A 57,671-nucleotide genomic window follows, 5' to 3' on the forward strand; every position below is an offset into this window, starting at 1 on the left:
TAGATTAAATTTCTCCCACCCTTCATTTACTTTTTGTGGTGGATATATGCTCATGTGATGCCATATATGATATTTGGCAACCACTTCGCCAGCCGTATTCACTTCATCATAATAGTCGTCATCGTTATCCATGCCCCTTTTTTGGGAGCGGTTTGAATTCGTGAGAACAAGTTGATTTCCATCGGAAATCGGAAGGTATGGAAAGTTGTCTACTCCAGTCAAAGTTTCTCTCCTTGCAGTTAGCCTGACTAATTAAGTGCAAAACAACTTAATGGAAGGTAAATCGCTCGCGAGACGGAGATTTTCTACTTTCTATCAAGATTTTCGCTTATTCAACCTAATACCGACGTCCCCTTTTGGCAACCATTTTCATCCAATTGGCTAAAACATTCGCTACCAAAATCTGTGTCCTCTAAAGGCGAGTTGTTCAAGATTTTACTAATGTAAGTTTACTTGCTCGGTTATCAGCAGTTTAAGGAGGCTGTTGGAAGCAGGTTGCAAATCTAAAAGCCAAATGTCAGCTTATGGCACAGAACAGATCAGCGCTTTGAGCGAATAGCTGATATTGCCTTATAAGTAATAAAATCTGGAATGGAATGATAACTACAGCTAATGCTGTTATTTATAGGGGCGCATCAGTCTCGTGATTATGCTTAACGCGATAGTTAAGGGGAATGAATTTGGATAAGAAATATCAGTTGAAGCGCAAACATCACCATATTTGGGCGCATTACTTAAAACATTGGTCATTAGATGATTTAAATGTTTGGTACACATCGAAAAAGGGAAATTTTTGTCGTGATAGCGTTTATGGACTCGCTGCTGAAAGGGACTTCTATAAAATAAACTTTTTGGATGATGAGGACGTTCGCTTTATAAGAGGTTTTTCATCTCTAAGCCCTGACGAGCTTCGTGAGGTTCATGATGACTATTTGAAAGACTTCTATATTGCTTCCATGACTGCCAAGTTAGCGGAGAGTGTGAAACCTCCAGAGCAGATCAAGCAGAGTCTTGATGCTTTTCAGCACAATGTTTTGGAGAATCTTCATGGTTCTCATGAAAACGATGTGGTCGAAATTCTGACGTGTCTCAACAGAGGTGATATTTCTGTATTTGAGACATCTGAAAACAGAGTGAAGTTTAAACAATTCTTCGCGATGCAGATGACTCGGACCAAGTCGTTCAAAAAGATGGCAATGAGTGCTGTTAATCGGGAATCGTTTGAACGAAACCCGAACCCTCCATTTTCATTCGAAAAATACAGTCAATTAAGGGAAAAAAACTGGTGGTTTCTTAGCTACATGTTTGGAATGAACATCGGCTCTAACCTGACCGCTACCCGACATAGTGATAAACATGTACTGCTGATAAATGAGACGTCTGAACCGTTTATAACTTCTGATAATCCAATAATTAATGTACATGAATCACTTAAGAATATACCCAAGGGACAAGCACCAGAGTACATGGACGCTTATTATCCGCTATCTCCAAAATATGCATATATGATTAACAACTCTGAGCGATATCCTTCCGGCAAAGTGTCTATTACAAGGGATGAGGCCTTGAAGTTTAATATAAGGATGGCCGCGAAGGCAGATGAGCATGTTTTTGCGCAAACAGAAGCTCAATTAAAAGAGGTCAAAAGACTCTGTAAGCAAAGATCGAAAATGGCTTAAAATGCGATAATTGTACGTCTGCTTCTGGCACATAGCCACTATTCGATACAGTGGTACTGTTAGTGAAACAAGCGGTACTGTCAATTTGCAACGAGTGGTGACCTTTAAGCACTTTGCTGAGGCTTTGCTATTGATGGCAACGCTGCCTTTTGCACTGGTCGGCGGGATCTGGTTGTTGTTTGGCCTTGGCCACAATCTTTCTGTTGCTGGCATAGTGGGTTTTATCGCCCTCGCCGGAGTGGCAGCCGAATTTGGAGTGATCATGCTGCTTTACCTTAAACAGGCGTGGCGGGCAAGAACTGACCAAGATCAAACCAGCGAAGCTGATTTGCTGGAAGCCATTCGTGAAGGTGCAGTGTTACGTGTGCGGCCCAAAGCCATGACTGTTGCTGTGATCCTGGCTGGTCTTCTACCTATTCTATGGGGTGCTGGCACTGGCAGTGAGATTATGCAGCGGATTGCGGCCCCTATGGTCGGCGGAATGATTTCTGCGCCGCTGCTATCCATGTTTGTGATTCCAGCGGCTTATTACCTGATGTATCGGCCTCGTCGACAATTAGATGTACAAGTTTGAGACGCACGATGTCTAATTAACCAGAGATCGGTTTAACGAGTCATGACTGTAGCAGTAATAAACTTCGCGTTTGTGATGTTCAGTTGTGGCTTATTGCCCTTCAATTAATAAGTGATGAGCTCTTCAATCATGTTCAGCAAAAAGCCATGAACACAGCGATGTCTGGAGCGTTCTATGTGAGATATTTTTCAACTGGTCGTTGATGGTTTCGATGATAAAGCACCTTGAATGCATGACTCTGTCCCACAAAGATATGGCTTTTGCTTTCATGCTTTTACGTACGTTGGTCACCAGCATAATGCCTTTCTCCAGTCGATCACTGGACCATGTTTTGCTGTCATGCAGATTGGCAGAGGGGGGGGCGCCGCTGAATTCTCAAGTTGTGACAGACTTTGATACAGGTGGAATCCACAGATCCGATGCCAGTTGGCTGGCTTTTCAGGCTGACGAAGTAACTGCAAAGAGGCGTTGGGTATCTGAAATAAGATAATAATGGTCATGATTTCACTCATTGGCATGCGCCCAGCACGCTGCAGCTTGCGTGTTCCATCGGTTAAAAGAATTTTCCCCATTCAGGGATGAAAACCGCAGAAAAATCATCGATATCGCAAAACACTTCCACTAACTTGTGCACAGATCCTCTTTGTTGTGATTGGGAGGCTGATCGAAAGATCCGATCACGAAGAAAGCCTTTAGTGCAAACTTTCTTATCCCTGCTTCGGATCACATTCGTTTATTACTAAAGCAGCATGTAAGCAATTTGGAATTTGTACTACTATCGTGCTATCGTCCGGCTTAGAAACCTAAATAAAAATCCAAATATGCCGTTTCTTACTCAGACCATATCTTTTGCCAGCAGCGATTTTGTGACACGCTATAAGCCTCTTCGCTGTTGGCTGGGTTTTTTGCTGTTCATTGTGTCCGTTTTTACTTGTACTCTGGTATCTGCCACCCCCAATGTGTCGCGTCTTTCTCCTGACAATGGTTTAAGTCAGGGCGTGGTTTACACAATGAAGCTGGATAGCAAAAAGCAGCTTTGGTTAGCCACAGAAAGTGATTTAGACCGGTTTGATGGCACCAGTGTAGAGCATATGCGTGCGGCGCTTAATTTAAGCAGCGATATTGTCTGGGACTTTGATTTCGTTACTGATACCAAACTGCATGTTGCAACAGCGGATGCTGGTCTCATTGAAATGGATTTGTTAACAGGTAATGCCCGCTATCTGCAACGAGATAGTAAAGGGGCGTTTTCCCGGGCACAGGCAATCTATATAATCCGCGAAGATGCGCAGCAAGAACGCTGGTATGCCAATGAATTGTCCGTTTATCAGCTGAATAAAGACGGTAACCTTAGCGAAGTATTTACTTTCACCGGGAAAGACCCTGCTGTTCACCACATACGCGATATACTTCGCTTCGAGGATACCCTTATCATTGCCACGTCGAAGGGGTTATACCAGTTCGATTTATCCAATAAACTACTAAAACCACTGCAGTATTTACCGGAAAATGCCCTCGAAGACCAGTTCAACAGTAAGACGCTGTTGCTGCATGACAAGCATTTACTGATCGGTACTGTCAGAGGGCTATATCGCTTACCGATCAGTGCCTTGCGGCAGCCTTCTGCTGAGGTGCTGGCTGAGACATTACTACCAAAACACAACGTCTGGAAAATTAAGCCGTCGCAACAATACGGTATTTTACTGGCTACCGACTCTGGCTTGTTACAACTGGATGCTGAAGCAATCACAGCGAAGACGTTGTTTCAGCCAGGCAGTACTGCTTTTGCTTATGCCGACGATACCATTCTGGACTTTATTGAATTAGATGATGGCAACTTCTGGCTCGGCTCACGTGGAGATGGGGCTTATTTCTGGAACAGCCAGTTCGCCGGTTTTGAAAATGTGTTTAATCGCACCGGTGAAAATACACTGAGCCATAATGTTGTCCTCGGTTTACACAGCACTGCAACAGATTTATGGATTGGCACGCAAAATGGCCTGAACCGTTATCACTGGCACAGCGGTGAAATTAAACAGTTTTTGGTGAATGGCGATAGTGCAGCTGTGGAGTCAGCAGCGACAATATACGGTATTTACCCGCATGCATCTGACCGCTATTTGTGGTTGCTGACAGCAGTGTCTTTAGTACAATTTGATACCGTTTCAAATCAGCTCGTGGTACCAACTTCAGCACAAAATTCCGATGTGTTTCAGCAATATATTTACAGTGTCACGCAAACTGCTGACAACGACTTATTAATCATTAATGCCAAAGGGGCATTTCGGATAAAAAACGACAGTAGTGCACAGCCTTTGAAATCTCTGTCATTGTTTTTATCTTCACCTCAAGACGCGCAATGGTTTGGCGCTGATCCGGCAGCTGTAAATGAGTTCTTCTTTTTTTACCAAGGCGCGATTTGGCGATACAGGCTGGAGCAAGACAAGGTATCGTTGGTATATCAGCTACCAGAGCAGCATAAAGACAAAGTTCTATTTGGGGAAGGAATGCAGCAAGTTGACCAAAGCCTGTGGTTTTTAATCTCTGGCCTGGGGTTGGTTGAGCTGGACAGCACGAATTTTACTTTGAAGAGCACTTTTTTCAATCCGGATGAGCCCTCCTTATCAACTTCTATCTTGTATGCGCTGCAAAAAGACAATCAGGACTATTTGTGGATGAGTAGCCATTCCGGATTATGGCGGTTTAACCCCAAGCTGCGGCTTTTGCGTCAGTTTACGAGTCGTGATGGCTTGGCTTATAACGAGTTTAATGGTTCTTCGGGCCACTTTTCACACCACAATAACAAGATGGTGTTTGGCTCGATGCGGGGAGTATCGATTTTTGAAGCAAATCAATTTATCGCTCAAAAACAGGCCCAACCAACATTATATTTTACGAATGTATCGCTTGAATCAAAAAAATTAGTACCACAACTTATACCAGCACAACAACAAGAGCTTAAACTGGCACATGATGATTATGGCTTGAGGGTCCAGGTTTCGGCATTTGATTACAAACTACAGAATGACACCCAATACAGGTTTGACCTGAGTGGGTCAATGGAATTACCGGATTACATCAAACCTTTTCCCTATTTGTCATTGCCAAATTTGACACCAGGTAAGTACAGCTTGTCGGTCAGCGCCTTTGATCCGGCAACAGAGCAATACAGAAAACCGCCTTGATGCAGATCAGTGTAGATTATCCGCCCTGGCGTAGTCCCTTAGCCTATGCGCTTTATGTGGTAATGGTTCTCAGCATGGTAATGCTTTGGCTTCGCAGCAAAATAAAGCAAAGAACCATACTACTTGAACAGCATAACGCCTTAAGGCAGGTAAAAAATAAGCTTGAGTTGGCCTTGGCAGTGGCTTCTAGTGACGTATGGGAAGCAGACCTTAACCAGAACTGCCTTATCCATTCCAGTCGTATGTTATTTATTTTTCCGACGCTGCAGGACACTTACAGTATGGAGGACTACCTGGCGAAACTGCACCCGGATGACAGCGCCAGTTATTACCAAAACTGGCAAGCGCTGAAAGATAACGAGAGCACCGAGTTTAATTGTATTTACCGGATAAAAACGAACGAAGGCCAATGGCGCTGGTTTAAAGATGTCGGCAAGCTGTCCGTACTGCAATCAGACAAGCCACAGCAGATTTATGGGTTGTACACCGACATTACCTCACATAAGTTAACAGAGCAGGAACTTGAGCACTTGTCGCACTATGATCAGGTAACTGGGCTGCCTAACCGTAATTTACTGCAGCAATACCTGACACAAGCGGAAAACGGGCTGCAATTCAGTGCCTTTATTGTCATCAAATTGCTGCAATTTAGCGAAATTAAAAGTGCTTTTGGCGACTTAGTGACAAACTCTGCACTACTACAACTATCGACACGTATGCGTAGCATAATAAGTACGCCCAATTTATTAATTCATGCTGCAGAGTCAACTTTTGTAGTCGCCCTGCAAAACAGTGAAGCTGGGGATGTAAGTCATATATCTGAGCGCTTACTATCACTGATTAACACTCCGATCACTGTTCATGAACAGGACATTACGATATCAGGTATAGCGGGTACGGCGTGCAGTACTAATGAGCCTTATTCCGGACAACAATTACTGAACCAAGCCGAGCTTGCGCTGCGTGCTGCAAGAGACAGTGGTGGTTATCAACATTATTCTTATCAAACCGGGCTTCTGGAGCAAACCAAACAAAAATTTATTCTGCAGCAGCAGTTAAGGGATGCAATCTCGCAGAATAAGTTGCTCAATTATTATCAGCCGATTATCAATGCAAAAAGTGGTGTGCCGGTTGGAGTGGAGTTGCTGCTCCGCTGGAACAACGGCGGCCAGTTTATACCACCAGACAAGTTTATTCCGATTGCTGAGCAGTGCGGTTTGATTGACCAATTAACCTGTTTGTCCCTTGCAACAGCCTGTGAAGATATCTTGTTATTGCAGAACCAGGGCGTTACGCTTTATTTGTCCATCAACCTAACTGCAACACAACTATGTTCACATTCGATTCTTGCGCAGTTTAAAAAGATTATTCTGGAAAAGGGGGTGTCACCAAAGCTAATTCGACTTGAGATCACGGAGTCGAGCTTGATCCAGAATAAAGGCAATGCTATCCATAATATGAGCGAGCTGCGAGACGCCGGGTTTCAGATCTTTTTGGACGATTTTGGTACTGGTTACTCTTCGTTGAAATATATTCAGGATTTTCCACTGGACGCGATCAAGATAGACCGCAGTTTTGTATCGAACATTACTAAATCCAACAATACCGCCATTATCGACACTATTATCACTCTTGCAGATAGTCTGGGAGTCGTCTGTATAGCAGAAGGGGTAGAAACCTTAGCTGAGCGGGATTATCTGCTGAGTAAAAATTGCCACTATATGCAAGGTTATTTATACAGTAAACCAGTTCCTATCGAGCAATTGTTAGCTTTATATACTGTGCTGTCGTCGCACTATGCCATCTTTGATAAGTAAAAATTGTACCCGCCCGACGGCCCTGCAGGTGTGCTGTAAACAGTTTGTTGTTTAGCGCATTCTCCTGCATTTGAACTACTGCTTTTGGATAGACAGCAGTAACTACGCACCACCAAATACAAATGATAACGATTGTTAATTGATTTTTCGGCGTTTATAATGCGCTCAATTTTAGCATTCACCTCATTTGGAAGTAGTTATGACTGGTATTCGCAATATGACGTATTTGGCCGTGTTTCTGGCGTTAAACCCTGTAGTGGCGCAAGCGAACAGTGCCACTGAAACTCAGGGTATTGAGCGGATAACAGTTACCGGTAGCCGTATAGTAGAAAGTCTGGACGAAGTTCCGGCCAGTATTACTCTGATAGATCAGCAAACTATCAATGAAAACCTGCAGGTGAGCTCTGAACTACAAAACCTGCTGTCACTTGCTGTGCCGGGTATGGCACCTGGTACTGGCAGTACTAGTAATTTTGGGCAGACTTTACGTGGTCGCAATGTATTGGTGATGATTGATGGAGTACCACAAGACACCCCTTTGCGTAATGGCGGCCTCGGTATTCGTACTTTAGATCCGGCCAGTATTGAGCGTATTGAAGTGGTGAATGGTGCAACGTCAATTTGGGGGAATGGCGCTGCAGGGGGCGTGATTAACTACATCACGAAAAAGCCGGGTGAGGGCGCAGCCAATGTCATGCTGTCGCAATCAATCCGTAGCAGTCTGGTTAAAGCTGAAGATAGCATCGGTTATCGCAGCGTACTGTCGGTTAATGGAAATGCGGGCAAGCTGGGTTATGTGGCTAAGTTGTCGCAGGAGAAATACGGTGTGCAACGCGATGCCGACGGCGATATTCTTGGCCTGCAATATGGCTTGTCGGACAGTCGGCAGCGTGATGCTTTTGTGAAATTAGCCTACCAGCTTGATGACGAGCAGTCGCTGCAGTTCAGTTACAATTATTACGACTCGGATCAAGATGCGAAGTACCGTGATGTTGCTGGCAATATTGATTTGGGTGAGAAAACCTATGCTGTGCCGCTGACGGCAGGTGAGGTGGTGCAGGGGGCGCCGCAAGGGCCTGAAGGCAATTATAATCTGATGCTGAAATATCAGCATAATGAGCTATTTAGTAACACCGGTCTGGTTGTGGATGCTTACCGGCAGAAAATCGATAACGTGTTTTTCTGGTCAGCAACGCTGGCGAATCCAGAGCAGGAGTTTGACGGTGGCCAATCGGCCATCTTATCGGAAAAAGACGGCCTGCGCGCCGTACTGACCAGCGCCGTAATATTAGGTCAGGTTGATGCTACTTTCATCTATGGTGTCGATGTGCTGCAGGATGTCACATCGCAACCCTTATTAGATGGTCGTATTTGGGTACCGGAAATGGATATGGGCTCCCATGGCTTATTTGTGCAAAGCAAGTGGGCGTTCGGTGATGACTGGACATTAAAAGCCGGTGCGCGGCGCGAGTCGGTCAGCGTGAAGGTAGCTGACTATGACACCTTAAGGTTATGCCGCAATACTCAAACCTGCTCAACACCGATGGCTGTCACTGGCGGAAAAATAGATTACGATGCAACCACATACAATCTGGGCTTACGTTATCGCTGGTCTGATGCCTTTTCACCTTATGTTAGTTACTCCGAGGGGTTTGAAGTACCCGACCTGGGTTTGTTGCTGCGCACTGCAACGGTAAATGATATCAGCTTGATCCAAAGCGAAGCGTCGGTGGTTAAAAATTATGAAGCTGGTTTTAGCAGCCAGGTTGATGCTTTGTACCTGAATGTTGCAGTTTATCGCAGCGAGTCTGAATTAGGCACTGGTAGCCAACTTGATAGTGCTACTGGCATTTACCGGCCGGTGCGGGCACCTCAAAAAATCTGGGGTTATGAAGTATCTGGCGAGTATCGTTTGTCTGATGCGTGGCAATTAAGCGCTGCTTATGGCTACGCTGAAGGTAAAGATACGAAAAACGATATTTACCTGGGTGCCCGCCAAATTAGTGCGCCAAAACTGACCAGCTCTGTGCGTTACCGCTCGAGCGCTGATTTGAGTTTTAGTATGTATTGGCTGCACGTATTTAACCGGGACCGTTTTAGCCCTAACGCTGATGGTTTTTACACAGGTGACCAAGGCCCGGTGAAGAGTTACGATGTGCTGAATTTGTCAGCGAGCTATCAGATAAACAATTGGCAACTGTTTGCAGGTATTGAGAATTTGCTGAATGAAGATTACTTCCCGGCCCGTTCGCAGTCGTTCAGGTACGGTACTGGTTACAGCGTTAAAGGATTAGGTGCAAACTTAAATATGGGTGTTAGTTACACGTTTTAATAGTGAAAGATAACATCACAATTTTAAGTCAAGTGACAAGGTGTATAGCGTTTTAGAGTCAGCTCTAAAACCATCTGATTGGAGAACCTACATTAGTCACAAACTTAATTACACACTGACAGTCAGATCCAACACCGCACAGCGGTTTGGCTCTGACCCCAGTTTGCCAACTGCTGTCGGGTCTAGCTGATTGCAGGTTGTAGATGGGTTAGTGATTGATTTACTTTAAAACCCGCTCTTTGAGGCACCTAATGGCTATCAAGTGATTTTATGTGCTATGAACAACGACGCCTTATCCACCTATAAACAGGATGCTCACATCATTGAGCTAGGCGACAACCAGCTATTGCAACATGAGCATTATGCTCAACTTCGCGCTGAGTACGAGCAAGTCGTTTTAAGCAACAGCTAGAAGAAGAGGCTACTTTCGGGTAGCTTTTTCTAGAACCTTTAGCTACATCGTTTTTGGGCAAAAGTAAGTTTGAGCCGAATGTCTGAAAATGGCATCCTAGGTCTAAAGGCTTACGGGCAAACTGCCAGCAGTTTGTATAAAAATGGCCTTGTGGGCATACTTTATTGTCGTTGCACAAATGATTTGTTGCTGCAATCATTACATAGTGGATAAAACTCGTTTGAAATTATAAAGTCTGTACACTAAACAGAAGATTTTTATACTTTCATTTGAAGCTGAGTGTCAGTCTCTCACGGAGATAATTTATGCTGAAGTACCCTGTTACTATTGAAGGCCTGAAAGGGGTCGGCAAGGTAGAGTTAGAGCTGCAACAAGACCAGCAGGTTTATGTGCTTATTGGCATAAATGGTGTGGGTAAAACTAAGACATTGGAAGCGCTGTTTCAGGTACTGTTTTTTAGCCAAAAAAATATAGGACGTTACCCATTTTTGTCGTCTGAAGAATGGGCATTTCGTTCTTTTACCATGGATGACGACGTTCGCTTTTTGACTGACCCACAAAATGTTGCAGCCCATATGCTCAAAGGAAACTCGCTGGCTCATAGTTGCCCAGTGGTGTTTTTAGCTTCCCAAAATCGAGGTTTTATCCAGCATAAAAGCAGCTCAGCAACCAGCATTGGTACTTTCGAGCAACGTCGTTCCAATTATCTGCAACAACAAGTTACAGGTATAAAAGATAACTTCACCAGTTTAAATATGAATATCGGTATAGAGGGCTGGTTTGTCACTATAGCTCAGTCTTCCCATCCCTATTTAAAGCAGGAAGATAATCGGAATATTGAAATTAAAGTACTGCTGGAACTGCTGCATAAAATTGACAACAGAATAGACCCGGAGTATCTACAAATTAGCGGTGATAACAGAGTCTTCCTGAAAATTGACCAGCAAGCAAAAGAGTTGTCCCATTTAAGTACTGGTTTCGCCTCCATTTTGAAAATGCTGCAGGCTATTATTTCTGGTTATGGTTGTTTCACCAATGAAACCCGCTTACCGCAAGTGAAAGGCATAGTGCTGATTGATGAAATAGAAAGCCATCTGCATTTATCATGGCAAGCGAAAATTATTCCGCTACTAAAGCAGTTATTTCCCAATACGACTTTTTATGTCACGACGCATTCTCCTATAGTGTTATCTCAGCTAAATGCCGGGGAAGCTTACCGACTGCAGCGCGAGGACGATGGCGTGGTCAGAACTAAGCCTATTGTTTCGCCTGCTACTGCATCTTTGATTGATGTTCTAAAAGATGCCTTTGATATTGATATCAACCGCATAAAGCTGGATGGCACTTCGCCTGAGTCTCAGAACGATGCCAAACAGCAGCTATTGAAGCTGATTAAAGGTAAAGGAAGCGAGTAAGCATGATTAATGTATTGCTGGACGCTAATCTACTTATTGCTGCATTGGATGACAGCGGAACAACTTCAAAACAATTGCGTCAAAGTGCTACTACTAAATTGGCAACCTTTCTGGAAGATCCAGATATCAAGCTTGTTATTACCCCTCTTATCCGATATGAAGTTTTGCGTGGCGTGAGTTGGAATGACGCTGAGCGTTATAACAGCTTGAAGCAGGTATTGGATAATCTGACTGAGATTGATGTCGACCGTAAGGTATCTGAACTGGCAGCTAATTTGTTCCGGTTTGACCGCTTGATTAATGCTCAAGGGCAAAAGAACGTGGAAAAACGTAAGTTTGATGTTTTTCATTTGGCCTGCGCTAAATGCCATGGACTTGATTTAGCTTCTCAAGATACGGATATAGCGTCCTTGCAAAGCTTATTCGACAGCTATCAGCAGGCTGGCGGTATTGTTTGATTTGAACATTTAGCAAATAGTCCCATCTTTTATACCCCCTTGTCTTGGCAAAATTTTTTGTTCATCCCACAAAGTTAGCCACACAGATCGGACCAATAGCTGTTTGACCTCACCTGCTTTTCAGGGCAGTGTAAAGATTGCATTGTTCTGAAGGAGAGAGTACGGATGTTCAAATTAAAGTTAGGATTAGTGGCCGGATTGGCTGTGACTTGCCTGAGTATTGGTGCGGCAGAGCCGGATCAGCCGTCACAAATTATTCAGCAATCTGAAGCCAAAGCCGAGAAGGGCGATGGTTATGTGTTTTATAGTTATTTTGCCAAGCCTACTTTTGGCACCCAGGATGCACTGACTGGTGTGGCTGTGATTGAGCCAGGTAAAGAAATTCATCCGCCTCATATTCATGCCGAAGAGGAGTATCTGATGGTGATTGAAGGCGAAGGTGTCTGGTCGCTGAAAGACAAAGATATTCCTGCTAAGGCTGGCGACATTTTATATGCAGCGCCTTGGGATTCGCATGGCATTCGCAATACAGGCAAAGTACCGCTGAAGTTTGTTGTGATGAAATGGCATAGCAAAGGGCTGCCAGTTCCTGTCGATCCAGCAGTAAAGGCTAAACCTTAACGCTGCAAGCTGAGCAGGCTAAAGTTGCTTTAGCCTGTATTGCTGCAATCTGCTGTTGGGTTTATCCGGCAAGGTCATTTCTATCCATCCGGCCTGCAGCGCTGGCTTTAAATAGCGGGCGCTAAAAGACTTCCGATCTTTAAGTTGCAATAACTGCTGCAGCTGATCACGGCCTAATGGCCCTTGAGAGAGCAAAGCTAACAGCTGCCCGACTTGGGGGCTGACTTGCGGGTCGACTTGGGGGCTGACCTGGTAAAATGCACTGTCCTGACGCAGATGTTTATCGTTTTCCTGCAGGGTGTTATTGATCATTGTCAGCATAAACTCAATAAAAGCGGCACAATCGCTTTGTTTAGTGCTGTGATTGATTGCCTGATAATACTGGCTTTGACTAGCATGGATCATACTTTCCACAGGCAACTGCGCAAGTAATGGGAGCCAGCGACTCAGAATAAGCGTTTGCCACAAACGTCCCATTCGGCCGTTTCCATCACTGAATGGATGAATAAACTCAAATTCGTAATGAAATACACAGCTGGCAATCAGTGGATGCTGTTCTGTCGTGCTGAGCCAACCCAATAAATCAGCCATTAATTGTGGCACTCTGTTTGCTGGTGGCGCCATATGAACAACCTGTGAGCCATTCATCACGCCGACATTGCCTTGCCGATACAAACCTGCATCGTCTACCAAGCCTGTCATCAATAGCTGATGCGCCGCCAATAAATGCTTTTCGTTGCATGGTATCCAGCGGTCGAATTGCTCATAAGCCAGCAGCGCATTGCGGGCTTCCTGTATTTCTTTGGGTGGAGCTATCACCCTTTTACCTTCAAGAATAGCGGTAATTTGTACTTCGCTTAAAGTATTGCCTTCAATGGCCAGTGAACCCTGAACAGTGCGGATACGGTTAATACGGCGCAGCTTTAACTGACGTTTTTCGTCCTGCACTGACAAGCGCCCCAATTGCTGGTTGATCTCTGCAATCAGCCGAATAATAGAGGGCGTAATACTAAAAGGTGGCGTGTAGGCTTTGGCCATAAAGATACTGTGATCGCTGTAGTTCAACCTTGTACTGCAGGGCAGCTTATCCCATTCTGGCTGGATCTAAAACAGTAGTGTTTATTGCTTATCTTCAGTGGCTGATAGTGCCAAAGAGCAGCGACTGATGAGTCATGGCTCCTGCCAGAGATCCATCTCCTATGGATATAGCCACTGAACCTGCCATACGAGCGTTATCACCACAGGCAAATACGCCTGGTATTGTGGTTTCTTTGCTGGCACTGGTTTGAATAAAAGCGCCCAGCGGGCCTTGTTCAAACTGGCAGCCTAATTGCTCTGCTAATGGGCTGTTGACTCTGGTGGTAGGCTGGGTAAAAAGGCCTGCCATCTGCAGTGTCTTGCCAGTCGTTAGCTGCACATCTGCTTTGCCTGAAATCTGCAGCACTTTGCCTGATTCAATCACAACGCCCCGGTCATGTAGCTGTGCTTGTTGTTCTGTATCGGGCTCAAAACACTGATTGGTGAATAAAGTGGTTGGTCCCCAATCCGGCAGCATCAAAGCATGATGCAAAGCTAAAGGACTGGCAGCTAAAACCCCAATAGAGCCTTGCTCCAGCTCGTAGCCATGGCAATAAGGGCAATGAAAAATACTTTTGCCCCAGCGTTCTGCAAGGCCTCCAATGTCAGGAAGCTGATCCGTCACACCAGTAGCCAGTATCAAACGTTTGGCCTGATAACTTTGTTGTGCAGTATTCACCTGAAAACCAGTTGCTGTTTTGCTGGCGGCTGTAGCAGAAGCTTCAAGCCATTGCACTGTCGGATAAGCCAAAAGCTGAGTTTTGGCGGTCGCGGCAATAGCCGCAGGGCTGTTACCGTCCTGAGTTAAAAACCCATGTGAGCTGTCAGCAAATCTGTTGCGTCTGCTGCCTGCGTCTATCACCAATACAGAGCGGCGGGCACGCACTAACTGCAAAGCTGCGGCCATACCGGCGTAGCTGCCGCCTATGATAATTACATCAAAATTCATATCCGCTTACTCTTGTTTGCTTTGTTGTGCAGTTGCTGCTGAGTGTTCCAATGTCAGCAAATGCTGCTGATATCTGAGTTCAAAATCAGCCGCTATATCAGAGAGATTTACTGCATTGAATTTCTGCAGCAGTTGCCGCTCTGCTTCTGCAAAAGCTGAATCCAGCGACGCATTCACGGCCTGTTCGATAAGGCATTGTGGAGCTTCCTGCCGATACCCCTGAGCAAATAAGCGTGGAGCTCCAAGTGCCTGATACACATCCAGCAAGCTGATAGCGGCAAGAGGTTTTGCCATAGTCCAGCCGCCGCCATGGCCTTTGACTGAAACAACTAAACCAGCCTGACGTAAACCCGCCATCATACGGCGGATCACCACAGGATTCGTTTTCAGATAAAGCGCCAGTGTTTCAGAGGTCATTGCTTGGTTATGTTCAGCCAGATGCAGAATGACATGCAAAATGGATGAGAGTTTATTATCTGTTTTCATGTAACTCAAAATATTACATGATGTGGCATTGAGCAAGCTGTTCTTCATAAAAGGCGATGAATGGCTTAAATGTGCTGACAAAAAGGCTATTGCAGAAGAGAGAGGGATAAATCCTGACTGAAGTAAAAAACAAAGCCGGTCGAGTGACCGGCTTTGGCGATAAGGCTATTAACCTTCTGACACTGTTAATTTATCTACTACCTTCACCACATCCTTGGTGTTTTTAGCTTTGGCGACGGCCAGATCTTTTTCAGCATCTGAATCCACCACGCCGCTGAGTGTGACCACACTGTTTGCAACATCCACATCAATGCTGGTACCACTGGTTTCTGGCTCAAATAACAGACTGGTTTTTACCACTGTCGCTATTTTTGCATCTTTCAGTGCGCTGGTCTGTTTTGGATCGGCATTGGTTTTGCCGTCTTGTTTCACCATCAGCTTGTTTTCTACTGAGGTAACGCCGTCCAGCCCTTCAATCAGCTCTGCAGCCAATGCTTTATCCACATCGCTTTCCACTTCACCTGTTAAGGTAACCACACCATTTTTGACATGGGTGTCGATGGTAAAAGAATTCAGGTTGCCATTCAGCAACAGAGTGGTTTCAGCTTTGCCGTCGATCCAGGCATCTTTCGCTGTATCTTTCCAGTCATTGGCCGCCATGGCCGATACTGAAGCAAGAGTTAAAGTCATCATCACTGCTAATGTTGTGCGTTTCATAAGGGTCGCTCCTTTGTTAGTGATACCCTGAAGGTGTTGCCAGTTTGATGCCAAAAATTAAGTTATTGATTTGTAATGAATATATTTTTTAGTTCATCTGATGTTAATTTTATGTTTGTAAATTTGTCTGACTGATCGGTAAAAGTTTCATACTCTGGAGGTAGAGTTTTGTTCTGTGCCAGCTGATCGGCTGCTATTTGCAGACTCGCGGTAAAATGCAGCAAGGTTTTATGATGCAGCTGCACATCGCCACTTCTGATCAGCGCTTTTTGTAGCTGCAGTTGTGTTGCAAGTTGCTGCTGTATAGCTGACACAGAAAGCGGGTTGGGTGGGTTGTGATACCAGTTGCTAAGCTCGGATAAAGCGCTACTTTCTGCTGCACTCTCAGTAGCATGATCAGCAACACTTTTGGGAGCTGGAAACAAATATAAAATTTGCTGATGCAGCTCTGCCAGCGCCGTAAATTGTCGGCGCAGGTTACTTGGGCCGGCACTTTCTGCGTGATGTTGGTAAAAAGTTTTCGCTCGGGAAAACAAGCTGCTTAAAGCCGCTAACAGTTCTTTCTGCTGCACTGTTAGCGCCTTGTTTAATAATGGTTCTGTCATCAGTTTGGTACTCCATGGCAAATAAAAACCATCTAAATTCATAATCAATTCATGTACCAAGATGTAAGTTTATGATGTATAGATATTTTTGCTTTTTTCTAGCCGGGAAGCTGAGTGCAGGTCGGTAAGTTTTACTCAGGACCCCTGTTAAATTTACAGTCTAAAACTACGGAAAGTATGTATGACCCAGCCTTTATTGTTCCTGCATGTGCAGGACCCAGAGCTAACTACTCAACTATTGCAGTCAGACATTGTCCGGCGTTTTGTTATTTGCAAAAGCCAGCCAGATGAATGTTGGGCAGAACAACTGCTCAGACAACCTTATGATTTAGCTTTTATTGAAATAGATAATCCAGAACCTGCTCAATACGAGCTGTTGCAGCACAGTAATGCGCTGGCAGAAATGGACTTTATTCTGGTCAGTAAAGGCGTACCTGATCTGGCACTGGATCAACTGATGCGCTGTGGAGCTGGTTATCATTTTCGCCAGCCACTGGATATGAATTGTGTACTGGATGCAGTGCAGGATTTTTATCAGCAATTGTCCACAGTAGCGGTGAAACGTAAAGTTCAAACCAGTGATCTGGACCAGTTTGGTTTATTGGTGGGCTCGTCTGCTGCCATGCTCCGGCTCTACAAAACTGTACGTAAAGTGGCTGTCACTGAAGCCAATGTTTTTATTGTTGGCGAAAGCGGTGCTGGTAAAGAGCTGGTGGCCAATACAGTGCATTTGGCCAGTCACAGGGCCGATAAGCCTTTTATCGCTATTAATTGTGGTGCTTTGAGTTCGGAGTTGATCGACAGCGAATTGTTTGGTCATGTCAAAGGCTCTTTTACCGGCGCCTTACGTGATCATCAGGGCGTATTTGCCCAGGCCGAGCAAGGCACTTTATTTCTGGATGAAGTGACAGAAATGCCGCTTGAGCAGCAGGTGAAATTACTGCGGGTGCTTGAAAGTGGTGAATATCGCCCTGTTGGCAGTAACAAAGTGTGTATGGCCAATGTCCGGGTGATAGCTGCCACTAACCGTGATCCGTTGCAGGCGGTTGCTGATGGTCTGTTTCGGGAAGATTTGTATTTCAGGTTATCGCAGTTCCCGGTGAAAGTGCCGCCACTGCGCGAACGCGAGGGCGATATTGCTGGCTTGGCGCAGCATTTTCTTGCCTATTGCAATGCCAGGGAGAAACAGCAAAAACAGCTGTCTGATACTGCTTTATCCTTGGTAGCACAGCATAAATGGCCTGGTAATGTGCGTGAACTGAAACATGCTGTTGAGCGAGCTTTTATTCTGGCAGATAAACTGATCGAGCCTGAACACTTACTGTTGGAGGTCGCCACTCCTGTGGCTGCTGTTGCAGATATTCCTGCCGATATGCCGTTGGACGAGCTGGAAAAAGCAGCAATTTTTGCAGCACTTGAGCGAAACTCCGGTAATAAAACCGATACAGCGCAACAGCTGGGTATCAGTGTCAAAACTCTTTACAACAAACTGGAAAAATATCAGCAGAAAATCTGAGTGGATTAAAGCGGGTGCAGGAAGGGCGGGGATCAACCCCGCCTGTGTTACTTAGCAGTCTTTGTCTTTGGTATCAGCCTTTTCCTTGGCTGCTTCACAAAGTTCTTTGGCTTTCTCTGCTGTTTTGTCTGCAGCGTCTTCCAGCGCGTCTGCTGTTTTGTCAGCTGCTTCTTCCAGTTTATCGCTGGCTTGCTCGGCTGTTTTTTCTGCCTGAGCTTTGAGTTCTTCCATTCTGTCTTCAGCTTTATCTGCATCACTTTCACTACAAGCAACCACAGAAGTCGCAAGCACTACAGCAAACAACAACTTGAACAATGAAGTTTGAGTTTTCATTCCATTCTCCTTCAGCCGCTTCCGGCATTTTACAATTTAGGGGTTTTGCCGCGCAGTGCGTTGGCTAACAGCGAAATCACCAGCAATACAATAAAAATCAGAAAAATGACTTTTGCTATACCTGTTGCTGCGCCTGCTATGCCGCCAAAACCCAGGATCCCGGCCACTATGGCCACAATAAGAAAAGTTAAAGCCCAGCCTAACATAATTGCTCCTTGGTACTTAAGTACCGTATCAAAAGTGCTTCAGCACTTGGTTGAACGTACTTTTGTCACTAAGCCAGCATCATGCCAAGGTTAAATTTTGTACTCTAAGTTATTGTTATCGCTTATTTTATACATAATTCCTGAACGCAGGCTGTCTGCGCTTTGTATGGTTCAAAGGTAAAATTTACAGGCAGGGCAGTAACAGTTGCAGAGTTTAGAAGCTAAAGCCTAACCCTGTAACACCTCAATCCGTGTCATAATTCTGCTTATAAAAGCTTGGAACTGAGTGAACAATGGCAAAAAAATTAAGTGTAGTGCAACAAAAGCAGCAAGCGAATGTGCTGAAGTCTTTAGAAGTGGTAGAGCAGGCAGCAGCGGTTTTGTATGCAGATTTTGTTGGTTGCTGGTTCAGTATGGAGTTCGAGAATTTTCCAGGGTCTTTACTGGTGCGTTGCCAGTTTAATTCCGAAGCGGCTTTAGCTGCTGCGCTGGAGCAAAAGCTGGATTTGTATTTTCAAAAACAAATTCATAAGCAGTTGTTTAAATGCGGAATTTTGGTGAAAGACATTAAAAGGCATGTGGTGTTAACTACCTTGTCACCTGAAGATTAACTCTATCAGACAAAAGCCTGCTATGGCTGTCCTGCAATTTGAGGTAGCATAAACGCCATTTGGTTTTAAAAAATTTGGCGTATGACGGCTGATTTTGTTTTTCCTGTCTCTGCAGAGCAGTTACAACTCTGGTTTCACCCTGCCACCTTTCATAAGGCGCGGGCTTATTTTCTGGCCGGAAAAGTGGTGCAGCTGGACTATGAACCTGACTTTTCGCAAATTCGCAGTCAGGTTTGGGGTGATGGTTTTAGTCCTTTTAAGCAGCTGATTTCTATATCTGAGCGCGATGGTCAGGTGCAAATGACTGATTCTTGCACCTGCTCAGAAGGCAGCAGATGCAAGCATGTACTGGCGGCCTTACTGAAGCTGAAACACCAGTTGGATCAATTACAGCAAAAGTCAGTGCAGCAGCCAGTACGGCAGCTCAACCAATGGTTTAGCGAAGCCGAGCAATATAACCCTCCAGTTGCAGCCAATGCCCCCGAAGATACAGTTTTGTATGAACTGCGCCCCAGTAGCTTAGGTTTGCAACTGCTACCCAAAAGGGTGAAACAAGCTAAAAATGGCAGCTTCAGCAAAGGCAAAATTATTGCTCAAAGTGAGCTTTCCGGCCAAATCCGGCCTTTATGGCTGGCCGAAGATGACTACCGGTTATTGCAGCAGTTTTTTGCTTTTGATTTACGCCGTCAGGCCTTGTTGGAAGATCAGTGGGGTTATCAGCTGCTATTAAAAATGCTGGAAACAGGCCGTTGTGTGCTGGACGAAGAACGCCGTGAGTTATTCTGGGGCGATAACCTGCAGCTGCAATTACGCTGGTTAAAAAGCAAAGCCGGCTGGCAGTTGCTGCAACTGATGCCCAAAGATCGCGAGCTGGAACTGGTGTTCACCGATCCACCTTGTTACCTCGACTTAGTCAATAATCAGCTGGGTTTACTCGACAGCGACATTAGTGGTCGTGAACTGAAGCTCTTGATGCGCATGCCGCCTGTGCCAGCTGCTGTGTTGCCGGACAGTATGAAGCGGTTGCAGCAGATTTTCCCCAAACTCAATTTACCTATGCCGGACGACAGTGCGGTGCAAAAAATTGAAAGCAAGCCAGTACCTGTATTACAGCTGAAGTTACTGACGCAAAAGAACAAAGTCAGCAAAGCTGTGGCTGTCTTACAAATGGCGTACGGTCCGCATTTATTGCCATTGGATCTACAGCAATCCCAAACCCAGTTGCAGTTGGATAACCAGACGGTATTTATCCGTCGCGACCGCGATAGCGAAATCAAAGCACTGGAAACTGTATCGCAGTATGGCTTGCGCTCCGTGCCTGTTGAGCAGTCGACAACACCTTATTTTGACTGTGGCGACGGGCCGGAAAACCCACTGTTATGGCAGCCGTTATTGCAGGCTATTCCAGAGTTGAAACAACAAGGTTGGCGCATTGAACAGGACAAAGCCTTTAATCAGGCGGTGATCCACGCCAAAGCTTATCTGGAAGTGACAGACAAAAACACCGGTGGTTTTGGTTTAGCCATTCAGGTGGAAATTGATGGCCAGCAAATTCCGTTATTGCCTTTAATCACTCAGTGGTTACGTAGTTTTGGCCTACCAGCGGCCGATGAAACCTTATGGCTGAGTTTACCTCAAGGTAAATTGCCATTACCGGTTAGCCTTATTCAGCCGTTGATCGACACTATAGTTGAACTGTTAAACCTGAAAAAAGCACCCAGCGAAATAGAGCTGCCTGATTACAAAGCTGCCTTATTACCAGGTCCTGGTGCTGAAGAAATCCGTTATCTAAATGCCGGGCGTTTGCAGCAGTTGGTGACTCAGTTGCATCATTTTGATGGCATTGAAGATGTAGCAGCGCCTTTAAGTTTAAAAGCACAGCTGCGGCCTTATCAGCAGCAAGGTTTAAGCTGGCTCTGTTTCCTGCGTCGTTTTGGTTTAGGTGGCATTCTGGCCGACGATATGGGTTTGGGTAAAACAGTACAGACACTGGCATTTTTGCTGCATCAGCAAGAGTTGGGTTTACTGAAACACCCGGCTTTAATTGTTTGCCCGACCAGTTTATTGGGTAACTGGGCGCAGGAAGCGGCGCGTTTTGCACCTTCACTGAAAGTACTGACTTTATACGGTCCTAAACGTCAGGCGCTGTTTGACCAGCTGGAAAAATACGACTTAATAGTCACCAGCTATCCGCTACTGGTAAGGGATTTAGCTTATTACCAGACGCATCACTTTAGCCTGATGGCGTTGGACGAAGCCCAGCATATAAAAAATGCCGGTTCGCAGTCGGCGCAAAGTGCGCGCTTGGTGAAAGCCGACTTTAAACTGGCGTTAACAGGCACTCCGCTGGAAAACCATTTGGGTGAACTTAAGGCTTTGTTTGATTTTGTTTTACCTGGTTTATTAGGCACTGAAGCCCGTTTTACCCAGGTGTTCCGCAAGCCAATCGAAAAGTCAGCCGATGCAGAACGGGCTCATGCGCTGCGTCAGCGTATTGCGCCTTTTATGTTACGCCGCACTAAAAAGCAGGTCGCGACAGAATTACCGGATAAAACCGAAATTTTGCAGCTGCTGGATATGGAATCAGATCAGCGCAACCTGTACGAAAGCATCCGTTTAATTATGGAAACCAAAGTACGGGAAATGTTTTTGCGCAAAGGCGTAGCCGCTAGCCAGATGGAGTATCTGGACGCGCTGTTAAAGTTGCGTCAGGCCTGTTGTGATGCGCGGTTATTGCCAATAGAGCAGGCACAGCTGGTGCAGAATAATGCCAAGTTGCAGTGGCTGCGGGACACTTTGCCTGAGATGATCGAAGAAGGCCGTAAAGTTCTGATTTTTAGCCAGTTCTCCAGCATGCTGAGCCTGATAGAGCAGGAGCTGCAGTATATGGATATCAGCTACAGTAAGCTGACAGGCCAGACGAAAAAACGCCAGGAACAAATAGACGAGTTCCAGCTTGGCGACAATTCTGTGTTTTTAATCAGCTTAAAAGCTGGAGGCACAGGCTTAAACCTGACTGCAGCTGATACTGTCATTCACTACGACCCATGGTGGAATCCGGCCGCTGAAAATCAGGCCACAGACCGCGCCTATCGTATCGGGCAAGACAAGCAGGTATTTGTCTATAAGCTGATTATCAGCAAAACTGTAGAAGAAAAAGTGCAGCAGTTACAGCAATTTAAACAAGGGCTGGCCGATCAGATTTTCAGTCTGGGCCAAAGCCATATTTGGCAAGGCGAAGCGCAGGATCTGCTGGCATTGTTTAGTGAGGACTAATTCGTTCAGGTCGACGATTGAACTCAGCACGGGCAGGGCAAGCTCTATTCGACACCGACCCGGCTTCTGGACGGGCGGGGACAAGCCCCGCCCCTACATTTGTGGTAAATATAATGGGGAAAAATTTATGAAGATCAAAGGCATACTATTTTCCCTGTGGTGTTGCGTCAGTTCTGCAGTTTTGGCGGCTGAACCTTATGATCGCATAGCGCCTTTAGTTGAACAGGCTATTGCTGATAAGCAATTACCTGGTGCTGTGGTGTTGGTGGGGCGTGGCGATAAGGTTTTGTATCGTAAGGCTTTTGGTTTTAAAACTTATTCACCAGCAGCTCCTGTGATCGCACCAACAACAGTCTTTGATTTAGCCTCGTTAACCAAGCCTGTAGTAACCACAACCTTAATAATGCAGTTGGTGGAGCAGGGCGAGTTACGTTTAACAGACCCTGTCGGCAAGTACCTGCAGCAGCTTAACGATGCTGAAGTGAAGAAAATCACTATGCTGCAATTGCTGACCCACAGTTCAGGTTTGGCTGATGGTTTTGACCGACGTGAATTCTGGCAAGGCAAGGCTGGTTTAGATGCTACGCTGGCAAAGCTGAAGTTAAAAACCAAACCCGATCAGCAGTTTGTGTATTCAGATATAGGCTTTATTTTATTAGGGTTGGTGGTTGAGCAGATCACAAAACAGCCCTTGGATTTAGTTGCTCAGCAGCGTATTTTTCAGCCTTTACAGATGAAAGACAGCCGCTATTTGCCTCTGGATACACCGCAGCAAGACCTTGCGTATCAACAACGTATAGCCCCAACCGAAAACCTGCAAGGCGATGTGGATTATCAAAAGCTACTGCCGAATTACGCTCAGCCTTATTTACATGCGGTAGTGCACGATCCAACAGCCTTGCGTTTAGGCGGAGTGGCAGGTCATGCCGGAGTTTTTGGTACAGCTGACGATCTCGCCTTATTTGCCCAAATCCTTCTAAACGGCGGCGAGCTAAAAGGCCAAAGAGTGTTATCGCCACTGGCGGTGCAACGCTTACTCACTCCGGTAGTTATTGGCAACCAAAGCAGGGCTTTAGGCTGGGATATGCAAACAGCCTACTCAGCACCCAAAGGTGATTTATTGCCCCAAGGCTCATTTGGTCACACAGGTTTTACCGGCACCAGTATCTGGATAGACCCGGCCAGCCGCACTTACATCATTTTGCTATCGAACAGGGTTCACCCCAACCGCAACAGCTCCATCACAGAGCTGCGCGCTAAATTGGCGAATATAGCGGCTGCAGCTGTTGGGCTCGCCAAAACGGTTGACTAGAAACCAGCGTTACGCAGTTAATATTTGCGAAATATTAGTTTTCTGGCTATTCCATAAAGTACCTTTTCATTGATAAGTGTAAAGCAATGCTTTACACTTTGGGGAAGCTGAAGGAATAGCTTATGGCCAGTAAGAGTTTTAGTCACAAAGGGCTGAAGAAGCTGTTTTACAAAGGGGACAGCAGTGGTGTGCAGCCCATACATGCAGCCAAACTTGAAATAATGCTGGATATCATCCATGCATCACATCAGCCAAAAGATTTGCGAGCTATTTATGGCAGTAAGTTTTCGGAAAAGCTTGGAGCGGGCGCTGGTGTTTTTTCAATTGAAGTGAATGGCAACTGGCGAATTACCTTTGAAATTGAAGATGATGGCGCCGTATTACTCGATTACCGCGACTATCATGGTAAACAGATCAAGGCCAAAAAGTAGCGATTGCAGCCTTTGAATTAAACCGGAGTTTAGTATGGAAAAAATGACCAGGTGTCCTACCCATCCCGGAGTTGTTTTTCGGGTTACTATTTTAGAAGAACATGGCATATCCATCACTAAAGCAGCCAAAGCTCTGGGGTTGTCCCGCACAACTATGAGTAACTTCTGTAACGGTCATACTCCCTGCACGCCAGAAATAGCGCAACGTATCGCATTGTCTATAGAGAGCAATGTGGCTGTATGGATCAATCTGCAAGCTAACTACGATGCATGGTTTGCCGAGAACCGCGAAAAACCTCATGTCGAGAAATTACTCACTACAGCAGCCTGATCATTTCAGCAAATTCAAAAAATAATTCGAGTAATCACTTTAAACGCCAGAGCAATTCAAACTTATAATTCCACTGGTCTGTCCGCCGCTTTAGCCTGAAGTTTTAACTATTTGTTAGCAAATAAGGCAGCTCAAAATTCAAACGCAACATCAGCTATTTACTGCTTAATCTGCGCTGTTGGGCGCAAATATGCCATTGCATTGTCATTTAGCTGTTCTATCTTGTACTGGGATTTGTAACTTGGCATCACGGAAATGGTGCAAATAAAACAATAAATTTACATAGACAAGAACAAGGACAAACGAATGAAACTACTAAAAATGGCGGTAGCCGGATTGGCGCTGCTGAGTTTACCTTTATCTGCTGCGTTGAATGGTCATCCTGTAGTGTTAGTGCATGGTTTTCAGCCTGCTAATTTAGCGGATAGGCCAACAGGCGCTGATGTCACCAGCAATGGCGCCGACTACTGGGCTGGTTTTTGGTTAAGCCGTGCTGATGCGCGTATCGACTGGCCATCACAAGAACGTATTGCCGGAAAAATTGCCACCGAGTATGTCTGGCCAAAACTACAGCAATTATCCCGCGCAGGCACCTGCAGCAATGGTTGTATTTTTGTCAGCCATTCTACGGGCGATTTAGTCACCCGTTACATTATCGACAATCAGGCTTTATGGCTGCAAAACGCGGGCTTACAACCTTTGAATATTATCGCCAGCTTTGATTTTGCCGGCGCTGGTGGTGGTGTTGAACTGGCTGATTTAGCAGTTAATGTGGCCGGAGGCGGCAGCTGGACAGACGCAGCTTTACGGGCTGCTTTATCTTTATGGTTAGGCCAAATGCCGTCGCCTTCCAATATAGGTGTGCTGAACGATCTGCGGGTAAATACAGCGCGGCAACTGGCAAGTTTCCCAACCAGTCGTGTACCACGTTTACGTTTCGCTGGCGCAGGTTCTGACTTTTTAAACGCCACAGGCCCATTTTTACCTGGTACTGACGATGGTGTAGTCGCCAGTCATTCCAGTTGTGGTGCCTCTGCTGTTGGCTCTTTTGACAGTTGCAGTGCCAATGTGGCTTTTGATGGCAAACTGGCCAGTCAAAGCAGTGGTGTTAAAGGCTTTATGCCCTATCACTACCCCATGCTGATGGGCAATGACTACAGCCACAGCGGTCTGATTGAAAATAGCCGCGATGGCGAAGTGACTGCAGCCAATGCCAGAGCCAATTACTTAAATAGCGAAGCTTTGCAGTTCCAGACATATCAGCAAAAACGCGGCTGGTGGGTATTTGCCTCGAACTATTTATTGGTGACAGGTTCTGATCGCCAGAGCATGTCGTCTTTAGTCAGTCAGGCGGCTGATTAATGCCAAAGAAAGTCTTGGCTATGATGCTGCTGGTGCTGATGGCACTGGCAGCTTTTTGGTTGTGGCCCAAAGCCGAAACTGCTGTGGTTGTGGTGGATAAACCTCAACTTGAAGCTATTGCCGAACCCCGGGCCAAAGTCGATGCTCAAACTGCTGCACCAGTGCAGATGGATCAGTATCAGCAGGAGGAATTGCAGCAAAGTTTTAGTTTGTTGTCACAGGCTTATGCGGCTGAACTAACTTATCCATCCTATTCCAGACCTTTGTCGGCTGCCGATCATCAGCTACTCAACCCCAATCACTTTGACACTGTGGCCTTGCCGCTGGAAGCTGGTGCCAGCGCCAGTCTGGTGTTGCCAAAATACCGATTCAGTTACCCTGAAGCTGTGGTTTTTAAATTGGTGATGGCTGGCTTATCGCCACAAAATGTAAAAGCAGAATTACGTGAACAACAAAGTGGCAAAGTACTGGCGCAGGCCGATTTAACAGCTAGTGTAGATGCTGCAGAATGGGCTCATCAGTTTGATGCCATCGAAAGCTGGGATGGTGCTATGGAGCTGGTGGTAGTATTTGAAGCAGAAGGCAAAACCCAGCAACTGCAAACAGGTCTGGACTACAGCTATCCTGTTGCCACTATCACCGGCATTGGCAGCAGCAGTTCGCGTGGCGCTGATTTAGTAATACCAGTCAATCTGGATGTAAAAAAAGCAGGGATGTATCGCTTAAGAGCCAATCTATTTACCGAAAGCAAACAGCCTTTGGCGGTGCTAACGGCAGAAGGGAAACTGACCGAAGGTTCTGCAACTTTGGATCTGAAGGCATTTAAACAAGTATTGCAGCACCAGGGCGGGCCTTATTGGCTCGGCACTTTTGTGCTGGAACTACGCTCCGCCATGCCAGGCGAATCCAATAGATACGGCGACAGCAAGGAGCCTGGTTTTGTGGTGGAAGCTATTAATTTCGGCCAACTCAGCGACGAGCCTTTTGTTGTCAGCGACGAAGAAAAGCAGCGGTTGCAGTTTTTGCAGCAGTTGGCTGGGGGAAAGTAAAGCTATTGCTGCAATGAGTGAGTCAGAGCGCGAGGGCTATGGAAAAGGCATAGCCCCCTCAACACATACCTTGCTATAGGACTGTTACAACCTCTTCTTTGCTGTCCATGTCGAAGACCTTGATCATTCCTCTATGGACATTTGGCTCAAACCAATACATTTGATATCGTGATCAATTCAAAATAAAGAATGAAGTTTTTCATGGGCTATCAAGGAGATACAGTGAACCTCTGGACAAATATATGGCTTCAGCCGAGACAAACTATCCAGGAAATTATTGATACTAATGCCCAATATGCGGTCATTCCATTAGCTATTTTGTACGGTATATGGAATGCGCTCAGCAGAGCAAGCAATAACGAAATGGGCGACAAGTATGAGCTTTCCTCTATTCTGTTTGGCACCATATTAAGTGGCACTATTGGCGGACTGATCACTCTTTATGTCGTTGGGTGGTTACTGAAAATATCAGGTGCCTGGTTAGGCGGAAAAGCTACAGCCGAACACCTTCGAGCTGCATTTGCCTGGAGCATAATTCCTGTGATCTGTACTTTACCTTTGTGTTTTATAGGTATAGCTCTTTATGGCAACGAAATTTTCAGTTCCGAAACTCCTGCAATCTCAGCAGACCCAATTCCGTTTTTTGTGCTGTTGGCAATACAATTTATACTCGCTTGCTGGGCTTCTGTGTTGATGTTCATCTGTATAGCGCAAGTGCAAGGTTTTTCTTTCTGGAAAGCTATTGGAAATTTTTTGCTGGCGGCTGTACTTTTTGTTGCACCGTTTTTTGTGTTGGCGATGATATTTTCCGCATTTCGTAACTAACAATGGTTTTCGATCAGACTGTCGCTTTGGCTGCTTGTTTATTGCACTGCTGCAATCCCGACTTCTTTCGGTATACACTAAAAGCAACTTACTACACAGGACTGCCGTTATGAAAACAGGACTCGTACTTGTTGCCGAAGCCAAAGCGAAAATTCAGGAACTGACGGTGCAGCAACTGGCTGCTTTATTACAGACTAGTCAGGCTCGTATTATTGATGTGCGTGAACCTGCTGAATTTGCCACTGGCCATATTCCGACAGCTATAAATATGCCGCGTGGGGTGCTGGAAATGCAGTTACCGCAACATCCGGCTGTAGCGCAGCATAAGGATGCAGTAGAAGCTTTAACTGAACTGGCGAACCAGCCTTTGTATTTGATTTGCCGTTCTGGCGCCCGCTCGGCCTTAGCGGTGGAATCGCTGCAACGTATGGGTTTTCGTGACTTATACTCCATAGCTGGTGGTATGCAAGCCTGGGCAGACAGCGGTTTTCCTGTCCGGCAGTAAAGCCGGATTAAACCATAGCGACCTAGACTTTAGTCGCATTCCCCTGCGGATGGTTTGACAGTTGCTGACAGAACAGAAACACTGCCAAAACCGAATTGCTACAGAGTTGTAAACTCTGTGATATTTTCTCTTGCCAAGTTGTCATCTGGCCTCTGTTGATGGGAAGTCGTTATGGAAAATGTACGTGCTGCAGTGGTGTTTGTTGTACTCTGGCTGATGGCGCAGGTGCTGTACTTGTTGCTGGATTGGAATAGCTGGTTGCTGGTTTTTCTGAATCTGTTGGCTGTGGGTGGTTATCTGCTCTGGGCCGGTCACAAAGAAGCAAAACTTCAGCCGCAGCAAGAATCCAATGCGCTGGCCGACAGTGCTCATCACATTACCGAAGCTACTTCAAAAATGGCGATAGGTGCTGCCGAAGTTTCCTTTTATATAGATGGTTTAATTAAAGACATCAAACACAGTGGTGACGACTGTGGCCAGATTGGCAGCGCTGCTACAGGCTTAGCTGATACCAGCGGTCAACTGACTGACAACCTGCAGCAAATTAGCCACAGCATTATTCATACCGCCAATGCTTGTAGCAGTGCCGATCAGCGCTTGCAAAAAAGTGTAGGGAACATCAATCAATTGGCGAATGCTGTTAGTTCTGCAGCTGCACAGCTGGAGCAACTTAAAGGCAGTGCCGACGATATTCAACGTATCACTGAAGTAATCACCAGTGTCGCCAACCAAACCAATTTACTGGCCTTGAACGCTGCTATTGAAGCCGCACGAGCTGGTGAACAAGGCCGTGGTTTTGCGGTAGTGGCTGATGAAGTGCGGGCTTTAGCTGGCAAAACCTCAGAAGCCACCAAAGATATCGCCAAAATGCTGGCCGATATTCGCAGCCAAAGCGAACAAACTGCAGATGTGATGACGCAGCTTGTTCAATTAAGTGGTGATGTGCAGCAGGAATTACAAAGTGTGGCCTCTGGTTTTAATGGCATCAATACCGAAGTTGGGCAGGTGTCCGCTGCGCTGGAGCAAATTGAGCAGGTCAGTACTGGTCTGGAAAATACCAGCCAGCAACTGGGCCAGTCTATTCAAAGCATTAATAAGGCCTTATCGGCGATAGAACATAAAGGCAGTACAGTGGCAGACCAGGCCATTGAATTGTCAGTAGAAACTGAAAGTATCTACCGCGAACTCAGCACTGTCACCAGCCAGAGTTTCTTTAACCCTGTACTCAAAGAGGCTCAGCAAGCAGCGGCTGCTATAGGCGCATTATTTGAAAAAGCGCTGAGCGAGGGCAAGCTGACTGAGCAGCAGTTATTTGCCGAACAGTACAAGGCCATTGCCAATACCAACCCACAGAAATTCCATACTGCTTACGACAGTTTTACCGACCAGTTTTTCCCGCTGATCCAGGAGCCTATTTTAGAGCGTCATAGCAATGTGTTATACGCAGGAGGCGTGGACCGTAAAGGTTATTTCCCTACCCACAATAAAAAATACAGCCAGGCCTTAACAGGGAATTACGAGAAAGATTTGCTGCAAAATCGCACCAAACGCGTCTTTGGCGACCGCACCGGCAGCCGCTGTGGCAGCAACACTCAGCCTATGCTACTGCAAACCTATAAACGCGATACAGGCGAAATTTTGCATGATTTGTCCGTGCCTATTATGGTTAAAGGGCGGCATTGGGGTGGCTTCAGGATTGGCTTTAAGCGGGTTTGATCTGACCTTTAAGCAAAAAAATGGTCGGGTCGATCGCATCAAAGACGCCATTCCAATGAAACGAGGTGGTCAGCCGGAAGAGGCCGCACATGCGATTTTATGGCTGTTATCTGAGCAGGCATCTTATGCCACAGGTACTTTTATAGATTTGGCAGGAGGAAGGTAAAGTTCATATAGACTGAGCTTTACCTCCTGAATTCACTTAACCAACAAACCCAAGTCGTCTTAATGTGACATGCGCCAGCGCATCCTGTTGTTTGCAATACTCGCCAAAATTGCGCAGATGAGCAGTGTTGTTATGCTCTTCCAATGCTTGCTCAGTGGTCCAGATTTCCTGCATTAAAAACAAGCCTTCAACGCTTTCATCAGCAAATAAGTCATACTGCTGACACCCTTCTTCTTGTCGGGTTGGTTCGAGCAATTGCAACAATGCCTGCTTAACTATCTGTGCTTTGCCAGGCTTGGCCTGAATTTCCGCCAGTACATACAACATTTTTATACTCCAAAAAATAAAGGAAGCTGCAACTCTGTTGTTGCAGCCGATGGGTTAACGTCCTGCGGCTGTATCTTCGCCAGTCCATACCCGCATAATACGGTAGGGGGCTTTGGCGGTTTCGGCCTTACCATTAAAAGCTTTGGCTTTATGCAGTTGATTCACTGAAATATACAGCCAGCCTGTTTCACCAAACTGCACGCTGTCTGGAAAATCCAGCAGAGGCGAGCTGACCAGTGTTTTCAGTTTGCCTTTGTTATCGAGCATATCGATAGCATTGTGGTTTAGATTGGTAAAATAATGATTGCCGCTATTTGACGTGGCAGCGCCGTCAGATACAGGTTTGAAGCCAACTAGTTTGACTGTTGCGGCCGTTTTCTTTGCGTCGCCTGTTTGTAAAGCCTGGGTCGATAACTGATACCAGCGGGTACCATTCATGGCGCCGTAGTACAGTGTTTCTCCATCAGCCGATAAACTCAGCGGGTTCACAGCGACACTGGCTGCTTTGCCATTAAATAATGTGACTTCGCCGTCTACTTTCATCACAGCATCAGCTTCTGCTTGTAACGATGCATGACCGGAAAAACGTACAGTGTGACCGTCGCTGATCCTGACTGCGATTAATCCGGGATCCGCGATGTCCGCCAGATAAATCCAGCCTTTTTTGGAATCCACCACCAGATCTTGCATAAAACTACCTTTGGGCGCGAGATCCTGAGGTAAGGTTATTTGTTTATATAAGCTGCCATCTTGAATATTAAAACCCCAGACCCGAGTCTGGCCCAGTTCTAAACCCATATCTACAGTCCAGAGATGCCCGGCTTTGTCCTGCGTTATCCCCAACAAGGTATCAAACTGAACTGCATTGGCTGCCGCAGTTTTTTGCAGTTCTGCAGAGGGCCAGGCGGTGTAAGCACCTGTTTGTCGATTCACTTCAATCAGTTGTAAGCCCGAGGGGGTATCCAGCGGATGCACTGTGGCAAACACCCTGCCTTGTGCTGTCACACTGACATTGCCTGGTCGTATAGGTAACTCAGCTACAGTCTCGAGACTTCCCGTTACGGGCGCCGCGCTGACTAAACTGCTTATTGTTAAAGACAGCCATAGGGCTGGTGATATCAGCTGTTTCATGTTCTTTCTCCGGTTTTGTTTGAGCAGATGCCGCAGAATAGAAGTTATGATTCACTAGTAAAAGAGGCGATACATCGAATCAGTTTCAAAAAATATTTGATAATAGGCTCAGGAAAAATACAGCTTATGCTGTTGCCAGCTTGATAAGTTTACAAAGACTCTGGCTATTAATCGCAGCTTTGCAAGCTGCCGTTTAAACCAGAGGATTTTTATTTAAGGTTTTGATGTGTATTGTATTTTAGCTTTTCCGGTAAGCCTGTTTCAGGCTGTTTTTCAGGTTGGCACTGGCAGCTGTGAGCAGGCATATCATAGCCTGACAACCTGAACCCGATCCCCTCAAACTGCCAGAACTTCGCTTGGTTATCTGGCTGAATAATTTGCTGTAGCAGCAACATAGCTTGCATAGAACCGATAATTCCAAGCAAAGGAGCTAAAACGCCTAAGCTGCTGCAGTTGCCGGATTGGTCTGTTAATTCAGGGAATAAACATTGGTAGCAGGGGCTTGGAGTATGTGCAAAAGGCCAAAGCATCAACTGGCCTTGTTGGGCTATAGCCGCGGCACTAATCAGGCTGATTTGCTGCTGCTGACACAGCTGATTAATGAGTTTCCGGCTTTGGAAATTATCAGTGCAGTCAAATACCCAGTCGGTATTTGCTAATAAAGCTTCAGCATTGTCGACGCTAAACTGCTGTTCTACAGCCTTGACGCTGACATGCGGATTCAGCTGTTTAAGCTGGCGTGCCGCTATTTTGGCTTTGTTAAACCCTTTGTCGCTGTCACGGAATAAGATTTGCCGTTGCAGGTTAGACAATTCCACTTTATCGCCATCGACAAGCGTCAGTTGGCCTATTCCCGAGGACACCAGATACTGGCTGGCGGCATTGCCTAGACCGCCACAACCTATCAACAGTACTCTCGTCTGTTTTAGTTTTAACTGAGCTGCTTCGCCAAAACCGGGCAACATCAACTGTCGGCTATAGCGAATAAATTCTAAATCATTCAGCATAACTTTTGCTCCAGTTGGGCCTCGGCGATCAGCTGCTGCATTTGTTGCACCCAAAGTTTGGGATCTGCAGCATTCGCAAAAGCCTGCACCACAGCTAAGTGCTTGATACCTGTCGCCAACACAGCTTTGGCATTGCTTTGGTTAATGCCGCCAATAGCTACCAGCGGAATCTTTGGGAATAAGGCCGGATAACGATAAAGTTTCTGTAGCCCCTGTAATTTGCCACCCATCTCTTTGGTTTGAGTGGCAAATACTGCGCCTATCGCCAGATAACTGGGCTGAAGTTGCTGAGCTCTTAGCAGTTTATAAAAACCATGGCTGGATAAACCCAGCCGAATTCCGGCTTGTTGCAAAGCAGCTAAGTTGGCGCTGTTGATATCTTCCTGACCTAAATGCACACCGTATGCGCCAAGCTCCAGCGCTAATTGCCAGTGATCGTTAATAAAAAGCTGAATGTCATCCTGCTGACAAAGCTGGATTGCCTGCTGAATTTCTTGCCTCAATAGCGCCTGATCTGTGCTTTTTATTCTAAGTTGCAGGGTTTTAACTCCAGCCGCTAAAGCCCTTTGCAGCTCTGCCACTGAAGGTACTATCACATATAAACCTAAAGGAGCTTTTAAAGGCACAAAGGCTTTGGCTGGTGGCCGTAGATCCTCAGTGATCAGCTCTGGTAAATAATTCGGTTTGGCTGGAAAACCCAAATGTCCCAAAGTGCCTGAACACTCTGTGATCACAACTGGCTGGCTTAATCCCTGATTGATATAGCTTTTTGCCAAAACAAAAGCATCTTCCAGTGCATAACCTAAAGCCAAAGCTGCTGCCAAAGCACTGCTAAAACAACAGCCTGTACCATGGTTAAACTGGTGCTGTTGCCGAGGGCTACTAAGGCTAATCTGATGGGTATAAGCCGGATAGCCGCGGTAACTAAACTGCGGGCTGATAAAAAGCTCGTCTGTACAGCTTTGTATATCAAAGTCGTGGCCGCCTTTGACTAATACCGCCTTCACGCCAAACTCAAACAATTGCTGCACCGCTTGCCTGGTAGGTGCAGCTTTAGTTAATGCTTCCAGCTCTGGCAAATTTGGAGTTAATAAGTCGAGTTGTGGTAATAAATGCTGCATCACAGCCTGGTATAAATCAGCGTCCGCCATCCTTGAACCACTACTGCTAATGGCAACAGGGTCGTAAATCACCAGCAGGTCGGGTTGTTGTTGTCTGAGTTCTTGTAAAAAGTCAGCCAGCCAAAGCACCTGAAGTTTATTCACCAGCAAACCAACTTTTATCACAGCAGGTTGGGCATCTTTTAAAAAAGCCATAGCCTGCTGGTGCAGCATAGCCACAGATACCGCCATACACGCATCGACACCAGAACTATGTTGGGCGGTAATGGCTGTCACTAAAGTGTATAAATGCAAGGGCTGCTCTGATGTTGAAAAACTCTGGATGGTTTTTAAGTCGGCCTGAATACCAGCGCCTGCGCTATTGTCGGAACCTGCAATACTCCACAGTATTGCTGCCTGATTTGCATGAATCATGGCGCCTCCTGCAGCCAAAACGGCATACCAAGCACAGGTGTTGAAGGGCTGGCGAAATCTTGTTTAGGCATAGCCCCTGCTAAAAATGCAGAGCGGCCAGCGGATACGGCCTGAGAAAAAGCTTGTGCCATCAATACAGGGTCTTTGGCCAAAGCCACGGCAGAATTTAACAATACACCATCAAAACCCATTTCCATCACCTGACAGGCGTGACTGGGCAAACCTAAACCTGCATCCACTATCAAAGTGGCGTCCGGTAAACGCTCCCGTAAAGTCCGCAGTGCATATGGGTTGAGCACTCCTAAACCCGAACCTATAGGCGCAGCCCAGGGCATCAGCACTTTGCAGCCGAGTTCATACAGTCTTTTGCAAAGCACCAAATCGTCAGTGCAATAAGGCAATACTTCAAAGCCATCCGCCAGCAATTGTTCGGCCGCTTGTAGCAATAAAATTGGCTCGGGCTGCAGGTTGTAGTCATCTCCTATCAGCTCCAGTTTTATCCAATTAGTCTGGAATATTTCCCGCGACATTTGCGCCAAGGTCACAGCTTGTTGTACTGAATGGCAACCTGCTGTATTGGGCAACAGCCTTAGTTTTAAATCGCGGATCATTTGCCAGAACTGCTCGCCGCCCTGCTGTTCTGGCGCTTGCCGCCTTAAGCTTAAAGTTACAGCTTCACAGCCACTTAGTTGCAGCGCCTGTTGCATCAAGGCTGGGTTTGGATAGAGGGCGCTGCCTAAAATGAGCCTGCTGTTAAGTGTTTCGCCGTAAATGTTTAATTCGGTTTGCATACTTAACCTCCAGCTATTGGGCTGACAATATCCAACTGATCACCTGCTTTAAGCTCTATGCCTGAATACTGGGCTGCAGCAACAAAACGGCCATTTAAAGCCACAGCAAAAGGGGCTTTAAAACGCGGCAATAAATCGCTTAATTGGCTGGAGTTTAAGACTTCGGTTTTGCCATTCAGCCAGATGCTTAGCTCTGTGTTCATATGCTCAGCCATAACAAAGCTCCTTAGTTTCGCTGAACTGCAGCAAAGCCAATTGGGCGATTTGTTCAGCCAAAGCCGGGCCTAATAAATAACCATGGCGATATAAACCATTGACCCGAATAAGGCCTGGTTTTTGCTGTATTTCAGGTCTGTTATCCAGCAACGCGGGTCGTGCCGAAGCCTGTACGCTTAAAATTTCCGCATCAGCAAAAGCAGGGTCTACTGAATACAAAGCCGAAAGCAGTTCCAGCGTCGAACGTACCGAAGGGCCGGATTGATCAGCCGATTCCAGCTCTGTAGCGCCGACCACAAAAATATCTTCACCTTTGGGCGCTATATAAAGTGCATAACGGGGATGGAATAACCGCACAGGGCGGCTAAGTTTTACTGCTGGAGCTTTCACTCTTAGCACTTCCCCCCGCACTGGCCGCAATAATGGCAATTCAGTGGATGCGCCTAAACCACGGCAATCAATCACCAGATCAGCTTGTTGCAACTTGCCATTACACCAGAGGTGATCGCCTTTAAATTCAACGGCTGATTGAGCCTCTAAAGCTACGCCCCTTTGTTGCAATAGCTGCAGGGAATACTTTAAAAAAGCCTGATTATCTAACTGACCTTCGCCTGGCAAATAACAGCAATGCTGAAAACGCCCGGCTAACGAAGGCTCAAGTTGGGTTAGCTCGGTTTTATTCAGCCATTTAGCTTTGTATTCAGGCTGAGCTTTAATTTGACTGACCAAATGCAATAACAGGTGCTGTTGCTGTGGGTGAGCCAGCAGCAAAGCGCCTTGTTGTTGCAGGCCAAAATCCGGTAACTGCTGCTGCAGCTGTTGCCACAGCTGCATACTGCGATAGCCCAACTCCACTAAATCCTGCTCCAAAAGCACAGACTCAGCCAAAGGCGACAACATAGCGGCAGCAGCAAAAGCAGCTTTGGGTTGATACATCTTTTGGTCAGGGGTAAAACTTCCCTTTTCCAGCAGGCGAATACGGGGTGGCTTTGGCCAAAGCCCTGGTTCGGACAAGGCCAAAGCAGACAAACGTCCCATTAAACCGCCACCGAGGATCAGCAGCGTTTGGCTCATAGCTGCGGCTCCTCCAACTGTGAATCAGTGCCGTGATAAAGCTCTGCACCAGACTGGCGGAACTGCTGCGCTTTTTTCTGCATCTCTGCTTGTTGCTGTTCAGTATCCAGCTGTTTCACTTCAATACTGGCCGCATAGTCGCGCACATCCTGACTGATTTTCATCGAACAAAACTTAGGGCCACACATAGAACAAAAGTGCGCCACTTTGCCGGATTCCTGCGGTAGGGTTTGATCGTGATAAGAGCGGGCGCGTTCAGGGTCTAAACTTAAATTAAACTGATCCTGCCAACGGAACTCAAAACGGGCTTTGGACAGGGCGTCATCCCGAATTTGTGCTCCCGGATGGCCTTTAGCTAAATCGGCAGCGTGGGCGGCAATTTTGTAGGCAATCATGCCTTCTTTGACATCGTTTTTATCAGGTAAACCCAAATGCTCTTTTGGCGTGACGTAACAAAGCATTGCGCAGCCATACCAGCCAATCTGAGCCGCGCCAATGGCTGATGTCAGATGGTCGTAACCCGGCGCTATATCTGTGGTTAGTGGGCCTAAAGTATAAAAAGGCGCTTCAGCACAGTATTCCAGCTGCAACTGCATATTTTCACGAATAAGCTGCATAGGCACATGGCCGGGGCCTTCCACCATCACCTGCACATCTTTAGCCCAGGCGCGGTGCGTTAGTTCGCCTAAGGTTTTCAGCTCGGCAAACTGAGCTTCGTCATTGGCATCGGCGATAGAGCCTGGGCGCAGGCCATCACCCAAACTAAAGCTGATATCGTAAGCGCGCATAATGTCGCAGATATCGTCAAAGTGTTGATATAAAAAGTTTTCCTGATGATGCGCCAGACACCATTTGGCCATAATAGAACCACCACGTGACACTATGCCGGTCAGGCGTTTGGCCGTCATAGGCACATAAGCTAAGCGTACTCCGGCGTGAATAGTAAAATAATCCACACCTTGTTCGGCTTGCTCAATTAAGGTGTCGCGGAATAATTCCCAGCTTAAGTCTTCGGCTATACCACCTACTTTTTCCAGCGCCTGATACAAAGGCACAGTGCCAATAGGTACAGGGCTGTTGCGGATAATCCATTCGCGGGTTTGATGAATATAGCGGCCAGTGGATAAATCCATCACTGTATCTGCGCCCCAGCGGGTAGCCCACAGCAGCTTTTCCACTTCTTCTTCAATGGATGAACTGACCGCTGAATTGCCGATATTGGCGTTTACCTTCACCAGAAAGTTACGACCAATAATCATAGGTTCAATTTCAGGGTGATTGATATTGGCAGGCAAAATGGCACGGCCTGCTGCTATTTCCTGCCGGACAAATTCAGCGGTAATTTGTGTGGGTAAGTTGGCACCAAAACTCTGGCCCGGATGCTGGGTTCTGGCTTCAGTGGCTGCAGCCAAATTAGCGCGGCTTAAGTTTTCCCGAATAGCCACGTATTCCATTTCCGGCGTAATAATACCCCGACGGGCATAGGCCAGTTGAGTAACTGCCACACCTGTTTTGGCTTTGCGTCTTTCTGTTAAAGCCTCAAATCTTAAGCTTTGCAGGCTTTCATCCAGCCACTGCTCTTTGCTGTAGACAGAACCAAAATCGGTGACCAAATCCGTGTCGTCACGCTCTTTAATCCAGTCGGTGCGAAGGGCTGGCAAACCTTTGCGGATATCAATTTGAGCATCAGGGCAGGAATAAGGGCCTGACGTATCGTACACCCGAACCGGTGTATTGGGCTGAAATAACGGATTGTCTTTGGTCCCGCCAATTAAACTGGGCTGAAGTTCAATTTCACGCATGCCCACCTTAACGCCTGGCAAGTCGCCTTCGATATAGACCTTGCGGCTGGCCGGATAAGGCTGGCCCTGAAACTGCTGAATAAATTGTTCGGCAGCAGCTCGGGTGGCGCGACGGTTTTTATTTTCTGACATATAAACTCCGATGAAATAATTAAATAGTTAATTTTCAACAGAGCTTGGGAAAAGCGTGGACAGCCATCAACAGATGAGCCGAATGAGTGCGCCAACAGGCAGACGGATCACCGCCGCTATTAGCGCTCTTGTTTCCCTCCGCAGGTATTATCCTGTTCAGGTTCCACGGATTCCGCCCAAGGGCGGTCTCAGCTGACAAACAAGGTTTGTGCAGCACTCCGACAAGCTAAGTGCGGCCAGCATAAACAGCTTTTTTCCAGGCGGCAAGGGGAAATTGGTAGGTGCGTTGTTTCGGACTTGAGTGTTCTATGGGCTAATTTGTGGCAATCACCAGTTTAAAATTCCATCAAAAGCGGATCAAAAAATTGTAGGGGTCGGGTTTATCCCGACCCGCTCAAAGTCAAGTTTTGAGTTGTGATTCGCACTGTATTTTTAAATAAATGATCTCGAGATTTAGTGTTACTAATCAATCACTTAACCTTAAGCTTCTTAAGCTTGGCAACTTGTGGCTGATTGCTCAGGAAATTGTAAAAATCCATTTGCTGTTGCTCAGTGCCAATGTGCTTTATGTAGAAATAGCTCAGACTATTTTTAAAATAAAACCCATGGTCTTTCATTGGTATGACTTCGTATTTTGGGCCATCGTTTCGCTGGTAAATAAATGCATCATTTACATAATCCAATGTCCTGACGACTTGCTCCTCCAGATGGTATTGGCCAAGATACTGCTGAGCATTTTGTGCTGACACATCAACAGCGCTGTAGTCAGGAAGCGGAAACGAAAGGAGGTTTGCTGCCAGTTTGCCTGCAACTGTTGCTGGAGGGATCCAGCTTCCGCCATTAATGCCGTCACTGTTGCTTAACACCACTATGTATGTGTCTTGTTCTGGCAAAAAAATGCTGTGGCTCGAATAGCCCATAGTTGAACCACTCATTGTAATAGTCGCTGTATTTCCAATCTGCGATAAGGAATAGTTAAAAGTACCATCAGTTTGCGATTTATCGTTTAGGGTAATGCGGCTTAGAAATAGATTGAGGTAATGGCTATTAAGCAGTTGCTTGTGCATCAGGGCTTGGGTAAAACGATACAAATCCTTGGTGTTTGAGATAATATCTGCTGCACCATATGCCCAGTTCAGATTTAAAAAATCATGCTGGCGAGGGGTTGTGTCAGCAAACGTGTAGCCAGTCACTTTATTGTGAATTACAGCAAAAGAGGCCTGGTATGTATGGGTCATACCCAATGGTTTGAAAATACGCGCTGATAAAAATTCACTGTAGCTCTGACCTGTCACTTGTTCGATGACATACGCCAGCATACTGTAGCCAACATTGCTGTATTGGACCCTGTCACCTGCTGGATATTGCCAGTTATTATTTTTAAATAAGGTAATAAGCTGTGCTAACGAAATGTTCTCTTGCACGCGGGTAGCTAAAAACTCGGGTTCATTGATTGGGTCAACCAATCCAGAGGTATGAGCGAGCAGGTGGCCTATCGTCACTTTGCCTTTAGTGCTGTTGATCTCCGGGATATAGAGAGAAATATCATCATTCAGAGAGAGCTTATTTTCCTGTGCTAGTAAGAGTACAGCAACCGCTGTGAACTGTTTGGTCAGAGATCCAATTTCGAAAAGATGCTGATTTTTCATGGGTACAGATAATTCGATACTGGCGTTCCCCACAGCGGCTTCACAGAGTACTTTTCCATTCGTTGCAACAAGAGCGGAAAATCCTACAGAGTTTTTAGTAGTAAACTGTTCCAGCTGTTTTTTAAGACTAGTGTTGCTGCAAGCCCCTGCATGAAAAGTGATGGCCAAACCAAAGATCAATGCAAGTGTGTTTATTCTCATGGCATTTCCTTTTTATCAGATAATTTTGGTACATTTGAAAACCGGATAAATTAGAAATTGAATTGCTTCAAAAACCGATGGAGAAGTGACGATTTTTCTCTGATGAAGTTCTGATGTTTATGCCAATAAGGATGTTACTTGCTTAAGCAGTTTAAATTGAACGATATCCGGGTGGATGTAGATCGTTGTTTTATTACGAGGGGACAAGAGTCTGTGACTGTTGAACCCAGAATAATGGACGTTTTGGCCTATCTGGCGGCCCATCCCAAACAAGTGGTATCACAAGAATCGTTGTTTGAAGAGCTGTGGCCTAACACAGTTTTTAGTCCGGGATCTGTTCAGCGTAGTATTGCTCAACTTAGAAAAGCTTTGGGAGACGAAGCCAAAACTCCTGTTTACATCCATACTCATACCAAGCGGGGCTATAGTTTAGAGGTTGAGCCGTTAGCCATTACAACACAAGCCAACCATTGGCGCTGGTGGCTGTTTTCTTGTTTGCTTGTTCTGGTTGTAACCAGCTTGCTGATCTGGATAAACCCAAAAGCAGATCTCTCATTTTCAGGCAAGCTAAAACCAATCACATCATCGTCTTATTATGATTTTATGCCCCTTTATTCAGCTGACGGTTCCGCTCTGGCATTTATCCGACAAACCGAAGCTTTGAATCAAATCGTCGTCAAAGATCTGCATTCTTCCGATGAAAAGATCATTTTGTCCGGTTCTGACGATTACCAATCCATCACTTGGGACCCATCAAATAGCAGCTTTTACGTTATTGTCCGAGCCGCTACTGGTGATTGGGTGGGAAAGATATCCCGACATGGAGGGCCTTTAGAGCGGCTGTTTAGCGTCGATGAGCAAGGCGGTTTGTGGCGACTGGATGCAGATAAGCGCGGACTTTATTACATGCTGGCGACTGTACCAATAAATGGCCGCCCAGTGACTCGTTTAAAGCACTTTGATGAGCGAACTAAAATTCATACTGACTTATTGCTAAGTCGCAACGAATTTACACCTTATCGCATCGCATTATCTCCCGATACAACTATGCTGGCACTGGCAGGGGAAAATGCCAGCAACGAAGTGGAATTACGGTTATTTCACATCAGGTCGGCTAAGTTGTCGCAACCCTTCGCTAAGCTTCCACTAGGTTTTACCGAGATAAATTGGCAACCAAACAATCAGTCACTACTGGTTCACCATTTAAACGAACTATTTATTATGGACTTAGATGGTAAGCGGACCGATATCCCTTATTTCAGCTATCAACGGATTTTTAACCCGGCTTTCCACCCGGATGGCGATAAAATTGTTCTGTCGCTTACCCGATACGATACGGATTTGATTGAAATCGGTCGCAGTGATTTGATACAGAAGTTAGTGGACTCGGCTGGAGAAGATCATCTCGCAAGATATTCGCCATCTGGCAGTGAGATTGCTTTTGTATCCTCAAGAACAGGCAGATCGCAAATGTTCCTTTATCAGGATGGTCAGCAAAAACTCATTTTTGATAACGCTGAAAACCAACCTATATATCGTGCGCCGGCATGGTCAAAAGATGGAAAACGTATTGCATTCTCTTTCGGAGAAATTCTGTATATCTACTCTGTCGAAGATCAAACCATAGTCGCTCATAAAATGCCTGTTGAATTCACAGCTGTTCTTGATTGGTATAGTGACAACGATGATCTACTGATAGCCACAAAACGCAGCGGAAGTTCATATTTTGAGCGATACCAGTTGAGTAGAGGAGTCGCAATCCAACTAGCAGAAACCGGTGTTAATTTTTCTGCACGCCTCGATCAGGAGGACAAACTGCTCTATCGGACTGAAGAGTTCTTATTTTGGGGGGAGCGTAAGTTCAGTGTGCAAAGCCTGCCTCCGATTACGGGCTCTATAGTGCCTGTGAAGGGGGGCGTTTTATTCCAATCTCAAAGAGATCTGTATCTATTTGATGGTGTCAGCGCGATCAAGTTGTCGGAAAAGCTGCCTGAGTCGGTGTCTGAGCTGGTTGATGCCTATTCAACGCAACAAATGCTGTTCTATTCGCAGCCAGAGGATAATGCTGACATAGTTCTGCTGGAGTGAATATGCTGTTGTCACTTACTATTACCCCAATGTGTGGGGCAGGTGAAAATAACAGGCTTTCAGTGGTCGTTCTGGTGGACAAAAATAGTCTTCCAGATCAGAGACAAAACTCAGATCTTATGCGACTTAATCGAAAGCTCAAAACCACAGGCATGGGCGTATTTCACCAGCGTAGACCAGCTAGGATTGGAGTTGCCTTTTTCTAAGCGGCTGATATTACTCTTTTGTGTCTGCATCCTTTGTGCAACCTGTTCTTGCGTGAGTCCGGCTTTAGTGCGCATGGAGAGGAGTTGATCGATAAAGTTAAATTCAGCTTCCAACTGCTCGTATTCAGCTTTCACTTCAGGGTTATCTAGAGCACGTTGTTTTAAATTTTGCAGACTCATAAATGTTGAACCTCTTTTTGTCGGTCGCGAGCAAGTTCCAGCTCATTTTTTGGCGTTTTTTGAGACTTTTTTATAAAGGCATGCAACACATAGATATGCTTGCCTTTTAAGTAACAAAATAACCCGCGCCCAATCCCTTCCTTAGCTTTAGCTCGTATTTCAAATAAGCCATTGCCCATAGACTCTGTATGTGGAGGACCCAGATTTGCCCCATGTTTTTCCATTAATTCTAAAAGCTTAATCATCCTTGCCTGAATTTTGGCTGGCATGTCGAGGATCTGTTCTTCTACCCCAGCATAAAAATCAATTTTCCAACTCATAGGTAATCCCTACCTTGTTATCTTTTATGATAACTTTTGTTGCCGCTCTTGTCCATGATTTGCACATTAAGTGTTCATATACTGAGTTTAGCCTCTATACGAAAACATAGAGTGGATTTACTACTGGTAGTGATAGCTGGCCTTATTTCGGTAAGCCACAAGAAGATCCCACCAATTTATGCTAATTTGCCTGCGGTGTGCCATTTTGAAAAGACTAGCCTGTGGACAGACGTCAGTTTTTAATCCTAAGCGGCGGAGCTGCTGTAACAACAGTTTCTGGCTGTCAGTTCAGGTCAATCATAGCTTTGCCTGAAGCTACTGACTGGCAGCAGCTCAAAGCCAGTTTTTCAGGCCAGTTGTTGTTTCCGGCAGATGCTGGTTTCAATCGTTTTTATAAAGCGGCCAATTCCCGTTACGATTCTATTATTCCTGCTGTTATAGCTCGTTGTGCCGATACGGCCGATGTGCAGCTGGTTTTAGCCTTTGCCCGCCGTTATCAATTGCCCATTACAGGCCGCAGTGGTGGGCATAATTATGCGGGTTACTCCAGTACTCAGGGTATTTTGCTGGACTTGGCTTTGATGGCCGATATTCAGTTGCAGCCAGAAGACAATACGGCCTGGATTAGCGCCGGCGCTAAATTAGGTGATGTGTACGACCAGCTTAGTAAAAAAGGCCGCTCCATTCCTGCTGGCAGTTGCGTAGGTGTGGGTGTCGCAGGTTTAACTCAGGGCGGCGGTTTTGGCATTGCAGATCGGTTATACGGTTTAACCTGTGATGCAGCACTGGAAGCCGAACTGGTGACAGTAGATGGCGAAGTGCTGCGTTGCAACAAACAGCAAAATACTGATTTGTTCTGGGGTTTGCAGGGCGGCGGCGGTGGTCAGTTTGGCATAGTTACCCGCTTTAAATTTCAAACTTTTGCCACCAGCGATATCTTAAGTTGTAGGGCTTCTTTTGCATTGAAAGGCGCTTTGCCTGTGCTGAGTGCCTGGCAAAACTGGAGCCTGCAGCTGCCAGAACAGTTATGGTCGCAAGTTGCTTTATGGTGGAGCGGCGATACAAAGCGTGAACTGGTGGTGCAAATACGGCTCACCAGCCTGGGTTTAACTGAGCAGGCCAAGCAATTATGGCAAAACTGGTTGCAGCTTTTGAAAGTAGAGCCGCTGACCCAGGAAGTGGCTTTGCGTCCATACCGGGATTTTATGCTCAGTGATTGCGATGGGTTGGAGATGTCGGAATGCAAACTGCCGCATCAGTCGGAACAGGCCAAACTCAACCGCACTGCTATGGCTGGCAGTTCAGATTTTTTTAATCAGCCTATTAATCAGGCTGGTTTAACGGCTTTGCTGGAACAGGTGCAGCGACGTCAGCAGCAAGGACTTTCAGGCGGTATTTTATTAACCTTGATGGGCGGCGCTATTGGTTCAGTTGCCACAGATCAGACCGCTTTTGTACACAGAGATGCGGTATTTTGTGCCCAGTATATGGTCAGTTACCCTGTAGGTACAGACGACGCTTTACTGCACAATGCTGCACTTTGGGTCAATCAGATGCGTACTGTTATGCGGCCTTACAGCACTGGTGGGGCTTATTTAAATTACACAGACGCTTTGCTTAAAAACTGGTCTGATGCTTATTATGCTGGTCATTACAGCAAACTACAGCAATTGAAAGGCCGTTACGATCCACAGCAGTTACTACGGTTTTCGCAAGGCATTACACCAGCCTGAACTAAGAGGGATATCAGAAGATGAAGTTTAAGCTATTGAATTTATTATTTTTGTCATTAACTCTGCCAGCTTTTAGCCTGTCGGCTGAACATCAGATCGACAGTACAGATTTTGTAGCTGATGGTGTTTTTCATGCCGCTATTGAAGGCCCGGCCACAGATAAAAACGGCTATCTGTATGCAGTAAATTATGGCGTTGAGGGCACCATAGGCAAAGTCAGCCCAAAAGGTGAGGTGAGCTTAGCCCTAACTTTACCTAAAGGCAGCATTGGCAACGGCATACGTTTTGATCAAAAAGGTGTGATGTATATAGCCGATTACACAGGCCACAATATTTGGCGTTATGACGGAAAGCAGCTGCAGCTGCATGCCCATCAACCTTTGATGTTTCAGCCCAACGATTTAACCATAGCCAACAACGGCGTGATTTTCGCCAGCGATCCGGACTGGAAAAACCGCAAAGGCCAGTTGTGGCGTATTGAAACAGACGGCAGCTCCAGCCTGGTTGAAGCAGAGATGGGCACCACCAATGGGGTGGAAATTAGCCCTGACCAGACCAGGTTGTATGTCAATGAAAGCGCGCAGCGCAGAGTCTGGGTTTATGATTTGGATAAGAAACTGCAAGCCAGCAATAAAAGACTGCTGATCCAGTTCCCGGATTTTGGTTTAGACGGCATGCGTACCGATGCCAGCGGTAATTTATATATTGCCCGTTATGGCAAAGGTGTGGTTGCCAAAGTGAGCCAGGACGGCACATTGCTGAAAGAATACAAGTTAAAAGGCGAGTTTCCGACCAACGTCACTTTTTCGCAAAAAGACCCAAACCTGTTGTATGTCACTATGCAAAAACGTGGTGCTGTAGAGCTGATTAAGCTTTAGCTATACCTTTGTGCTGTTGCCCTCTGTACTGTTGAGGGCTTTGGCCAAAATGCCGCAGAAAACGTGCGCTAAAAGCCGAAGCCGACTGATAGCCCACGTTCAGTGCTAGTTGTTGCACTGATAAATCAGAGAACAGCAATAAGGTGCGGCTGTGCTGCATTCTAAGTTGAGTTAAGTACTGGCCTGGGCTTTGACCTAATTGCTGGCGAAACAATTGTTTAAACTGACTCAAGCTCAGGCTGGCTTTGCTGGCGAGCAAGACTAAATCCAATTCCTCAGCCAAGTGTTCCTGCATATAAAGTACCGCTTGCCGTAATCTCCTGTCCACTGCTGGTGCTGGTTGTTCAGCCTCCAGCAATTGCAGAAAAAATTGCTGGGCCGCAGCCAATAATTGCTGATTTTGTTGTACCAGCAGCTGTTCCAGTACTAATAAATAGGGCTGCATCACAGCGGAAAGCTGAAACACTGGATGGGCTAAGTGCAGTAAATCTGTGGGTAAATGCGTTAAATCTACAACTAAAAACCGACATTGTTCAGTAGCAGAAAACCCATGTTCTGTGCCTGCTGGTATCACCAGACATTCGGCTGTACCCACCTGCAACTGCTGATGATTGATCAGCAAATTTAATCGGCCAGCCAAAGGCAACACCAGTTGATGGTGATCATGGCTGTGACTTTGCTGAACTGGACTATAAGCGCGAATGGACAGGCTGAGCATGAGGTACCGGAAATAAACGATCGTAGCCGTAGTTATACAGGTAGGTGTACAACAAAAACACAATAAACATCAAGGCTTCCCGCCATAAAGCCTGAGCCAGGCTAAAATCCAGCAACCATAAGGTCAAAGGAATACTGAGTGCAGCTCCTGCCAGTTCATAACTAACACAATGCAGCAACCGCACTTTGCCGGTTTTTACCAAAGATGCAGTGGTGCGCCACAGGAAAAAATCAAATACTTTGGTGTGAGTTAAGGTCAGCAAAAATACTGTAAATGAACTGAATAACGAAAACGCCGAGGCACTGCCAAAAGCTGTATCTGCCACGGCCATGGTGCACAGAGTACGCAAGCCAATAGCGCCACATTCGTAAGCAAAAGCATGACGAAACCAATCCAGGTTGCTTCGCATCAACAGAACTCAATTTATAAGCAGAGCTGCAGTGTAAAAGGTTCTGGCAAAGCAAGCCTTGGTCAAAAGCCGCAAATATAACGCAAAAAGCTGCTTTTCAGCAGCTTTCATCGGAATTGGCTTTGTGGTTAATGCACCTGATAATGACGACAGAAGAAGTCGATCACTTTGTCTGGATCAGGCCGGGTTGTCATCTTATGTTTTGTTGCCAAACCCGCGGCCAAAGCTCGTAAGGTGACATCTAAAGGCGCACCTGCAGGTTTTTCAATTTGATAGTTCTGGAACAAAAAGTTCAGAGCCGCTCCGGCATAAGAGTTTACAGAATGCGAAGGCAGCAAACGCAATTCCTGGAGACGTACTCCAAGTTCACGCATTCTTTGTAAGCGGCTGGCTTCGTTCATTTGTATCTCCTTATCAAAAGCAGTTAAACCTGATGCTTATATATCTGCCGTGATCGGGAAAGCTTTAGTGAATTCATTCTTGTGGGTTTTATTTTACTGTGATTTTTTGTTAACCAATTGATTGTAAGGATTTTGTCCTGATACCAACACTATTAGTGCCAGACTCGTTTAATCTGTGTAGCGGAAAGCTTATAGTGCAGCTCAGAGTTACAAAAATTTCTCACTACTCGTTTAGACAGCAAAGTTGGACGGCAAATGCGGCAAGTGGAATTACTGGATTTAGTTGTAGAACCCGACCAATACAAAGTGTACCGCGTGCTGGGTTCAAACAGACAAGAGATTGAACTGCCCAAGCTCTCCTTCGAACTCCTGATGTATTTGATTGAGCATGCCGGAAAAGTCTGCACTGTAGAGCAAATAACAGCAGCTGTCTGGAAAAACACTATTGTAAGCAGCGAGACTATTACCCAACGTATTACCTTATTGAGAAAGGCGTTGGATGACGACCCGAAGCAGCCTACCTATATTGAGTCGGTGCGTGGCCGGGGCTATCGTTTATTGGTAAAACCCATAGAGCCTTCAGCAGTGGAGCCAAAAAAGTTTTCGTTCAGAGTGCCAGTTGTAGTTGCGCTATTGAGCATTGCTGTAGTGCTTTATTGGATGCTGAGTAAAGAAACACAAGTTTCAGATACAGCCGCTATGAATACTGAGGTTCAGGCCAGCAATCCGGTTGAGTTATTGATTGAGCGTGGCAGTTATTACTTCAGCACAGGGCAGGGCGACAATACCAATAGAGCCATCGAGTTATTCAGCGAAGCACTCAAACTTGAGCCAAACAACCGCGCTGCACTTATTGGCTTAAGTTTAGCTTTGAGTAAATCGGTTTGCAGATACAACCAGCCTGCTGAGCTTGCTATTGAGGCCAAACAATATGCTATGCAAGCGCTCGCACTCAATGGCAGTGACAGTGATAAAAGTAAAGCTCAGGCGGCAGTGGCTTATGCCTGGGATTGTTTTGGTAATCTCGACCAGGCATTAGCAGCCTATATGTTATCAACTCAGCTTGATGCGAAAAACTATGCCAGTATGGGGTCGGCAGCGCATTTATTAGAAACCAAAGGCGAGCTTATTCAAGCTTATAATTTAACGTTAAAAGCTAAACAGCTACAGCCGAATAATCACATGGCCGATTTGCAAATCAGCCGAATTTTTGAACTGCTGAACTTCAGCTCCAAAGCACAACTTAACTATCAGGAGTTGTTTGTGCTTTATCCGGACAACGTCTTTATCAACGAAGCTTATCCGCGCTTTTTATATTTTCAGGGCCGTTTGACTGAAGCGAAAAGTGAGTTTGAAAAAGTACTGAAGCGGGACATTAAGCGCCACGAGGTGTTGGCTTATTATGCTGAGTTGGTCTGGCTGTTAGAAGGAAAAGAACAGGCTTTGCCTTGGTTTAAAGCCGCAGCAGAAGTGAGCCCTGGTACCTCTTATCCGAATAGCCTGGTGCAGATTTTAAATAACCAGCTGACAGCGCAAGAGGCTATCAAAAGGTTAGAGCTCATTGAAGAGGCAGTAGAGCGTGGTGACAGTTGGCCCATTAACTATATTGAGGCGTCTCTGATTGCCTTATGGGCAGTCAAAGACCAGAACGCTGCGCTGGGTTATCTACAAAAAGCCGTCCAGTTGGGTTACCTGAATAGTGAATATTTAGCTCTGTCGCCCTTGTTTGCTGCACTGAAAGAGCGGCCAGAGTTTTATCAACTGATTGACGATATAAATCAACGCAGAGAAAAGATGCACCAAGAGTTTCTGGCGGCTTATCCGCCGCCAGAAACTTGATCCAAGGGCGGATAAAAGGGCTAAAGCTACTAATTAATGCAGAATGGCCGGCAAAAGATAGTTGCTGACCATCTGGGCTACTTGTGGATGAGCATAAGCTTTGTTGTAGGCTTTGGCTGTGATCACAATAACCAGCGGAATGTCTTTAAAAATAAAGATTTTATTGCCGCCATTGCCGCTGGCATAAGCCACTTCAAAAGACTGCTGGCCCGACTGAATCCTATCGTTCCAGAATAAATAGCCATAATGGCCTCCATCCTTTTGCTGTGTCCGCGCTACCTGCTTAGCTAAACTCGCTTTTACCCAGTCTGCAGGAATAATTTGTTGCTTGCCCCAGCTGCCGCCATTTTTATACAGCTGGCCATATTTGGCCAAATCCAATGCCCTTAAACCTATACCTCCTGCTGTATTGGCCACTTTTTGTGGGGTGTATTGCCACTCGTATTTGCTAATACCTAAGGGGGCAAACAGCTTTTTATCTGCATAAGCTTCAAGGCCTTGTGGCACATTTTTTTGTAGTATGTCGCCTAATACCACTACACCGGCAGTAAAGTAGCTCCATTCTTTAACAGAGGATGCTGGATTTTGCATAGGTAAATCCAGCGTGAATTTAACCCAGTCTGGTGTTGGATACATGTTTTCTTCATTGCCTTGGGAGGCGGAATCCGAATCATTTCCAGCAAAGCCTGAAGTCATTGTCATCAGCTCTTTCAGGCTGATATTAGCTTTTGGGGCTGAGTAGTTTTGGTAGTTCTTTAGCGGGTAAAACTCACTCAGACTTTGCTTTTCGCTTTGAATAAAGCCTTCCTGGATGGCTATGCCCAGCATAGTAGAAGCAAAGCTTTTACCGACAGAGCGCGTGTCATGCAAGGATGCACGTTCACTGCCATTAAAGTATTCTTCCAGTAGCAAAGCGCCATCTTTAATTACAACCACACTGCTAACATCTTTGAAGTCTTTTTCAGCAATTTTTTTGTTCATTGCTCTGATCAAATCTTTGTTGTAGCTGTCTTTCGAAACAACCCAGTCATGGGTGGCTTGAATGGGTTGAATAGCTATTTGCTGCTCGGTCGCCTTGGGCTTTACTACCTGCACTGCGATTTCACCGGCAGCAATGACGTTACCAATTTTTATATCAGCAGTTTTGACGTAGGGTCTGATTTCTATTTTCAGTGTATGAATGCCTTCCGTCAGGGCTTGTTCTCCGCCGAAATGCATAAAGCGCATCCATAAAAAGCGCCCCCAGGAGTCTTCGTTTACTTCGCTAAAAAATGGCTTCATCAGCACTTTGTGGCTGGACTTTTCAGTGGATAAGCCTGCCGCCAGGTTTAAGTTTTCGGTGTAAATCACTGAACTATCGACATAAAAGGTAAATTGATAGTTGCCATTTTTGTTTGCTTCTTCAGCAGATAGTTCTGGTGCTAACTCCTGCAAATAGGCGGTAAGCGGCTGGCCTAGTACTGCGTTAAAATACAGGTTTTTTGTGCTATTGAGCTCAAATCTCTGGATTAACTCAGTGGCTTGGTATGACTCTATAGCTTTGGCTGTGGTTGAGAAAATGATTCTTCCTGAATGCTTTTGCTGGCTATCAGTGTGAGTTGGTTTTGATTCCGCAGCCAATGCCTGTGCTGTCAGGCTATGAGTTGCAGCAAAAAGCAGACCCAAAGAAAGCAGAATTTTTATAGCGACTAACAGTGTTCCCTTCATCTTTTTTACTCATCTAATAACGGTGCCCAGAACCATAACAGGCAGCGCTTTATTGGCTTCAAAAGAAAGCATAAAGATTTGCTGAAGATTTGATGAATGTCTTTTTTTATCTTTGTATTCAGTTGTTTATGTTGTTCTTCTGGGCGGAAGGTCTTGGCAGTACTTATATTGTTTATTGAGGAAAACTCCGCCATAAACTGAAGGTCAGCAGTGTGGAAGCAGGTCTTTGGAGGTACTTGTGCCTGTTGGAAAGGAAAACGCCGCCATGAATCAGGAGACCCGACAGAGGGAGGTCTTTGGAGGTACCTGTGCTCTGTGGCGGCTTTCAAAACCCTGTTTCGTGGGAATGAGTACGAAACAGGGAAAACCAGGAGAAAACATTGTTGCCGGGCCGGGTTAGCAGCTCGGCAAAGGTCGATCAGGCATACATACGGTCAAAAATATTCAAAAAAGTCGGAGCTTTCTCAATATGAACCGGAATATGCAGACGGCTGGCGATATCGCTGGCGGATATGACACCCCGAATATGGTGAGATTCGGTATCTATCACTAAACAATACTGCTCACCATTGTGTTGCAGAGTGTTCAGCACATCACCTATGGAGCAGTGTTTAATTTGTTGATAAGCCAGGGCTTTGATTTCGTCGCGTGGGCGCATTAAATCAGCCACTGTTAAGTCCGTGCGATTTACACCTTTGCCTAAACGTTGCAACACATTCTGGATAGACAACTGTTCGTAGCTGATTAAACCAATCAGTTCCTGATTGGCGTCTATCACCAGTTTCAACTTGCTATGTTCATGATTCATCATATCCTCTGCTTCGACTGCACAGGTGCCAGAATCAATCATCATTGGGCTGTTGGTTTTAAAGTCAGACAGGAAATCCAGCGCTGCAGAATTTAAAGTTGCTTCGGCAAATTCAGCGGGCTGAACTAAATGATCTATCACGTCAACGTTGAATAAATTTAACTTTTTCATAGAAACCTCTCATCAGTCCGCTCAGAGGCAGCGAACCGGATATCAATACAATCAATGGATGTCGTCAGATCTATGGCAATGAAGCCTGAAACTCTGACTATTTCAATGAATTAAGAGAGGTGCGAGGGTGGTGCACGCGCGGCATAACAGCTTTGCTGCGCTTTATTGAAGTGGGTGTCTGGTTGTTGATAAAAACGATTCTGTGCTGCAGGAAATTCAAAGCTGTTCCAGCAGACTGCGCTTTTATCGTCATCAGTTGGGGTTTCTGTTAAGTCGACAGTGGAATGAGTGGCAGAGGCCACCAGAGCAACGGTGAAGTTTTTATTCGCTTGTTGTAAATCTACCCAACTGCTGGACGCAGAATGGCCTGCTGAAGGAAACAGCAAACTCAGGTAAAACAACACTGCGATAAAACTTAAATACTTCATTTTTCGCGCCCGGTAAGAACCAATACAGCTTGGTCTTTTCCTGACTATAGCAGCGTTGTTTTTTAAAATGCAAATAAAAAAATGAAAAAAGTGATAAAGATTGTTTTGAAGATCGACACTTTCCTTGTGTCAGATCAATAAAAGTCTGCTGCTGATTAGATGAAAGCTGTTGATTTTTTAACGCTTTACAAAAATTTCATGCCCTGTTTTAACAGCCAGGCAATAACTAGCAAGGTTAAAAATCCAGTCAGGTACAACACCACAAACCACTGGCCCTGGGAAAGTTTATTTAACCATTTCATCAGTAGCCCTCCTGATAATCTTCAATTTTTCCGGCAAAAATCTTATAGCCCCATAAAGTGTAAGCACAAATAAGAGGTAAAAAGATAAAGATGCCGGGCAGCATAAACATCAGACTGCTGTCAGGTGCTGCGGCTTCCAGATAGGTCAGTTGGCGTGGCAGCAAGTAAGGGAATACACTGACCAGTAAACCGACAAAAGCCAGCAAAAACAAGCCTGAAGCCAGCCAGAACGGCCTTTCTTCATGACGTTCCTGCACAGCAGTTTCCGCTTTATGGCTGCGATTTACCCGGCCTAAGTCGCGGAATAATAAACGGGCGGCAAGCACCGACAACAGAGGCAGTGGGATTAACCATAAAGCGTGCCAGCCGCCAAACCAGCGAGCCCGAATTTCCGGCTCGATCCAGACAGTCCAGAGGCTGACCAGCAGCATGGATAACATCACAATCAATACTAAACGCTGGCCATAACGGGCAGCTTTGTGTTGCAGCTCGCCACGGCTTTTCATCACCAGATAACAACAGGCCAGCAGGGCATAACCCGCCATTACGGCTAAACCACAAAATAAGCTGAAAGGGCTGAGCCAGCTGAAGCTGGACTGATCAATAAAATCTGTTGGTACACCTTGTACTAAAGTGCCCAGCATCAGGCCCTGACAGAACGCAGCAAGGCTGGATCCAATGGCAAAAGCTGAGTTCCAATATTTTTTTGAAGTGTCTGATTTAAAACGGTATTCAAAAGCCACACCACGGAAAATCAAGCCAATCAGCATCAGCACTATCGGCAGATAAAAAGTCGAGGCAATAGCGGCGTAAGCAGCAGGGAAGGCACCAAATAATATGACGCCCCCAAACACCAGCCAGGTTTCGTTGCCATCCCAGACGTGAGCGACAGAACGCATCAAATGGTCGTGTTCGGCATCGCTGTTAAACCAGGGATACAAAATGCCCATGCCTAAGTCAAAACCATCCAGCAGCACATACATCAGGATGGCAAAGCCAAGCAGCAACAGATAAAACAGGCTTACACTCAGTTCCAGCTCCATTAGTTGGCTCCTTTTGGATCAGTGGCAGGGGAATTTGATGTTTCGGCATCAGTGGCTAAGGTTTTGGTAAAAGACAGCGCATAACCTGAAGCTTTTACGCCTATACGTTGTTGTTGCAGGTGATCAACAGGTGCCGGGCCTTTTTTGATCAGCTTACGCATAAAGTACAGATACACAGCAAACAGCAGGCTGTAGGTCAGCACAAACAAGGTCAGCGAAAACAGCACTCGCTCTGCGGGTAGGGGGCTGACCACTTCACTGGTACGAACCAAACCATAAATAATCCAGGGCTGACGACCAATTTCAACCACATACCAGCCCGCTAACACCGCAATAATTCCTGTGGGTGCCATAAAGCTGACAGGCCAGAGGAACCAGTTGCTTTGATACAAAGTTCCACGCCAGCGCAGGTAAGCGCCCAGTAGCGCAACGCCTATCATCAGCATGCCAATGCCGACCATCACGCGGAAGCTAAAAAACACCATAGGCACATTAGGTCTGTCGGCTGCAGGCACTGATTTTAAGCCTTGCAACTCGCCGTCCCAACTGTGCGTCAGTATCAAGCTGGCCAATCCTGGCACTGCAACTTCATAGTGATTTTTTTCAGCTTTCATATCAGGTAAAGCAAATAACAGCAGCGGCACATTGGCTTCTTTTTCTGCCCAAATTCCTTCCATGGCCGCCAGTTTCACCGGTTGGTGTTCTTTCACATTTAAGCCATGTAAGTCACCCACCCAGGCTTGCAGCGGGGTCAACACCAAAGCTATCCATAAGGTCATAGACAAGCCTTTGCGGCCAAAGTCGATATGTTGACCTTTGCGTAAATACCAGGCATGGGTGGCCATCACCACAAAAGTGGCTGTGATAAAAGCGGCTAATAACATATGGAAAAAGCGGTAGGGCATCGAAGGGTTAAAAATCACTTCCATCCAGCTGACCACTTCAAATTTACCATCAACAAACTGATGCCCTTGTGGGGTTTGCATCCAGGAATTGGCTGCAATAATCCAGAATGCAGAGATCCAGGTTCCCACTGCTACTGTGACAGTGGCGAAAAAGTGCATTCTGGCGCTGACGCGTTGCCAGCCAAATAACATCACCCCTAAAAAGCCAGCTTCAAGGAAAAAGGCGGTCAGTACTTCATAGGCCATTAAAGGCCCAATCACTGCACCTGCCATTTCGGAGAATTTGGAGAAGTTAGTACCAAACTCATAAGACAAGACAATGCCCGACACCACTCCCATACCAAAGGTAATGGCAAAAGGTTTGATCCAGAACTTAGCCAGTTGCAGATACTGCGGATTACCGGTTTTCAGCCATAAACCTTCCCAGATCGCAATCAGAGTGGCTAAACCTATGGTGATAGAAGGAAAAATAATATGGAAGCTTACCGTAAAAGCAAACTGGAGCCGGGATAGGATACTGACATCAAGTTCCATAACTACCTCAGTTTTTAGACGTTTTGATCCGGCTCAGCGCAGCAGGCGCTATGGCCACGGATAACAACAGCAACATGGTCAGCAATTCGGCCGCAAAAATAGACAGGTCAGGCATAGTGTTCTCTTTGTTGACAAGTTATGCAGCATTCAGGCTGCTTAGCTTTATAGTGCCAGAATCAGGCCATAATTTATTGTTTTTGTAACATGATGATTTTAAATGAATAAAATTTAATGTTTGCAGGAGTTGTTAACTTGATTTACGCTTTTAAATAGAAGTGGTGACAACTAAGTTGACGGTGAGCTGTGGATTTGATTTTAGCTTTTGAGCTGATGATGTTAGTCACCAGTGCTTGTGCTGCCTTGATGTCGGGTTGGTTATGGTGGCATTCACGTTATCAGCGCACGCTGGCAGGCCTGGCTGGCTTTGGTGCCATGATGGCACTCTGGTGTCTGGGTCATATTTTTGTATTACATAATGAGCCGCAGCTTGGCCGCTATTTATTATTGGCCAATCCCTTGATGCCGACCTTTTTTCTGCATTTTGCGTTGCGTTTTGTTGAGCAGGATCAGGTAAAAGCCCCTTGGCTGGGCTGGGCTCGTCGCCATATTGGCTGGTTATATTTTCTGACATCTCTAGTGGTGTTGCTGAGCTGGAGCCTTGATGCTGGTGATGTGCTACACAGTGTTGCTTTGGGCCAGGTTTTTGTTTTTCACTCCTACGGTTTTTTAAATCTGCTTTACACAGTGGTTCTGGGTGTATTAGCTCATGCCGTATTGTGGTACGGCTGGCGTTATCATCAGGGCAATAAAAAACGTTCAATAGTGGCGATGTTTTTAGCTGGTGGCTGGGGTTTATTGCTGGCGACTCCGGTAGTGTTCCCTTCCTTTGGGCTGGACTGGTTTCCTTATCCTATGTTGTTGCTGCCCAGCTATCCTGTGTTGCTGGTCTATGGCGTCGTACGTTATCAGATGCTGGCGGTGAATGCGCTGGCCAACAGAGCCTTACTCTGGCTGGTGATGTCGTTGTTATTGCTGTTATTGATGGCGCTGGTCAGCTCTATCTTTGGTCAGTTGGGCATGCAGGCGCTGGCGAATGTACCAGGCTGGCAATTATGGTTGTATTCCAGTCTGGTATTGTTGCTAACCGCAGCCTGTTACCGGCCTGTGGCTAAACTGGCTGAGCGCTTGATTTACCCTGGAGCCACTTTGGATCCGGCGCTGATCAACTTCTGGCGGCAGCAACTGGGTCAGTGTCAGAACTGGGTTCAGTTGTGTGAAAAATCCTCTGAACTCTTATCCGCAGCGCTAAAACAAAAAGTGCAGGTGGAATTACCCACATCGACCGCAGGACGCCTTACGGATGGAGTTGCGGATAAAAGCCAGCTACAAATTCGCTGTTACAATCAGCAAGGCCAGTGGCAAGTGCAGTTATTGGGCTGGGACGATATGACGCCTGGCATACGTTTAATGGCCGAAGTTTTTGGCTCTTTGCTTGGTAGCAGCTGTGAGTTACTGGCGCAATCGTTGCAATTGGCTGAAGCTGAAAAACAGCAGTTGTCGCAACAACATCTGGTTGAAATGGGCGCTTTGGCCGCTTCTATGGCGCATGAATTGCGTAACCCGCTGAATATTATTTCGATGGCCTCTGCTGGCGTGGATGCTGAGTTACGTGCTCATATTCAGCAGCAACTGAAAAGAGCCGACCGGCTGATTTCCGATATGTTGGTGTACTCAGGCCGGTTGCAGCTGCAATACAGTCAGATGGAACTGGAACCTCTGTTGCAAAGTTTGTTGCAACAATTCGACTGGCAGCAGGTACAGCTTGAACTGAAGGTCCCGGCTGGCCTGATACTGCAGGCCGATCAGCACAGAGTGCAGCAGGTGTTCTTAAACTTGTTTGATAACGCCAATGCTTTCTTACGTAACCAGGCCAATGCATCTTTGCTGATTGAAGTGACTGATCTGCACCAGCAAATCCGGCTTAGAGTGCATAACAATGGACCGGCCCTGGATGCCAGTTTAACCACTGAACTGTTATTTCGGCCTTTTATCAGCAAGCGTAGCGGTGGCAGTGGTTTAGGTTTGGCCATAGTGAAACGTATTATGGATGCCCATCAGGGCCAGATTAGTTTCCGTACTGATTTGGGGTGGCCTGTCAGTTTTGAACTTTTGTTTCCGAAGGATATTCCTCATGTTTAGCGCAACAACGCCAAACCCGGCGCGCATTTTAATAGTGGATGATGAGCCGGCCTTTCGTTTATTAGCCGAACGTTTTTTACAGCAACAAGGTTATCAGGTGGCAGGAGCCGCTAATCTGGAAGAAACCCGCAGTAAACTTCAGCAGTTTGATGCCGACTTAATTTTATTGGACTTGGCGTTACCACCTGCGTTTGACCCCGCCCATACGCTGGCTGCTGTGCCTGAGTTCTCCAGCAGACCAGTTATTATTTTAACCGGGCATGCCGAGCGGGAACTGGCGTTGCAGGCTATAGCTCAGGGCGCATGGGACTTTATTGCCAAACCCATAGATCCGGAATTATTGGCTGTAGTGGTGAAACGCGCTATCACTAAACATCAGCTGGAAAAAGAGCTGAGTCAGTTAAAACAAGGTTTACAGCAACATAGTTTTTTGCCGAAGTTGGCTGGCCATTCGCGGCATATGGAAACAGTTCGCACCTTAGTACAGCGTATAGCGCCCACTGAAGTGCGGGTGCTGGTGACAGGGCCATCCGGTACAGGTAAAGAAGTGATTTCACGGGCTTTGCATGAGCTAAGCCCACGCTCTGGCAAAGCTTTTGTCTCAGTACACTGTGGCGCTATTCCGGCTGAACTACTGGAAAGTGAGCTGTTTGGTTATGTCAAAGGGGCTTTTACCGGAGCAGATAAAGACCGGCAGGGTTTATTAAAACTGGCAGATGGCGGCACTTTGTTTCTGGATGAAATCGGTGAAATGCCGCTGGCGATGCAGGTGAAATTACTGCGGGTACTGCAAGAGGGCACTTTTTATCCTGTCGGCGGGCGTGAGCAGCAAAAAATTGATATTCGCTTAGTGTCGGCCACCAACGCCAATCTGCCGGATTTAGTCAAACAAGGTAAGTTCCGAGAAGATCTGTATTACCGCATTAAAGGGGTCACTATAGAAACAGTGGCCTTAGATGAGAGGCGGGAAG

At 46.1% G+C, this 57,671-nt stretch carries 54 protein-coding genes, 1 pseudogene and 1 riboswitch (1 of these 56 running past the window's edge); of the genes and pseudogenes, 27 read left to right on the top strand and 28 right to left on the bottom strand.

The features are described 5' to 3' along the window. Nucleotides 1–222, bottom strand: a 222-nt coding sequence (locus LSG37_RS11135) for a hypothetical protein (protein ID WP_233079945.1), incomplete at its 3' end; no start/stop codon positions are given. A gap of 458 nt (nucleotides 223–680) precedes the next feature. Between LSG37_RS11135 and LSG37_RS11140 the strand changes: the two genes are divergently transcribed. Both LSG37_RS11140 and LSG37_RS11145 read left to right on the top strand, forming a co-directional pair. Continuing rightward, entirely contained in the window at nucleotides 681–1,679 is a 999-nt protein-coding gene (locus LSG37_RS11140) for a DUF4238 domain-containing protein (protein ID WP_233079946.1), read from the top strand. Between the two features lie 94 nt (nucleotides 1,680–1,773). Beyond that, nucleotides 1,774–2,253, top strand: coding sequence for an efflux RND transporter permease subunit (locus LSG37_RS11145; protein WP_436286420.1), 480 nt, complete (start codon nucleotides 1,774–1,776; stop codon nucleotides 2,251–2,253). A gap of 32 nt (nucleotides 2,254–2,285) precedes the next feature. On the opposite strand, the pseudogene LSG37_RS11150 reads toward LSG37_RS11145, so the two are convergent. Further along, nucleotides 2,286–2,875: pseudogene (locus LSG37_RS11150) on the bottom strand (transposase). Between the two features lie 577 nt (nucleotides 2,876–3,452). Here LSG37_RS11150 and LSG37_RS11155 point away from each other — a divergent pair. The 7 genes from LSG37_RS11155 (at nucleotide 3,453) to LSG37_RS11185 (ending at nucleotide 12,493) form a co-directional block, all read left to right on the top strand. Continuing rightward, complete coding sequence (locus tag LSG37_RS11155) at nucleotides 3,453–5,438, top strand: ligand-binding sensor domain-containing protein (protein ID WP_233079947.1); 1,986 nt, start codon at nucleotides 3,453–3,455, stop codon at nucleotides 5,436–5,438. Between the two features lie 281 nt (nucleotides 5,439–5,719). Then, nucleotides 5,720–7,255, top strand: a complete 1,536-nt coding sequence (locus LSG37_RS11160; RefSeq protein ID WP_233079948.1) for a bifunctional diguanylate cyclase/phosphodiesterase — start codon at nucleotides 5,720–5,722, stop codon at nucleotides 7,253–7,255. Nucleotides 7,256–7,454: 199 nt separating this feature from the next. Next, nucleotides 7,455–9,587 (top strand): TonB-dependent receptor, encoded by a 2,133-nt coding sequence (locus LSG37_RS11170; RefSeq protein WP_269836558.1) that lies wholly within the window; start codon nucleotides 7,455–7,457, stop codon nucleotides 9,585–9,587. A 277-nt stretch (nucleotides 9,588–9,864) separates the two neighbouring features. Then, complete coding sequence (locus LSG37_RS21245; RefSeq protein WP_269836559.1) at nucleotides 9,865–9,999, top strand: hypothetical protein; 135 nt, start codon at nucleotides 9,865–9,867, stop codon at nucleotides 9,997–9,999. Nucleotides 10,000–10,304: 305 nt separating this feature from the next. After that, a complete protein-coding gene (locus tag LSG37_RS11175) occupies nucleotides 10,305–11,414 on the top strand; it encodes an AAA family ATPase (protein ID WP_233079949.1) in 1,110 nt (369 codons plus the stop codon). A 2-nt stretch (nucleotides 11,415–11,416) separates the two neighbouring features. Beyond that, on the top strand, nucleotides 11,417–11,872 hold the full coding sequence (locus LSG37_RS11180; RefSeq protein WP_233079950.1) for a type II toxin-antitoxin system VapC family toxin: 456 nt from the start codon (nucleotides 11,417–11,419) through the stop codon (nucleotides 11,870–11,872). 165 nt (nucleotides 11,873–12,037) lie between these two features. Then, on the top strand, nucleotides 12,038–12,493 hold the full coding sequence (locus tag LSG37_RS11185) for a cupin domain-containing protein (RefSeq protein WP_233079951.1): 456 nt from the start codon (nucleotides 12,038–12,040) through the stop codon (nucleotides 12,491–12,493). Nucleotides 12,494–12,511: 18 nt separating this feature from the next. Here the strand turns inward: LSG37_RS11185 and LSG37_RS11190 are convergent, their stop codons facing one another. The 5 genes from LSG37_RS11190 to LSG37_RS11210 form a co-directional block, all read right to left on the bottom strand. Beyond that, on the bottom strand, nucleotides 12,512–13,558 hold the full coding sequence (locus LSG37_RS11190) for a Fic family protein (protein ID WP_233079952.1): 1,047 nt from the start codon (nucleotides 13,556–13,558) through the stop codon (nucleotides 12,512–12,514). A gap of 67 nt (nucleotides 13,559–13,625) precedes the next feature. Next, nucleotides 13,626–14,519, bottom strand: a complete 894-nt coding sequence (locus LSG37_RS11195) for an NAD(P)/FAD-dependent oxidoreductase (protein WP_233079953.1) — start codon at nucleotides 14,517–14,519, stop codon at nucleotides 13,626–13,628. A gap of 6 nt (nucleotides 14,520–14,525) precedes the next feature. Then, nucleotides 14,526–15,005, bottom strand: coding sequence for an Rrf2 family transcriptional regulator (locus LSG37_RS11200; protein ID WP_233079954.1), 480 nt, complete (start codon nucleotides 15,003–15,005; stop codon nucleotides 14,526–14,528). Nucleotides 15,006–15,173: 168 nt separating this feature from the next. Continuing rightward, complete coding sequence (locus LSG37_RS11205; RefSeq protein WP_233079955.1) at nucleotides 15,174–15,722, bottom strand: BON domain-containing protein; 549 nt, start codon at nucleotides 15,720–15,722, stop codon at nucleotides 15,174–15,176. A gap of 62 nt (nucleotides 15,723–15,784) precedes the next feature. Next, nucleotides 15,785–16,369 carry a hypothetical protein gene (locus LSG37_RS11210; RefSeq protein ID WP_233079956.1) on the bottom strand — a complete coding sequence of 195 codons (585 nt, stop codon included), beginning with the start codon at nucleotides 16,367–16,369 and terminating at the stop codon, nucleotides 15,785–15,787. Between the two features lie 139 nt (nucleotides 16,370–16,508). On the opposite strand from LSG37_RS11210, the gene LSG37_RS11215 reads away from it, so the two are divergent. After that, the gene (locus tag LSG37_RS11215) at nucleotides 16,509–17,843 is read left to right on the top strand and encodes a sigma-54 interaction domain-containing protein (RefSeq protein ID WP_233079957.1); all 1,335 of its coding nucleotides are present in this window, start codon (nucleotides 16,509–16,511) and stop codon (nucleotides 17,841–17,843) included. A gap of 51 nt (nucleotides 17,844–17,894) precedes the next feature. Here LSG37_RS11215 and LSG37_RS11220 read toward each other — a convergent pair whose 3' ends face one another. Both LSG37_RS11220 and LSG37_RS11225 read right to left on the bottom strand, forming a co-directional pair. Continuing rightward, nucleotides 17,895–18,176 carry a hypothetical protein gene (locus LSG37_RS11220; RefSeq protein ID WP_233079958.1) on the bottom strand — a complete coding sequence of 94 codons (282 nt, stop codon included), beginning with the start codon at nucleotides 18,174–18,176 and terminating at the stop codon, nucleotides 17,895–17,897. A 29-nt stretch (nucleotides 18,177–18,205) separates the two neighbouring features. Further along, entirely contained in the window at nucleotides 18,206–18,382 is a 177-nt protein-coding gene (locus LSG37_RS11225) for a DUF1328 domain-containing protein (RefSeq protein WP_233079959.1), read from the bottom strand. Nucleotides 18,383–18,675: 293 nt separating this feature from the next. Between LSG37_RS11225 and LSG37_RS11230 the strand changes: the two genes are divergently transcribed. The 11 genes from LSG37_RS11230 to LSG37_RS11280 all read left to right on the top strand — a co-directional run bounded on the left by LSG37_RS11230 (nucleotide 18,676) and on the right by LSG37_RS11280 (nucleotide 29,966). Continuing rightward, complete coding sequence (locus LSG37_RS11230; RefSeq protein ID WP_233079960.1) at nucleotides 18,676–18,993, top strand: hypothetical protein; 318 nt, start codon at nucleotides 18,676–18,678, stop codon at nucleotides 18,991–18,993. Nucleotides 18,994–19,074: 81 nt separating this feature from the next. Then, entirely contained in the window at nucleotides 19,075–22,269 is a 3,195-nt protein-coding gene (locus LSG37_RS11235; RefSeq protein WP_233079961.1) for a DEAD/DEAH box helicase, read from the top strand. A 127-nt stretch (nucleotides 22,270–22,396) separates the two neighbouring features. Continuing rightward, nucleotides 22,397–23,581 (top strand): serine hydrolase domain-containing protein, encoded by a 1,185-nt coding sequence (locus LSG37_RS11240; RefSeq protein WP_233079962.1) that lies wholly within the window; start codon nucleotides 22,397–22,399, stop codon nucleotides 23,579–23,581. A gap of 122 nt (nucleotides 23,582–23,703) precedes the next feature. Further along, the gene (locus LSG37_RS11245; RefSeq protein ID WP_233079963.1) at nucleotides 23,704–24,012 is read left to right on the top strand and encodes a type II toxin-antitoxin system RelE/ParE family toxin; all 309 of its coding nucleotides are present in this window, start codon (nucleotides 23,704–23,706) and stop codon (nucleotides 24,010–24,012) included. Between the two features lie 34 nt (nucleotides 24,013–24,046). Beyond that, a complete protein-coding gene (locus LSG37_RS11250; RefSeq protein ID WP_233079964.1) occupies nucleotides 24,047–24,343 on the top strand; it encodes a HigA family addiction module antitoxin in 297 nt (98 codons plus the stop codon). Between the two features lie 306 nt (nucleotides 24,344–24,649). Further along, nucleotides 24,650–25,705 carry a hypothetical protein gene (locus tag LSG37_RS11255; RefSeq protein WP_233079965.1) on the top strand — a complete coding sequence of 352 codons (1,056 nt, stop codon included), beginning with the start codon at nucleotides 24,650–24,652 and terminating at the stop codon, nucleotides 25,703–25,705. Then, on the top strand, nucleotides 25,705–26,754 hold the full coding sequence (locus LSG37_RS11260; protein ID WP_233079966.1) for a hypothetical protein: 1,050 nt from the start codon (nucleotides 25,705–25,707) through the stop codon (nucleotides 26,752–26,754). The genes LSG37_RS11255 and LSG37_RS11260 overlap by 1 nt, the downstream gene beginning before the upstream one ends. Before the next feature lie 201 nt (nucleotides 26,755–26,955). Next, a complete protein-coding gene (locus tag LSG37_RS11265; protein ID WP_233079967.1) occupies nucleotides 26,956–27,579 on the top strand; it encodes a Yip1 family protein in 624 nt (207 codons plus the stop codon). Between the two features lie 109 nt (nucleotides 27,580–27,688). Further along, nucleotides 27,689–28,084, top strand: a complete 396-nt coding sequence (locus LSG37_RS11270) for a rhodanese-like domain-containing protein (protein ID WP_233079968.1) — start codon at nucleotides 27,689–27,691, stop codon at nucleotides 28,082–28,084. Nucleotides 28,085–28,255: 171 nt separating this feature from the next. After that, nucleotides 28,256–29,800 (top strand): methyl-accepting chemotaxis protein, encoded by a 1,545-nt coding sequence (locus tag LSG37_RS11275; RefSeq protein WP_233079969.1) that lies wholly within the window; start codon nucleotides 28,256–28,258, stop codon nucleotides 29,798–29,800. Further along, nucleotides 29,769–29,966, top strand: a complete 198-nt coding sequence (locus LSG37_RS11280; RefSeq protein ID WP_233079970.1) for an SDR family oxidoreductase — start codon at nucleotides 29,769–29,771, stop codon at nucleotides 29,964–29,966. Before LSG37_RS11275 ends, LSG37_RS11280 begins: the two co-directional genes overlap by 32 nt. A 36-nt stretch (nucleotides 29,967–30,002) precedes the next feature. On the opposite strand, the gene LSG37_RS11285 is transcribed toward LSG37_RS11280, so the two are convergent. The 9 genes from LSG37_RS11285 to LSG37_RS11325 form a co-directional block, all read right to left on the bottom strand. Beyond that, complete coding sequence (locus LSG37_RS11285) at nucleotides 30,003–30,293, bottom strand: putative quinol monooxygenase (protein ID WP_233079971.1); 291 nt, start codon at nucleotides 30,291–30,293, stop codon at nucleotides 30,003–30,005. 54 nt (nucleotides 30,294–30,347) lie between these two features. Continuing rightward, on the bottom strand, nucleotides 30,348–31,424 hold the full coding sequence (locus LSG37_RS11290) for a major royal jelly family protein (RefSeq protein ID WP_233079972.1): 1,077 nt from the start codon (nucleotides 31,422–31,424) through the stop codon (nucleotides 30,348–30,350). Between the two features lie 209 nt (nucleotides 31,425–31,633). Further along, a complete protein-coding gene (locus tag LSG37_RS11295; RefSeq protein WP_233079973.1) occupies nucleotides 31,634–32,431 on the bottom strand; it encodes a HesA/MoeB/ThiF family protein in 798 nt (265 codons plus the stop codon). Continuing rightward, nucleotides 32,425–33,966 (bottom strand): thiamine phosphate synthase, encoded by a 1,542-nt coding sequence (gene thiE, locus LSG37_RS11300; RefSeq protein ID WP_233079974.1) that lies wholly within the window; start codon nucleotides 33,964–33,966, stop codon nucleotides 32,425–32,427. The genes LSG37_RS11295 and thiE overlap by 7 nt, the downstream gene beginning before the upstream one ends. After that, nucleotides 33,963–34,757 (bottom strand): thiazole synthase, encoded by a 795-nt coding sequence (locus LSG37_RS11305; RefSeq protein WP_233079975.1) that lies wholly within the window; start codon nucleotides 34,755–34,757, stop codon nucleotides 33,963–33,965. Before LSG37_RS11305 ends, thiE begins: the two co-directional genes overlap by 4 nt. 2 nt (nucleotides 34,758–34,759) lie before the next feature. After that, on the bottom strand, nucleotides 34,760–34,972 hold the full coding sequence (thiS, locus tag LSG37_RS11310) for a sulfur carrier protein ThiS (protein ID WP_233079976.1): 213 nt from the start codon (nucleotides 34,970–34,972) through the stop codon (nucleotides 34,760–34,762). Continuing rightward, complete coding sequence (locus LSG37_RS11315) at nucleotides 34,965–36,047, bottom strand: FAD-dependent oxidoreductase (protein ID WP_233079977.1); 1,083 nt, start codon at nucleotides 36,045–36,047, stop codon at nucleotides 34,965–34,967. The genes thiS and LSG37_RS11315 overlap by 8 nt, the downstream gene beginning before the upstream one ends. After that, nucleotides 36,044–37,981 (bottom strand): phosphomethylpyrimidine synthase ThiC, encoded by a 1,938-nt coding sequence (gene thiC, locus LSG37_RS11320; RefSeq protein WP_233079978.1) that lies wholly within the window; start codon nucleotides 37,979–37,981, stop codon nucleotides 36,044–36,046. The genes LSG37_RS11315 and thiC overlap by 4 nt, the downstream gene beginning before the upstream one ends. A gap of 115 nt (nucleotides 37,982–38,096) precedes the next feature. Beyond that, nucleotides 38,097–38,212: riboswitch (TPP riboswitch) on the bottom strand. Nucleotides 38,213–38,451: 239 nt separating this feature from the next. After that, nucleotides 38,452–39,831, bottom strand: coding sequence for a serine hydrolase domain-containing protein (locus tag LSG37_RS11325; RefSeq protein ID WP_233079979.1), 1,380 nt, complete (start codon nucleotides 39,829–39,831; stop codon nucleotides 38,452–38,454). Nucleotides 39,832–39,969: 138 nt separating this feature from the next. On the opposite strand from LSG37_RS11325, the gene LSG37_RS11330 reads away from it, so the two are divergent. After that, complete coding sequence (locus LSG37_RS11330; protein WP_233079980.1) at nucleotides 39,970–41,919, top strand: winged helix-turn-helix domain-containing protein; 1,950 nt, start codon at nucleotides 39,970–39,972, stop codon at nucleotides 41,917–41,919. A gap of 110 nt (nucleotides 41,920–42,029) precedes the next feature. Here the strand turns inward: LSG37_RS11330 and LSG37_RS11335 are convergent, their stop codons facing one another. Then, nucleotides 42,030–42,305, bottom strand: a complete 276-nt coding sequence (locus LSG37_RS11335; protein ID WP_233079981.1) for a helix-turn-helix domain-containing protein — start codon at nucleotides 42,303–42,305, stop codon at nucleotides 42,030–42,032. After that, a complete protein-coding gene (locus tag LSG37_RS11340) occupies nucleotides 42,302–42,625 on the bottom strand; it encodes a type II toxin-antitoxin system RelE/ParE family toxin (protein WP_233079982.1) in 324 nt (107 codons plus the stop codon). The genes LSG37_RS11335 and LSG37_RS11340 overlap by 4 nt, the downstream gene beginning before the upstream one ends. Before the next feature lie 305 nt (nucleotides 42,626–42,930). Between LSG37_RS11340 and LSG37_RS11345 the strand changes: the two genes are divergently transcribed. Both LSG37_RS11345 and LSG37_RS11350 read left to right on the top strand, forming a co-directional pair. Further along, entirely contained in the window at nucleotides 42,931–44,358 is a 1,428-nt protein-coding gene (locus LSG37_RS11345) for an FAD-binding oxidoreductase (RefSeq protein WP_233079983.1), read from the top strand. Nucleotides 44,359–44,378: 20 nt separating this feature from the next. After that, nucleotides 44,379–45,236, top strand: coding sequence for an SMP-30/gluconolactonase/LRE family protein (locus LSG37_RS11350; RefSeq protein WP_233079984.1), 858 nt, complete (start codon nucleotides 44,379–44,381; stop codon nucleotides 45,234–45,236). Here LSG37_RS11350 and LSG37_RS11355 read toward each other — a convergent pair. From LSG37_RS11355 to LSG37_RS11365, 3 genes are all read right to left on the bottom strand, one after another. Continuing rightward, nucleotides 45,226–45,954, bottom strand: coding sequence for an AraC family transcriptional regulator (locus tag LSG37_RS11355; RefSeq protein WP_233079985.1), 729 nt, complete (start codon nucleotides 45,952–45,954; stop codon nucleotides 45,226–45,228). The two genes, LSG37_RS11350 and LSG37_RS11355, sit on opposite strands and share 11 nt — an antisense overlap. After that, the gene (locus LSG37_RS11360) at nucleotides 45,926–46,363 is read right to left on the bottom strand and encodes a chlorhexidine efflux transporter (protein ID WP_233079986.1); all 438 of its coding nucleotides are present in this window, start codon (nucleotides 46,361–46,363) and stop codon (nucleotides 45,926–45,928) included. Before LSG37_RS11360 ends, LSG37_RS11355 begins: the two co-directional genes overlap by 29 nt. 128 nt (nucleotides 46,364–46,491) lie before the next feature. Further along, nucleotides 46,492–46,764 (bottom strand): hypothetical protein, encoded by a 273-nt coding sequence (locus LSG37_RS11365; RefSeq protein ID WP_233079987.1) that lies wholly within the window; start codon nucleotides 46,762–46,764, stop codon nucleotides 46,492–46,494. 255 nt (nucleotides 46,765–47,019) lie between these two features. Between LSG37_RS11365 and LSG37_RS11370 the strand changes: the two genes are divergently transcribed. After that, nucleotides 47,020–48,603: a winged helix-turn-helix domain-containing protein gene (locus LSG37_RS11370; RefSeq protein ID WP_233079988.1), complete on the top strand. Its 1,584-nt coding sequence runs from the start codon at nucleotides 47,020–47,022 to the stop codon at nucleotides 48,601–48,603. 33 nt (nucleotides 48,604–48,636) lie between these two features. Here the strand turns inward: LSG37_RS11370 and LSG37_RS11375 are convergent, their stop codons facing one another. The 5 genes from LSG37_RS11375 to LSG37_RS11395 all read right to left on the bottom strand — a co-directional run bounded on the left by LSG37_RS11375 (nucleotide 48,637) and on the right by LSG37_RS11395 (nucleotide 54,501). Further along, complete coding sequence (locus tag LSG37_RS11375) at nucleotides 48,637–50,310, bottom strand: serine hydrolase domain-containing protein (protein WP_233079989.1); 1,674 nt, start codon at nucleotides 50,308–50,310, stop codon at nucleotides 48,637–48,639. Nucleotides 50,311–50,728: 418 nt separating this feature from the next. Further along, entirely contained in the window at nucleotides 50,729–51,289 is a 561-nt protein-coding gene (locus LSG37_RS11380) for a CBS domain-containing protein (RefSeq protein ID WP_233079990.1), read from the bottom strand. Nucleotides 51,290–51,399: 110 nt separating this feature from the next. Further along, nucleotides 51,400–51,717, bottom strand: coding sequence for a hypothetical protein (locus LSG37_RS11385; RefSeq protein WP_233079991.1), 318 nt, complete (start codon nucleotides 51,715–51,717; stop codon nucleotides 51,400–51,402). A gap of 301 nt (nucleotides 51,718–52,018) precedes the next feature. Continuing rightward, entirely contained in the window at nucleotides 52,019–53,062 is a 1,044-nt protein-coding gene (gene cydB, locus LSG37_RS11390; RefSeq protein WP_233079992.1) for a cytochrome d ubiquinol oxidase subunit II, read from the bottom strand. Then, nucleotides 53,062–54,501 carry a cytochrome ubiquinol oxidase subunit I gene (locus tag LSG37_RS11395; RefSeq protein ID WP_233079993.1) on the bottom strand — a complete coding sequence of 480 codons (1,440 nt, stop codon included), beginning with the start codon at nucleotides 54,499–54,501 and terminating at the stop codon, nucleotides 53,062–53,064. The genes cydB and LSG37_RS11395 overlap by 1 nt, the downstream gene beginning before the upstream one ends. A gap of 303 nt (nucleotides 54,502–54,804) precedes the next feature. On the opposite strand from LSG37_RS11395, the gene LSG37_RS11400 reads away from it, so the two are divergent. Next, nucleotides 54,805–56,700, top strand: a complete 1,896-nt coding sequence (locus tag LSG37_RS11400; protein WP_233079994.1) for an ATP-binding protein — start codon at nucleotides 54,805–54,807, stop codon at nucleotides 56,698–56,700. Continuing rightward, nucleotides 56,693–57,671: the 5' portion of a sigma-54-dependent transcriptional regulator gene (locus LSG37_RS11405; protein WP_233079995.1), read on the top strand. It continues 425 nt past the right edge of the window; the window shows 979 of its 1,404 coding nt (coding positions 1–979); the start codon lies at nucleotides 56,693–56,695; its stop codon lies beyond the right edge, outside the window. Before LSG37_RS11400 ends, LSG37_RS11405 begins: the two co-directional genes overlap by 8 nt.

Source organism: Rheinheimera soli (genome assembly GCF_021290985.1).
Classification (GTDB): domain Bacteria; phylum Pseudomonadota; class Gammaproteobacteria; order Enterobacterales; family Alteromonadaceae; genus Pararheinheimera; species Pararheinheimera soli.

Excerpts from the sequence above, each read along its gene's own strand:
- LSG37_RS11160 (WP_233079948.1), top strand. The coding sequence starts at position 5,720 with ATGGAGGACTACCTGGCGAAACTGCACCCGGATGACAGCGCCAGTTAT.
- LSG37_RS11170 (WP_269836558.1), top strand. The coding sequence starts at position 7,455 with ATGACTGGTATTCGCAATATGACGTATTTGGCCGTGTTTCTGGCGTTA.
- LSG37_RS21245 (WP_269836559.1), top strand. The coding sequence starts at position 9,865 with ATGAACAACGACGCCTTATCCACCTATAAACAGGATGCTCACATCATT.
- LSG37_RS11175 (WP_233079949.1), top strand. The coding sequence starts at position 10,305 with ATGCTGAAGTACCCTGTTACTATTGAAGGCCTGAAAGGGGTCGGCAAG.
- LSG37_RS11180 (WP_233079950.1), top strand. The coding sequence starts at position 11,417 with ATGATTAATGTATTGCTGGACGCTAATCTACTTATTGCTGCATTGGAT.
- LSG37_RS11185 (WP_233079951.1), top strand. The coding sequence starts at position 12,038 with ATGTTCAAATTAAAGTTAGGATTAGTGGCCGGATTGGCTGTGACTTGC.
- LSG37_RS11195 (WP_233079953.1), bottom strand. The coding sequence starts at position 14,519 with ATGAATTTTGATGTAATTATCATAGGCGGCAGCTACGCCGGTATGGCC.
- LSG37_RS11200 (WP_233079954.1), bottom strand. The coding sequence starts at position 15,005 with ATGAAAACAGATAATAAACTCTCATCCATTTTGCATGTCATTCTGCAT.
- LSG37_RS11205 (WP_233079955.1), bottom strand. The coding sequence starts at position 15,722 with ATGAAACGCACAACATTAGCAGTGATGATGACTTTAACTCTTGCTTCA.
- LSG37_RS11210 (WP_233079956.1), bottom strand. The coding sequence starts at position 16,369 with ATGAATTTAGATGGTTTTTATTTGCCATGGAGTACCAAACTGATGACA.
- LSG37_RS11215 (WP_233079957.1), top strand. The coding sequence starts at position 16,509 with ATGACCCAGCCTTTATTGTTCCTGCATGTGCAGGACCCAGAGCTAACT.
- LSG37_RS11220 (WP_233079958.1), bottom strand. The coding sequence starts at position 18,176 with ATGAAAACTCAAACTTCATTGTTCAAGTTGTTGTTTGCTGTAGTGCTT.
- LSG37_RS11225 (WP_233079959.1), bottom strand. The coding sequence starts at position 18,382 with ATGTTAGGCTGGGCTTTAACTTTTCTTATTGTGGCCATAGTGGCCGGG.
- LSG37_RS11230 (WP_233079960.1), top strand. The coding sequence starts at position 18,676 with ATGGCAAAAAAATTAAGTGTAGTGCAACAAAAGCAGCAAGCGAATGTG.
- LSG37_RS11235 (WP_233079961.1), top strand. The coding sequence starts at position 19,075 with ATGACGGCTGATTTTGTTTTTCCTGTCTCTGCAGAGCAGTTACAACTC.
- LSG37_RS11240 (WP_233079962.1), top strand. The coding sequence starts at position 22,397 with ATGAAGATCAAAGGCATACTATTTTCCCTGTGGTGTTGCGTCAGTTCT.
- LSG37_RS11245 (WP_233079963.1), top strand. The coding sequence starts at position 23,704 with ATGGCCAGTAAGAGTTTTAGTCACAAAGGGCTGAAGAAGCTGTTTTAC.
- LSG37_RS11250 (WP_233079964.1), top strand. The coding sequence starts at position 24,047 with ATGGAAAAAATGACCAGGTGTCCTACCCATCCCGGAGTTGTTTTTCGG.
- LSG37_RS11255 (WP_233079965.1), top strand. The coding sequence starts at position 24,650 with ATGAAACTACTAAAAATGGCGGTAGCCGGATTGGCGCTGCTGAGTTTA.
- LSG37_RS11260 (WP_233079966.1), top strand. The coding sequence starts at position 25,705 with ATGCCAAAGAAAGTCTTGGCTATGATGCTGCTGGTGCTGATGGCACTG.
- LSG37_RS11265 (WP_233079967.1), top strand. The coding sequence starts at position 26,956 with ATGGGCTATCAAGGAGATACAGTGAACCTCTGGACAAATATATGGCTT.
- LSG37_RS11270 (WP_233079968.1), top strand. The coding sequence starts at position 27,689 with ATGAAAACAGGACTCGTACTTGTTGCCGAAGCCAAAGCGAAAATTCAG.
- LSG37_RS11275 (WP_233079969.1), top strand. The coding sequence starts at position 28,256 with ATGGAAAATGTACGTGCTGCAGTGGTGTTTGTTGTACTCTGGCTGATG.
- LSG37_RS11285 (WP_233079971.1), bottom strand. The coding sequence starts at position 30,293 with ATGTTGTATGTACTGGCGGAAATTCAGGCCAAGCCTGGCAAAGCACAG.
- LSG37_RS11290 (WP_233079972.1), bottom strand. The coding sequence starts at position 31,424 with ATGAAACAGCTGATATCACCAGCCCTATGGCTGTCTTTAACAATAAGC.
- LSG37_RS11295 (WP_233079973.1), bottom strand. The coding sequence starts at position 32,431 with ATGCTGAATGATTTAGAATTTATTCGCTATAGCCGACAGTTGATGTTG.
- thiE (WP_233079974.1), bottom strand. The coding sequence starts at position 33,966 with ATGATTCATGCAAATCAGGCAGCAATACTGTGGAGTATTGCAGGTTCC.
- LSG37_RS11305 (WP_233079975.1), bottom strand. The coding sequence starts at position 34,757 with ATGCAAACCGAATTAAACATTTACGGCGAAACACTTAACAGCAGGCTC.
- thiS (WP_233079976.1), bottom strand. The coding sequence starts at position 34,972 with ATGGCTGAGCATATGAACACAGAGCTAAGCATCTGGCTGAATGGCAAA.
- LSG37_RS11315 (WP_233079977.1), bottom strand. The coding sequence starts at position 36,047 with ATGAGCCAAACGCTGCTGATCCTCGGTGGCGGTTTAATGGGACGTTTG.
- thiC (WP_233079978.1), bottom strand. The coding sequence starts at position 37,981 with ATGTCAGAAAATAAAAACCGTCGCGCCACCCGAGCTGCTGCCGAACAA.
- LSG37_RS11325 (WP_233079979.1), bottom strand. The coding sequence starts at position 39,831 with ATGAGAATAAACACACTTGCATTGATCTTTGGTTTGGCCATCACTTTT.
- LSG37_RS11335 (WP_233079981.1), bottom strand. The coding sequence starts at position 42,305 with ATGAGTCTGCAAAATTTAAAACAACGTGCTCTAGATAACCCTGAAGTG.
- LSG37_RS11340 (WP_233079982.1), bottom strand. The coding sequence starts at position 42,625 with ATGAGTTGGAAAATTGATTTTTATGCTGGGGTAGAAGAACAGATCCTC.
- LSG37_RS11350 (WP_233079984.1), top strand. The coding sequence starts at position 44,379 with ATGAAGTTTAAGCTATTGAATTTATTATTTTTGTCATTAACTCTGCCA.
- LSG37_RS11355 (WP_233079985.1), bottom strand. The coding sequence starts at position 45,954 with ATGCTCAGCCTGTCCATTCGCGCTTATAGTCCAGTTCAGCAAAGTCAC.
- LSG37_RS11360 (WP_233079986.1), bottom strand. The coding sequence starts at position 46,363 with ATGCGAAGCAACCTGGATTGGTTTCGTCATGCTTTTGCTTACGAATGT.
- LSG37_RS11365 (WP_233079987.1), bottom strand. The coding sequence starts at position 46,764 with ATGAACGAAGCCAGCCGCTTACAAAGAATGCGTGAACTTGGAGTACGT.
- LSG37_RS11370 (WP_233079988.1), top strand. The coding sequence starts at position 47,020 with ATGCGGCAAGTGGAATTACTGGATTTAGTTGTAGAACCCGACCAATAC.
- LSG37_RS11375 (WP_233079989.1), bottom strand. The coding sequence starts at position 50,310 with ATGAAGGGAACACTGTTAGTCGCTATAAAAATTCTGCTTTCTTTGGGT.
- LSG37_RS11380 (WP_233079990.1), bottom strand. The coding sequence starts at position 51,289 with ATGAAAAAGTTAAATTTATTCAACGTTGACGTGATAGATCATTTAGTT.
- LSG37_RS11385 (WP_233079991.1), bottom strand. The coding sequence starts at position 51,717 with ATGAAGTATTTAAGTTTTATCGCAGTGTTGTTTTACCTGAGTTTGCTG.
- cydB (WP_233079992.1), bottom strand. The coding sequence starts at position 53,062 with ATGGAGCTGGAACTGAGTGTAAGCCTGTTTTATCTGTTGCTGCTTGGC.
- LSG37_RS11395 (WP_233079993.1), bottom strand. The coding sequence starts at position 54,501 with ATGGAACTTGATGTCAGTATCCTATCCCGGCTCCAGTTTGCTTTTACG.